We start from the raw sequence: 57,671 nt of genomic DNA on the forward strand, positions 1-57,671 counted from the left end.
GCTACCACAACGTCTACGGCCCCCGGATGCCCCGCGACACCCCGTACGCGGGGGTCGCATCGATCTTCCGGTCGGCACTGGCCGACGGCCGACCGCCCCGGGTCTACGAGGACGGCCAGCAGCGGCGCGACTTCGTGCATGTCACCGACGTGGCGCGCGCGAACATGCTGGCGCTGACCGCTCCGGCCCCGGACGGTCTGGTAGCGGTGAACGTCTGCTCCGGCCAGCCGCACACCGTCGGTGACCTGGCCACCGCCCTGTCCGCGGCGATGGGCGGGCCGGCACCGGTGGTGGTCGGCGGGACCCGGACCGCCGACGTGCGGCACGTGGTCGCCGACCCCGGCCGCGCGCGCGAACTGCTCGGGTACACCGCCCGGGTCGGCTTCGTCGACGGGGTGACCGCCTTCGCCACCGACCCTCTGCGAGAAACCGCCGCCGTGTCAGCCTGAGCGGCCCGCCCGCCCACCGGCAGCAGCGGCCGGCCGGCGGCCGGACGTTGGATCACGCCGGCTCACGAGACGGTGAACAGCAGGTGGTTGACGGCGAGAGCGGTGACTGCCTGCCCGGCCAACCACCAGCGACGCGCCGGGGCAGGCAGATGCGCGACGGCGACGAGCAGCCAGACCGCGAACGGTAGCCAGATCCGCTCCACCTCGGCCTTGCTCATGCCGGACAGGTCGGCGGCAGCCACCGCCAGCACTGCGGCGGCCGGTAGCAGAACGGTCGGCCCGAGCGCCTCGATCCGAGGAACGAGCGCGCCGAGCCGGCGGTGGCGAACGAGGTCGCGCGCCCGCAGGCCGCCACCCGATCCGCAGGGCTGGTCGGACCTGTCCCGCTCCGACACGGTGGCCCGCCCCGGACCGTCGACCGGCGGACCCAACGCGGTCAGCTCCGCCGGTCCGGCACTCGCCCGCCGGACCCTCCGCGCCAAGCGCAGGGTGCGGCGCAGTGCCGGCCCGACCACCGGCCCGGCAGAGAGCAGCAGCGCCGCCAGGTTGGCCCAGACCCAGTAGCCGTAGGGGCGGTCGGCCGCCCAACCCTGGTAGTAGCGCTCGACCACCCGGTCGTACCCCTGCCACCAGTGGAAGCCAGCAATGGTGAACGCCACCACCACCGTGGCCACCCCGGCCGCGCCGGCGAGCAGCGCGACGCCGCGTCCGCTGGGGCGCAGCGCCAGCATGACGAGGGCCAGGGGCGCGACCAGCACGAAGCCGTAGGACAGGTACAGCGCGAAGCCGAGCAGCACGCCGCCGGCCAACGCGGTCACGGGTCCCCGTACTGCCAGCAGCACGAGACCGGCGGCTGTCACGCCGGTGAAGAGACCGTCGGCGGAGGCGCCGACCCAGACCGCTCCGGGCAGCAGCACCAGGAACGGCAGCACCGTCCGGGCGGCCTCGCCGGCGCCCAGGGCCCGCAAGGCGATCGGCACGGACACCACGACGCTTGCCCCGACCAGGACGCAGGCCAGCGACGCCGCCGTGCCACCGCCCAGGCCGACCCGGTCCAGCCCGACGAACACCAGCAGGGCACCCGGTGGGTGGCCGGCGGTGTGGGTGGACCACGAGTCCGGCTGGAAGTCCAGGATCCGATCGGCGAACCCGGCCAGCATCCGCCGGACGTCCGTCACCCGGGGCACCTCGTGCAGGTACTCCGCCTGCGGAGTCAGCCGCCTCGTCAGCCCTACCGACCAGCCGTCGACCAGCGCCAGAGCGAGCGTCCAGCCGACCGCCGCCAGGTAGCCGACGGACAGCAGAGGGCCCCATCGGGCGGTCCGGGCCCACCCCGTTCCGGGCCCGACCACGGCGACCGCGACTGCCAGCGCCGCCGGCGTTCCCCACCCCAGGTGTGGCCTCCAGGTGGCGTAGAGCGGCGCCGCGTCGGCGTACAGACCCACCCCTGCGCGGTTGAGCACCACGCCCACCGTCACGGCGGTGACCAGCAGAGCCGCCTCGAGGCCCAGCACGAGCAGGTCACCCCGGTAGCGGGTCGGGCTGCGGTCGGAGCCGGGCGGACGGAGAGCTGTGGCACCGGGTCTCATGTCGACCGGACGGTACGGTCTGGTCGGCGCCCCGTCAGCCGAGTCGTCGGCACGTCACACGATGGTAAGAAGTGTCGGTGCGGTAGGCGTTCCGTCAGGTCGAATCCGGCGCGGGCGGCCCTGGACGGCCCTAGCGTCGGCGGTATGCCGACACCGATCGACGTGGTGCTGCCGTGCCTGGACGAGGCCGCCGCCCTGCCCGCTGTGCTGACCGCGCTGCCGCCCGGATACCGGGCGATCGTCGTGGACAACGGGTCACGCGACGGCTCGCCCGAGGTGGCCGCCCGGCACGGTGCGCGGGTGATACACGAACCACGACGGGGGTACGGCGCGGCCGTGCAGGCCGGGATCGAAGCGGCCGACACCGAGCTGGTCTGCGTGCTGGACGCCGACGGCTCCTTCGCCCCCCGAGAGCTACCCGCACTGGTCGCCCCGGTCGCCGACGGGTTGGCTGACCTGGCGGTCGGCCGCCGCCGACCGGTCGGCCTCGGAGTCTGGCCCTGGCACGCCCGGGCGGGCACGGCGCTGATCGCCGCGCTGCTGCGGCACCGGGGCGTGCCGCTGCGTGACCTCAGCCCGATCCGGGTGGCCCGCCGAGAGGCACTGCTCGCTCTCGGAGTCACCGACCGGGCCTTCGGCTACCCGCTCGAGCTGGTGATCCGGGCGGCTGCGGCGGACTGGCGCATCCACGAGCTCGATGTCACCTACACCCTGCGCGCCGCCGGCACCCGTTCCAAGGTTTCCGGCTCCGTGCGGGGCACCCTTCGGGCCACCCGGGACTTCGCAGCGGTGCTGCGTGACATGCGGGAACTCCGATGACGGTGCTGTTGGTGGTGGCAAAGGCGCCCGTGCCCGGCATGGTGAAGACCCGGCTCTGCCCTCCGGCGACTCCCATCCAGGCCGCCCGGCTGGCGGCCGCCGCGCTGCGTGACACCCTGGACGCCGTCCGGGACACACCAGGGGTGACACCCGTGCTGGCGTTGGCCGGGCATCTGGCAGACGCCGAGGACGGCGCCGAGCTGACCGCCGCCCTGGCCACATGGTCGGTCCTGCCGCAGCGGGGAGCGGATCTCGCCGACCGCCTCGCGCACGCTCATCTCGACGTGGCCGAGGCGTTCCCGGACCGCCGGGTGCTGCAGATCGGGATGGACACCCCGCAACTGACCCCGGCGCGGCTGGCCGCCGCCGTACGCCGGCTGGCGAACGCCGACGCGGTGCTGGGACCCGCCGAGGACGGCGGCTGGTGGGCGCTGGGGCTACGCGATCCCCGGCAGGCGGTGGTGCTGCGCGGAGTGCCGATGTCGACCCCGGAAACGGGCCGGTCGACATGGTCCGCGCTGACCGGACGCGGGCTGCACGCCGTGCCGCTGCCCGTGCTGCGGGACGTGGACGACTGGTCCGATGCACGGGCCGTGGCGGCGGCGGCGCCGGATGGCCGGTTCGCCCGCCAGGTCGCGACCGTACGTCGCGCCATGGTGGTACGAGCGTGACCGGGGGCGGTTTCGCCTCCGGTCTACGCGACCGGCCCGGGAACGTGCACTGGCTGGTCCCTGTGGACGGGCCCCGCCGCCGACTGCCGGTGGACCGGTGGCATCGACCGGCCGGCCTGGCGGACGCGGCGGTGGTCGCCCGCTGCGCCGGGCCCACCCTCGACCTGGGGTGCGGTCCGGGCCGGATGGTTTTGGCGCTGACCGGGGCCGGGTTGAGCGCAGTGGGGGTGGACGTGTCGCCACGGGCGGTGGCATTGACTCGGGCGCGAGGCGCGGTCGCCGTGCAGGCCGACCTGTTCGGCCCACTGCCGGCGGAGGGGCGGTGGGCACACACGGTGCTGCTCGACGGGAACATCGGCATCGGGGGCGATCCGGTCGCGCTGCTGCGGCGGTGCAGGTCGCTGCTGCGGCCGTCCGGCACGGTGCTGGTCGAACTCGAACCACCTGGCTTCGGCGTCTGGCAGGGGCATGCTCACGTGGCTACCGAACGGCACCAGGGCCCCATCTTCCGCTGGGCATGGCTCGACACGGGCGCGGTGGCGGGTGCTGCGGCGGTGGCTGGACTGGCGATCGGTGAGGTGTTCCGGTTCGGCTGTCGCTGGTTCGCCGAGTTGACCCGCCCCACGGCCTCCCGGACGTGACGATCATGGTCCCGGGTCAGCGGTCGCAGTGCCTGCGCGGGCGCGTCGGTGCGGGTCGCGACCGCCTTACGAACCACGGCCGACGGGTCGGACGCCAGGTCGATGAGGGTCATCTGGGGCGTCAGGGGGTTCTGTGCGCAGGCGAGCCGCTCATCGACGCTGCCACCCGTCGCACTGTCCGAGGCGGCGCCTGACCCGCTGTGACGGTTGGGCCCGCCGACATCCTGCTGTTTCCCCATGGGCGCCATCATGTCACGGGCCGACCGGGGAACTGCGAGCCCCGACCAGCGCTTTGACGGTGATCGAAGCGTCACTTCCGCGGATCCCGGGAAGTCGCCACCGACGCGCGGCTCCCGCAGGGGCACGAGCGGCGACTTGGCTCCGGCGGGCCGTCGACGCCAAGGGTTGCGGGGGGGCCGGCCACCAGGCCGGATTCGTAGGCCAGGTCAGACCCCTTGCTGTCTTGCGCGCCCGAAGGGACTCGGACCCTGACCTCCTGATCCGTAGGTGCGGCGCGGTGCGGGGCGGCGGCACCCACGCGGTGCCCGATCGTCGAGGACGGATCAGGTCCAGTAGAGCATCCGGGCGGCGGGCACCCTGGTCTCGAGTTCCCGTTCGAACCAGGTGCGCAGCTCCATCATCGTGTCGGGCTGGTACACGTACTTCACCCCACCGAACCGGCCGAACTTGCGGCGGCGGGACTGCTCGTCCATCTCCAGACGGGTCCGGGGATACCAGCCGAGCAGGACCTCCTTGCTGCCGGGAGTGAACCGGTGCGTGATCAGCTCAGTGGTGAGGTCCAGCCGGTCGACCCCGGCCACGGCCGCCCGTACCCGGTCGAGCAGCGCGCCGTAGTGCTCCCGCCAGTTCGGCGCAGGCATGATCGGGGCGATGGTCAGCCCGACCGGGTAGCCGTCGAGTGCCAGCCTCCGCAGAGCGTCGAGCCGCTCCGGCACGGTCGCGGTGCCGCCTTCCAGTCGGTCGCTGATCGGTGCGGCGTTGACGCTGAATCGCACCCGCGTGCGCCCGGCGTGCGGCAGTTTCACGAACGTGCCCACGTCGGCGTATTTCGTGGTCCAGCGCAGCTGCACAGGCGCGTCCCAGGCCCCGAAGTGCTCCACTGCCCGACGCCAGCTACCGGTGAGGTGCTCCAGCGCGAGTGGATCGGTGTAGCAGGACGCCTCGAACGTCGTGCCCTCGCCGGCCCGGGTGGCGCTGCGACTGGTCACCGTTCCCCGGCCTACGTAGTCGGCCAGTCCGGCGAGGATGTCGTCGAGATCGGCGTAGACACGGGTCACCGGGGGGCCGGAGAGGGAGCCGGCGAGATAGCAGTACTGGCAGTGTGCCGGGCAGCCCTCCGCCAGGTCCACCCGCCAGTCCGCACTCGGCGCGATCGATTGCAGCGCCCGCCGCGACGGTGGGCTGACCACGATGGCCAGGGTCGATTTCGCCCGCGCGTACGTCTCCCGCTCGGTTTCGCCACGCACGCCGACCAGTCGGTTCGCGCGCAACCGCTCGACCTCGATGCCGAGCCCCTCGATCCGGTCGACGATCCGGCGCCCGTGCGGATGATCGACCGCCGCCGGGGTGACGACCACCCGGCGAGGCGTCCAGCGCCGGGCCGGCCGGGCGGGTGGCGCCAGCCCGGTCAGGTCCCGGGTCGCCACCTGCTCGCCGCTGGCGTCGTGCGGCGCCGCGGGTACGTTCGCGGCGAGCGGCTCCTCGACGTCCACGGCGCTGTCACCCGGCTTCACCCGGCCCGGGTACCCATTGTCGCTCCGACCGCACCTGGTCGTGCGCAGCGCTCGGGATCGGGATCGGGATCGGGATCGGGAGGACTCTCCGCTACATGGCGCAGTTCCGCCAAGGTTGCCCTGGGCCCGCGACCTGTGCAAACGTCACCGCGCTCAACGACTGCGCCGACCGGTGCGGACGCTACGACTTCGCCAGGGACCTCGCTCAGTGGGCACAGCGTCCGGATCGCGGCGGCGTCCTGCACGACTGCACCCTGCACACCTATCGGCCCGAGACCCGCCCTGGCGTCAGGCCGACTCTTGCCGCCGCCGAAGCGGTGTTCGCCGCTCCCGAATCCCGGAATGGTCCCCAGGTGGCCGGGTCGATACTCCGACGTCCAATCACCCCCGGAGCACCGCCTCGCGAAGAACGAGCGTTGCCGTCGTGACACCGACCAGCCGGTGGAAGCCAGACTCTGGTGGTTTGTCGTAACGTCCCAGCCTGTCTCTATCAATCGCGGCCTCGTTCGCTACGGCGCCAGCCCGTACGGCAGTGCAGGAGGATTCGCGCTCACCCCAGTGCGGGGTGGGACCGGCCACTCCGGGATCAGAGCGTTGTCGCCGGTGAGTTCGAGCGCGGTGATCGTGGCCAGGTCCTGTGCCGCCTGCACGAAGCCCTCGACCCACATCAGGGTGATGGACGTCTTGCCATCCTTGCGGTCATAGAGCGTCCCGGACGCGTTCGGTGCGGTCTGCGGATCATCGCCGTGCGCGAGCCGGTTGCGGACCGCCTTGGCATCGCGCAGGTAGTCGTCCAGGCGCTGTGCCTCGATGGTGGTCCACAGCCAGCGCCCACCGCGACCCGGCTCGGGCTGCGCACGGACCCGGGCCCGCCACTGGCCGGTCACATCGGAGATGCCCAGGTGCTGGCTGAACCGCTGCCGTACCCGCTCCATGGTCGCTGGCGTGCCCTGCGTGGGACCTCCGTGCGCCCCAATCACGTGGTTGAAGAACATCTCGAACGGCCCGTACGTCAACAGGAACGCCCCATACCTCATGCTCCGGTACCGAGAGTTCCGCTTCGCCTCGTCGATGTTGTCGCGGTGAATGGTGATCAAATCCACCGGGGTCACCAACCGTGCTGCCAAAACACTCAACGCTTCTTCAACCGCTGCCACATCGACCACAACCGCGAGCGTACTGAACAGGCAGTCGAGCTGACCGCCCCCTCCACGCGCACGCCGACAGCGCGCCCCGTGCCAGCCGACCGCCGCGACGGGCGCACGCCGGCCCCGCAGTCAGCCGGGAACCCGGAGCGCCAGGGTTGAGGTCAGCATGTTGCGCGAGCAACCATGCGGCGGTAAGGCGTCGGAACCCACCCCACTGCGCCGAGGCCAACCGTGTTGTTCAAGGACCTCTGTGAACCACGCCGTGTTGTCGGTGTCGACATCCCGTACCCGGGTCCAGACGTCGTCACCAGGTGACCGACCGACCACCTCGGACCGCGCCCGCTGGTCACGGTCCATCCGCTCCATCAACTCAGCGGCAAGCTCGCCATGTCCCACCCTGCCAGAATCCCCGCTCGCCACCCTCGGCACCAGCACAGAAGAACGCTCGCGGAGACATTTATCCGACAGGGTGTTCCGGTATCGTTGGTCGGGCCTGCGGTCCTCAGGTACCTGAGCATGGGCTGCGTCGGAAAGATCAGCATTCGATCGGGGGCCATGCCCTTGGAAGGCCGATGGCATCCTCAAGGCCGCACCCAGAAAGACCTCGACTGGCAATCCCCGGACAAGCAGGAGGGTCAGCCGGAGATGCACCCGGTTATTGTAATCTCCTTGCTGCTAGGGCTTTTCGCCCCGGCACTTGATGGTCAAGAGCGCCGCGCTCTCGCACTGGTCGTTGCTTGAAGGGGATAGCGTGCCGTCGTCCAAGCCCAGCAAACGGCCAGGTCGGCGCCGGCCGAATGCGACCCCGGGCACGCCAGCACAACCCCCGGGCGGGAGCACTCCGGCGACAGGACAAGAAGGACGCACCGACCGCATCGGTCCGCCCCCGCAGGACGATCAGGCGCCGGTTGGCACGGCCAATCCGCCCGCGCAGGGGGGCGACAACGCGGTACTCTCGCGCCGGAACCTGCTGTGGGCGGCCGGCGGCGGGGCGGCAGCCGCCATCTTCGCTGCACTGGTTGCCGAACTGGACGATCGACTCACCTCACCCGGGCAGGCAGTGCGCGACGAACGCGCGGTCGAAGCGGCCAAGCGTGAGGAAGCCCGGCGGAAAGCCCCGCTGTCGCTGAATGCCTACTACTACGACCGGTCCGACGACGCGAGGATCTGGTTGGCGACCGCGCCCCTCACCCCCCAGGCCCGTCAGCGGCTCACCATGCCGGCTCGCATGCAGGTTGATGCCGCCGAAGGTGGCATCAACGCGGTACTGGGCACCAGCAACGAGCACCCGAACCGACTGTTGACCCGGGTACGGCTGTCGGTGGTCGGGCAGTGGGCCGCCCCGGTCTTCGTCACCCAGATCCGGGCCCGGGTGCTACGCCGCTCGGCGCCCCTGTCCCACGCGTACGTGTTCCATCAGAGCCAAGGTGACGGGGAGCCGCTGAAGATCGGGTTTGACCTGGACGAGCCCGACAGCATCGCGCGAATCATCGAACCCGACGAGCGACTCGGCCGGGCATACGTCGACGACCGCTCGTTGACCCTGACGCCAGGTGAGCCGCTCACCATCGATGTGCAGGCGCAGACAGATCAGTCGTACTGCGAGTGGGTCATCGACTTCGACCTCGACCTCGACGGCGAGAAGCGGGTGGTCACCGTCGACGACGATGGGCGACCGTTCCGCAGCACCAGCCTGGCCCGTCACTACCAGGACCGTTACTACTTCGGCATGGCGAAAATGGGCCTCGTATACGACGGCTCTGGCCCTTTCGAGGCGCGGATATGAGCGCCCGGCGCCGGGTTGCCCTGCTTCTCGCGACGTTTGCGCTGTCCTGGGCACTGTCTTTCGCCGTGATCGAAGCCCTACGTGACGATGGCGACGACGACCGCCCGGCGCTGCCGCCCGGGGCAGCGGCCACGGGCAGCCCGCCCTCCGCCGGAACGACAGCGAGCAGCGCCGACGCCGTCTCACTGACCGCCACGCTCACGGGCACCCGGCACAGCCACGAGCTGGCACTCGAGGTCACGGAGCCGCAGGCGCGGATGGTGCCACCACCGCAGGTACGGGACTGCCGGCAGTTCGCCTCATGGGCGCAGCGCGAAGGTGCCCTCCCCGTCGGCTTCGAACCCGTCCACTTACTGACCATTCGCGCCGAGCGCAGCGTAGACGTCGCGATTCACGGAGTCGTGGCGGTGCCGGTCGCGCAGATCCTGCGGGAACGAGAGCAAGGCCCATGGGTTGAGTTGGCCTGCCGCCAAGACCCTCCTACCCCGACGGCCACTCCCGAGGTCCGGGACAATGGCGAGCCACACGTGCTCGTGCCAGGGCAGACGATCCGGCTGGTGGTCGACCTGTCCGACCCTGAGTCGGCCGCCGCCACGTTTCCGGGCGGGGGTTGGAACTACTACCTGCGCGTCGACCTTGAAATCGACGGGGTGACCCGGAGTTACGAGCTGCGCGATGAGGCGGGAGAACACTTCCGTTGCTGTGGGCGCACTACCTTCATGGGCTACCAGGCCGCGCGATACGAGTGGACCATCTCCCCCAAGCCCACCCTCCGTTACTGCCCGGAACTGAACTATGTCGACAAGCCGCCACCTCGGGTCTGCCAGGCGCGGGAGCCTGGCTGAGCCCGAAGAGGGCATCTGATCCGTTCCTCTGCAGCGGCCACCGGATCGTCGAGGCTGCCAGACCGAACGAGGGCCGTTCGGGGCAGGGTTCTACGGCATGTTGGGAAGCCGGACCGTGACGAGGAGACCTCCGTTGGGGCTGGGGACGAGGTCGAGGGTCCCGGCGTGGGCGCGGACGATGCTGTGCACGATGGCGAGACCGAGGCCGACGCCGGCGTGTTCGTCGGTGCGTACGCGTTCCGATCCGCGCTGAAAGGGTTCGGTGAAGGTCGGTACCAGTTCGGGTGGGAGCCGACGACCCGTGTTCTCGATCCGCAGCACGCTCGTGTCGCCGTGCGCCTCGGTGTGAACCGTCACGGAGCCGCCGGCGGGGAGGTTGTGGACGATGGCGTTCTGGACGAGGTTCGTCACCATCCGCAGCAGGAGTTCGGCGGAGCCGCTGGTCCGGACCGCCCCGCCGGAGACGACGTCCAGCGTGATCCGACGCCGTTCAGCAAGGGAGAGCAGCGTTTCGGCGGCTTCTTCGGCGATGAGGGAGAGGTCGACGCTCTCGCGGGTGAAGTTTCCGCGGTCGCCGCGGCTGAGCAGCAGGAGGGCCTCGGTGAGGTCGATCGCCCGCTGGTTGACGGTGTGCAGTCGTTCGATGAGTTCGCCCCGCCCCTGCGTGGGGTCCTTGCGGGCGACGTCGAGGAGGGTCCGCGAGATCGCGAGCGGGGTGCGCAGTTCGTGGGAGGCGTTCGCGGCGAACCTCTGCTGCTCGGCGACGTGGGACTCGAGTCGTTCGAGCATCGAGTCGAACGCGTCGGAGAGTTCACGGAATTCGTCCTTGCGGCCCTCCATGCGGATCCGGTGGGACAGTGATCCGTCTGCGGCCACGCGTGTGGCACTGGTGATGCGGGTCAGCGGCGCGAGCATCCGGCCGGCGAGGATCCACCCGCCCAGCAGGCCGAACATCAGCAGAAAGGCCAGCACTGCGACTGCTCTCGGGGCGAAGGCGCGGAGCAGGTCGGAGCGGTTCGGTACGAACATCACGGGGACGGGGACACGGGAACGGTTGGGTGCGGGCATCTGGGGGTTGTCGATCACCTCGGGTACGTAACGCAGCAGGAACACCCACACTGTGACGAGGAGCAAGCCACCTGCCAGCATGACGAACCCGGCATAGCTGAGGGTCAGTTTGAGGCGGACGCTCAAACCGGGCTCCCTATTCACGGTCCTCTCCCTCGCGCCCGGTGTCGGGTGCTGTGTCGATGCGGTAGCCGACGCCGGACACCGTGGCGATGATCCATGGTTCGCCGAGCCGTTTGCGCAGTGCGGAGACGGTGATGCGCACGGCGTTGGTGAAGGGGTTGACGTTCTCGTCCCAGGCCCGTTCCAACAGCTCTTCGGCGCTGACGACCCCGCCCTCGGCGGCGACGAGGACTTCCAGCACCGCGAACTGCTTGCGGGTGAGCGCGACGTGGCGTCCGTCGCGGAAGACCTCCCGGCGGAACGGGTCGAGCCGCAGGCCCGCGATCTCGCGGACCGGGGGCCGGGCGTACCCGCGTCTGCGGTCGAGCGCCCTCAGCCGCAGGACGAGCTCCCGCAGGTCGAACGGTTTCGTGAGGTAGTCGTCGGCGCCCAGCTCGAACCCGGAAGCCTTGTCGTCGATCCGGTCGGCAGCGGTGAGCATGAGGATCGGGATGCCGCTGCCGGAGGCGACGATGCGCCGCGCGACCTCGTCGCCGGAGGGGCCGGGAATGTCGCGGTCGAGGACCGCGAGATCGTAGGAGTTGACGCTGAGCAGTTCCAGGGCGGAGTCGCCATCGGAGGCGATGTCGGCGGCAATCGCCTCCAGCCGCAGACCGTCACGAACAGCTTCGGCCAGGTAGGGCTCGTCCTCCACGATCAGTACGCGCATGCGTGAAGCCTATGATCAGCACAAGATGTGACCCACGTGTGCGTACTGGACACGTGACTCAGCCGGCCGGTACCGGCGCGGGGCGAGGCCGGTCCGACGGCGCCTCCGCCGTAGCGCGCCACCAGTGGCGCGACGCCAGCGCGGCCAGCACGGCGCCGGTGGCGTTGACCAGTACGTCATCCACGGAGGAAACCCGGTCCAGCCGCAGGACGTACTGTGCGGTTTCGACCAGGACCGAGCAGCCCGCCCCGAGCGCCAGGATCCGCGGCACGGACGCCAACGCCGCGAACCGCATCGGGGCGAAGAACCCCAGCGCCGCGAAGATGAGCAGGTTGCCGCCGATCCCGACCGGCCCCATCGTGACCAGGTCCCGCAACGGGACCAGACTCACCCGGCCGGGGACGATGCCCGCCCCCGGCCCCGGCATCAAGGTCATCCACACGAACGGCACCGTCCCGTAGACCATGCCCACCTCGGCCAACGACATCCGCCACGGCCATGTGACGCCGGCAGCACGCCGGAGGCGCGCCAGAGCCCACACCACCAGGGCCGCCAACGGCAGCCCCACCAGCATCATGAGCACCACACCGTTGAACGTGTCGTAGCAGCCGTGCCACCGCCCGGCCATGCACCTCGGAGCGGACATCATGAGCGGCCGCCGCACGGCGAACGCCGCGCTCGCCAGCCCGAGGACAGCCAGGCTGGCGAGCACGATCCTGCGCGTACGGCGGGGCGGTGCGGACGGGGATGCGCTGTGGTTCATGCCCCCATCGAAGCCGGAGGGCCGTTGCGGTGGCGTATGCGAATTTCCATACCTCCGCAATACACACAAGTCCCAGCGTCGTCGTCCGGGTCGGCGTTGGTCGCGGGCCGGGACCTCCGCCGGCCCGGCCCGGGTGGGCGCTCAGGGCTTGCGGGCCACCCCGCCGAGGATGGTGTGGTAGGTGTCGGTCTGCCGGGAGCCCCCGTCGCCGTCCGGGCGCCAGTCGGCGAGCGGGACCAGCCCGGGAGGCAGCAGCTCCAGGCCCCCGAAGAATCCCGTGATCTCCTGACGGGTTCGCCACCGGCCGGTGCCCAGAGTTTCGTTGAAGACCTTCTCCACCGCCCGCGCCCGCCGTGAGACCTCGGGCTGGGCCTCGCCGGGGTCGTGGAAGTGCGAGATCGCCAGGTAACTCCCGGCGGGCAGGGCGGCGGTGAGCCGGCGGGCGATGGCCCCAGGGTCGTCGTTGTCGTGCAGGTGGTGCAGGATCGCCAGGAGCAGCAGCCCGACCGGCTGGTCGAAATCAATCAGTTTCCGGACCTCAGGGTGCGCCAGCAACTCCTCCGGTTGCCGGATGTCGCCCCCGACCACGGTGGTGGTCCGGGCGTCCGCGAGCAGGACCCGACCGTGCGCGAGCGCCATCGGATCGTTGTCCACGTAGACCACCCGGGCGGTCCGGTCCACCTGATGGGCGATCTCGTGCACGTTGCCCTGGCTGGGCAGCCCTGAGCCGAGGTCAAGGAACTGCCGGATGCCGGCCTCCGCGGCCAGGTACCGCACCGCCCGGCGCAGAAAGGTCCGGCAGGCCCGAGCCGCTTCCGGGCCGTCCGGCGTGACCTGCAACGCCATCTGAGCCGCCTGCCGGTCGACCGCGAAGTTGTCCTTGCCGCCCAGGTAGTAGTCGTAGATCCGGGCGATGCTGGGCCGGGTGGTGTCGACACCGGACGCAGGAGCTTTGCTCGTCAACGCTTCGATCCTCCGTACGGCATGGTCGTTCGCCGGCTGGCGCGGGCGACCACGGCAGGGGCGCACGACGCCGGGCCCACCACTGTGGACGTGCCCTGAGGGTAGATGAGGCGTTGCCGGCCGGGCGATCCGGTGCTACGGAGCAACCCCGAGCAGCCCGACCAGGCCGGTTCAGGGGGGGGCAGCCCTGAGGTAGCCGACGTTGACAGAAGAGTGTCGGTGGTCAGACTTAGGGTTCAGGCATGAACGCCTGGCTCCCGGTCAGTCCCGCCCCGGTCGCCTCGCGGCCGACCAACGGCCGGATCGATCTGCCTGACGATCTGGTGCCGTTGCTGACCGGATCTCCGCACCTCAACGTGTTCGGGCCGATCAGACCTTGGGTGCCGCCCGAGGGGTGGCTTGAGGAAACCCGCGCACGACTGATGGCCATCGCCTCGCGCGAAGGGCTCACCGACCTGCCCGCCCGGGCGCCACGACTCAAGCCCGGCACGTCGATGGCGGTCGAGGAGGTGAAGTGGCTGGCGCAGGGCACGCTCGGCGCGTCCACGAGTGCGTCGGGCTCGCTGTGGCGGCTGGGTGACCTCCTGGTAGCCGACCACCTGCAGGCGCCACTCACTCCGACGACAGACCCGGAGGCGACCTGGCAGACCCAGGTCATGCCGGCCCCGCCCGGACGCCTCTTCGCGGACTCCGACAGCCCAGAGCGCCGGGAACGCATCCTCCGCTACTACCGAGACTGCCTCGAGGTGCTCGTCGAGGCGCCACCGTTCGCGGACCGCGGGCACGCGCTGGCCGCGCTGTACGCCCGGATAGCTGAGGATCCAGCGCTGCTGGAACAGCACCGGACGGGGTCGAGGCAGCAACTCGCCGCCCAGTGGCGATCGGCCTTACTCAGTGACGCGGAGCGCGCCGCTCTTCCCGACTACGCCGGACCAGCCGACTACCTTTCCTGGACCCTGACCGGCCTCCGCGCCACTCACCAGCGGTTGGTTGACATCGTGGGCGCCGAGGCCGGCAGCTTCGACGAGGTGGTCGCCGCCATGCTGCTGAAGCTCGGCAAGCCGGTGCCCGCGGTCATCGCCACGACCGGGCTGGGCCAGGACGGTTTCAACGCCATCCTCCGCGCGTTCGACATACTCAAGCCCAGCTTCGACTACGAGGCCTGGTACAAGGGAGTATTCGCGTGGCTGGACCGCGCGATCATCGCGGGCGAGGCGGAGACCGCGCGCATGTGGGTGGGATTGGAGTGGAGCTGCGCCACCGCGCTGAACGGCTGGCCGGGTCCGCACAAGGACGTGACGAGCGGGCTCTTCTTCTGCCTTGGATACCTGCGTAGCCTGCGAACGCTCGGCCAGCCGCGGCCCGCCGTCGTCAACCCGCTCGTGTCCGCCCTCGCCGACGTTCCGAGACCAGCGCGGCCCGCCCCCGCCCTACCCCGGCCGGCCCGGCCCCGCGGTGCCCCGAGCGATCACGCGGAGCAGGTTGCCGTAGGCATCCTCGATGGCATGGTCGGGTTGTCCCCGGTCAAGCAACGCGTCGTCCGGCTGAGTGCTGAGGCCAGAGTCGAGGCGTTGCGCCGCGAGTCCGGTCTGCCGCCCGCCCGCAGTCGGCGGCATATGGTGTTCGCTGGAAATCCGGGTACCGGGAAGACCACCATCGCCACGATCATCGGCCAGATCTATGCCAGGTACGGCGTGCTGGCCTCCGGCCACCTGGTCGAGGTAGCCAGGGCAGAGCTGCTCAACGGCGCCAAGGTGACCGCTGCCGTACTCAACGCGCTCGGTGGCATCTTGATGATCAACGTCGGCCGGGCGGTCCAGGAGAGCCCTGCCTCGCGCGAGGCTGTCGCCACGCTGACCAGGATGATCGAGGAGCACCGCGAGGATCTGGTGGTCATCATCGCCGGTCATCCCAAGAATGTCGCGGATTTCCTGTCCAGCGAGGCCGGCCTGGCGGCCCGGTTCCCGAACACCTTCAATTTCGTCGACTTTACCGACGACGAGCTGGTGCGGCTCTTCGAGCTGGAGGCCAACGCGTCAGGGTTCACGCCCGCCGACGGCGTGCTCGACCGGGTCCGGAACCTGGTCACGCGAATGCCGCGCGCCGCCGGATTCGACAACGCCTGGGTGGTCCGCAACCTCGTTGACGAGTCCGCGTCGCACCAGGCGCTGCGGATCAGCCGGTCGGCCACACCCACGGTCGAGCAGCTGGCCGAGCTGCTGGTGGAGGACATCACGGCACCGGCGTCCATCGTGCTCGCGCCCGCCCACAAAGGCGACCCGATGGCAGAACTGGACGCGCTCATCGGGCTACGCGACGTCAAGGCGCAGGTGCGGCTGCTGGTCGCGGAGGCTCGGGCGGAGAGCCTGCGGACCCGGGCCGGGCTCGCGGTGGGCGGAGGATCCCGGCACATGGTGTTCGTCGGCAATCCGGGCACCGCGAAGACCACGGTGGCTCGGATGATCGCCCGGATCTACGCCGACCTCGGGCTGCTCGGTTCCGGTCACCTGGTCGAGGTAACCAGAACGGACCTGATCGGCCAGTACATCGGGCAGACCGGTCCGCGCGTCCACGCGGCGTTCGAGCGGGCACTCGGTGGCGTGCTCTTCATCGACGAGGCGTACTCGTTGTCGATGTCCGACTCGCCGCGGGACTACGGTCACGAGGCCATCGCCACGCTGCTCAAGCTGATGGAGGACCATCGCGACGACCTGGTGGTGATCGTGGCCGGCTACGACCGTGAGATGCGGCAGTTCCTCGACGCGAACAGCGGTCTGGCCTCTCGTTTCCCGAAGATGCTCGAGTTCCCCGACTACGACCTCGACGAACTGGTGCAGATCTTCACCGTCCTCGCCGACGACGCCGGCTATCAACTCGCTGACAACGTACGGGACCGGGTGCGCACGACGCTGGCCCGCCTCTCCCGAGGGTCGTCGTTCGGCAACGGCCGCACCGTGCGCAACCTGCTGGAGGCGACCATCGCCAAACAGGCAGCACGGATCATCGAGCTGACCGACGCACCAGCGGAGGTCGTTCGGAAACTGCTGGCGGAGGATCTGCCAACCACGTTCGGCGACCATGACAAACCGCCCACGATCGGCCAGTATCTGTGATCGCCAGGATTCCGGTGCGGCAGCGCCAGTACTCCAGCCGTAGTTGGTGGAGCCAGTGCCTTCGCTGGTAGTGGGCTGTTCCGGCGCGGTACTGGCGCTGAGGTCCCCCGGCAGTTCGGAGGCTTTCGATCATGCTCTGCTGGAGCTGAAGGGAGTCATCCGTGGCAGCACCGAAGACGAGGAGCTGCGTGAACGCCGAACTGAAGCGGGCCAATGATCCTCAACGCCCGGTTCCGCCAAGCCGCCCGGCGGCGGGGCATTTCCCGACCGAGCAGGCCGCGATGAAGGGCGTCTACCTCGTCGGCCAGCAGAAACGCGAGGGCGGCGGGTGCGTCACCGGCCGGATCTACGGTTGGGCCAAGGCCCTCGACACCTGATCCTCGCCTACGGCGACCGGGCAACCGTGATCACACCACAGCCCCAAACACGGAGATTGACACTTTCACGTTAGGCAGAGATGACCGGAGCTGCACCGACAGGCCGGACCTTTGTCGGGTGGCCACGGCGGTAGAATTTTATCGACGGTCGCCGCTGTGCAGGAGGGGCGCGTGACACACCGTTGGTCAGCGCTCGTTCCGCTGGTGCTCGCGATCGCGATCGCGCTGGTAGGCAACCTCGCCACGAATACCGTCAGCGTCCCCTGGCCCTGGTGGTCCTGGTTCATCTGGTCGTTGGTTGCCCTGCTGATAGTGCTCTCGGGGGCTCACGGCGTCCTGTCGTCCCGTCCGGATGCCCCGGTGGTGGGCCGGGAGGCGCTCTCCTCGACTGCGCAGCCGTTGACAACGACGGCCGATCAGCTTGCCGCTGTCCTGGTCGAGCAGTGGGCGAAGGAGGAACACCAGCAAGGTCTACATGACCCGTTCTCGCTGCCGGTGCGCTGGGAGTCTGTGGCCGACCACCTCATGGACCACTGGGCGAATATCCGACGATCACCGGCCGGTTCCCAGGTGAGACCGCTACGGTTGGCTGGCTCCCTGAACCAGATCGTGCCGATATACCTACGCGTACCGTCGGGCCGGCTGGTCGTGCTCGGCAGGAGCGGGGCCGGTAAAACCACGCTGGCACGCCGCTTCGCTCTCAACTGGCTGACCAGACGCACCGCCGGCGACCCGGTCGCTGTGGTTTTCAGCCTCGCCTCATGGAACCCGCGCACCACGACCTTGAGCGACTGGTTGGCCGGCCTGCTCATCCGCGATCACCCCAGCCTCGCCGCGCCTGGGCCAACCAGCGCGACGCTCGCGACTGCCCTGATTGACGGTGGCCACCTGCTGCCCGTGCTTGACGGATTTGATGAGATCGCCGAGGGACTGCACGACGACGCGCTTCGCGCTATCAACACCGCCGGGTTGCCGTTCCTGCTGACCTGCCGACCCGAGCAGTACGCCGCGGTGGTGCGCCAGGACGTACTCAGCGCTGCAGCCGTGGTCGAGCTGAACGACCTGACGCTGAGCAACATCCGCGACTACCTCCCCCGCACTACGCGCCGGACCATCGACGTAGACGGGACTCGAGTACCGCTGTGGACCCCTGTGCTGGACCGACTACGAGACAACCCGCGCGGCCCGGCCGAGGCCAATCTGGCGGCCGTGCTGGCCAGCCCGCTCATGGTCGGCCTGGCCCGCTCGGTCTACAGCGACGCGCCCGGCGCTGACCCTGCTGAGCTGTTGGACGCTGCAAAGTTTCCGGATTCGGCCGCGCTGGAAGCGCATCTCCTCTCCGCATTCATCCCCATTGTGTACGGTGATGCGCCTCGCGATCGGCATCGTGGTGCTCGTCGCCACAGCTTCCGGACCGGTGACGCGCAGCGTTGGCTGAGGTACCTCGCCGAGCACGCCAACCAGACCGGCAGCCAGGACCTCGCATGGTGGCGGTTCGGCGATGCGCTGCCCCGGACCACCCGCATACTCACCGGCACGGTCACCCTGGGCATGCTCGCATTGGCGATGGGCGGCTTCGTGTTCCTTCTGTCCGACAATGTGTTGGCAGTGGCGATCCTGACAGGCGTAGCCCTGGCGTGCGGGATGCTGGTCGGTGGTACGAAGGCCGGGCCGAAGCCGAAGCGTGTCCGCTTCGACATAACGAGCTTTGCCGTCGACTTGGCCACGAGTCTGGCTGTCTGGGTCGCTGTCGGCACCCTGTTCGGCACAGTGACGCAGTTGGTCATTCCCTCCGCCTCGGCAGAGGAACTGGGAAGGACGATCATCGGTTCACTCGTCGGCTGGTTGCTGGCCGGTCCGTTCACCAACACGATAGGCCGGCGCATAGAGACCTCCGTGGCGATACCCACAGCAGCCAGTCCTCTCGAACTGATGGCCACCGATCGACGCGGCACGCTGGCCTCCTCTGTGCTGTTTGGCGCGGCGCTTGGCCTCGCCTGCGCCCTGGCCACCGCCCTGATGGCGGCAGGATCGCTGCCCGGCGGGTGGAGCCTGGTGTTCCTGCTGGGGATACCACTGGTCGGTGGTCCCGCATTCGGCCTGTTGATCGGCCTCCTCACAAGCGCCTGGGGCCGTTGGGCGTTGGTGACGCGCCCCTGGTTGACCGCCACCGGGCAGATCCCACCGGCGCTGGCGCCGTTCCTCGACGACGCCTGTCGTCGAGGCGCGCTGCGTCAGGCCGGGGCGGTGTACCAGTTCCGACACGTCCGCCTACAGCGACACCTCGCCGGAGCCGGCACCAGCCGCACCACGCCGGCAGCCGGCACCCCGCCAACGCTGTCCACCGACGGCGACCGCATGAATGGCTTGTCCTTGCCGTAGTCGCAGTAGCCGTCACCTGTTTCAACTTTTTCTGGCTGCCCACACCGCGTCAGTGATCGCATGCAATGCTGTGGATCTGCAACACCTACAGCAAAGGACCTAATCTCCTCGGCGAGCAGTCTCCGACCTTCCAGGCTCCCCGGCTGATCTTTGAGGAGGGCCTGGATTGAGACGGGGCCCCGAGGTCTTCAAGCTCTTGGCCCTCCCCAAGCCTGGCCGGCTGGCCCGGCCGATGGCCGGCCGGAGGCCGCCGCCAAGAAGGGCCAATCCGAGTCCCGGATTAGCCCTCTGACCTGCGTCGGGACGGCCGGATTCGAACCGACGACCCCTTGACCCCCAGGACGATTTGGTAAGCGTTCCCGCACGTCACGGACGCGATTCCCAAGACCAGGCCGTGCAGCTGACGGCACGTCGGTCACCAGCGCGCACACCGTGTGGTCCCCATCTGGTCCCCGGGCGCTGACACGCTCGGCGAGCGCAGCACACCATTTAGAAGCAGTCCATGAGCATTCCCGGACTTACGGTCTTGGCTGCGCCCGCTGTCAATCAGATAGTCACCCATCTGAGTTCGCTGATTCTTTTTCCTCGAACAAGGCATAGCCGGGCCTCTCCGGTAGCGGCTCCAAGCGCCAACCAGGGGGCAAACGCCGAACGGCGGACGCATCAGTGTATGCCGTCGCCAAATGAAAGGTCATAAAGTCGTGGCCATGCTTTGCTCTGATGCTTGATAGGTAGATTACGCTATCGAAATGAGCCACATTAAAACTGTACTCCGACAAAAATTTGGTCTCTTGGAAATCAGCGAAATTCATAAAAACCGCAGAATTGAAATCCGCATACTTGCGAAACGTCGCCTCCTGAAATGAGGTGTACTCGCGGAATTCAGCTCGACGAAATATTGCATCCCCTTCAAAATCGCAGCACACAAACCACGCTTTACCGTAGAACCTCGCGCCGTAGAAATCCGCCCTCCGAAGTGAACAATGCGACATATCAAAAGAGACGAGAGCAGCGCCCGAGAGATCAAGGTTCAAGCCTTTCCAATGAATCCCTCGGTCGATATAAGATTGCGTAGCAAGCAGGTGATTCCGCAACACCTTCTGCGCCGTCAGGCGCACCTGCAACTCTTCATGCGCCTCCGACCCGACCGACTCTTCAGGCAGTTCGGAGCTGGCGTCGACACCTCTCGCATCTTCGCCCCTATCCTCCTTAACCGAACGCAACGCAGTTGCCCGCTCAAGCGCATCCGATGGATTCCCGCCCTCCGCTTCTAGCGGTGGTGGCTCGAACGGCATTCGGAGGTAAGCGCAAAGTACATCCACTACTGTCGCCCTATAATCTTCGTTCTCCTGCGCCAGGTTTTCGAGCGCATAAATAGCCCCAAGACGAACTGGTGCTTTCGCGCCGCCTAACTGCTCCACGGCGCGCGTATATATGTCGGTGTTACGTCGGGCGGTACTGTCCTGGCGGTTGTATTCAGCCACCCTGTGCTCACGGGCGTCCGCAACTTCCGCAATCTGCTGCCGACGGTAGGCCACCACAAGGGCTACCAGGCCGCCGACCCCTGCGACTACCGTAAGAGCGACCTTGATGGACTCAAGTCTTAGTTTAGCGGCAGCATCCGCTTGCTTGTCGCTAACTTCTGTCTGCCGTGAGTCGGCAGGGAACGAGGAAGACGTTGGCGGTTTAGGCGAGGCATCTTGGATAGGGCTACTCGGCGACGTGGGCGAAGCAGCCGGAGTCGCCGTCATTATTGCCGACGGAGGTGCCTCAGATGCAGTACGAACGGTTAGCAATAGAGCAGTCAAACTGACGGCGAATATTGCGAGAGCTCCTATCGCCACCATCAACAGATGCTGAGAAGGCTTTCTAGTCGGCCTGCCGTCAGCCATCTCTTCGATGTAAGTAACTTTCGCCACCGGTTGCCCCTCTGCCTACTGTGGACTCGCAGTGTAACGAGGGTCTGCCATGCGTCGACGAGAGCTTGACACCGCGCCATACGACGAGGTCATGGTGGGGATGCGGGGGCGCGCACCCCGGGCGGGCTCTGGCCTGCCGGCAATGCTGGCCGGAGGGCCGCAAAGGCTCCGGGGCCGAGGGCGGCCCGCAACGCCGTCGCCCGGGTGTCACCGAGCTACCATCCGCCCACGCCGACCGCCTTCGCTCAGCCCGCATCACTCAAGGACTGGAGGAAGCGCGCTACCCTCGCCGGCGCGAGCCAGCGGCAGCCTTTACACGATTCGTTCAGAGTATCGCGACGGCGGATCGATAATCGTGGCCGGAATGTCGGTTAGCCCGATTACCTGGCCGGGACCGATAAACCGCCGCGCAACCAGCAGCCCCGCCTCGTGAGCTTGCGTGCCCGCATGGCTCGCCGAGGCGTCCGCGATCAGCCACGGCGTGAAGTCGTGCTCGAACGCGTCCACGGCCCCCTTCAGAACGCAACTTTCGGTAGCGATGCCGCAGAAGTAGAACTCATCCCATTCGCGTTGCTTGAATAGCGCCATTCCTTCCTGCGTGAATGGGCTGTAGATCCGCTTGTCAAGCACTACGCCGTGATCCACGTATGGGCGCAACTCGGGCGCGAAATCGATGTCGGGGGAACTCTGAAGCCGTTGCCAGCCAAAGAAGCGCTCGAAGGGACTTCCCGGGTAATTCAGGTACCGGGTGAAAAGCGTATCGCCGCCGGCCGCCTGCCAGCGACGCACCAGGTCGACAACGATAGGAACGATGTGCGCTGACTGCTCGCGGACGAAGCCGTTTTGCATGTCGGTCACGACAAGTACAGGGCGGCCCGATGTCATTGATTCAACCTCGATCCGAATCACGGAGGGTTTCGATGGCTTGGTCTAGTGCTGGCATTAGGTCACACGTCCGCAGGATCGCCCGGCGCATAGCCTGATGCTGTCCGGTCTCCCGTAGGCGGGAAACAGTGAGACGGGACCGCACTCCCCGCAGGTAACGCCATCCATATTCCGGCGGCACCTGCGGATCTCGCCCCTGCTCTACCTGACGGGCGATCGCGTCGCTATACGCCCACATAGACTGGATCGCAAGCTCACACGAGATTATCTCGGGTTCCGTTAGGGAGCGCTCAGTAGAGATCGGGTGGTACACGACTCCAGACCATGAGGCATAGCCCATGGAAATTCCTGGCACGCCGAATGATTCGATTAATGTGTGATCGTATGATTCGCTGAGCAACGACTGCTCAACCAGTTCGGCATGCGCCAAGTGTTCGTCATCCATCGGACGATCGCGATGCAGCAACACCTTGGGCGTTGACATGATGCGCAGCGCGGTTCCTAGCAACTCTGCCGGCCATGCTGGCTCAACAACCCAGTGAGCACCAAGGACGTACACCGCAGACTCATCTTCGACTGGCGCAATGGGCGCGAGATAGTCGATAGCCCAATTGATGTTGTCGCCATATGAGGCGACCCGCCACGCGGCCAGCGCCGCAATGGTGGACAACTGCACAGGCTCGACAAGGTGGAAGACCACCGACCCGCACGGCCAGACGTAAAGGGTGCAGTCGCCTTCCGGATGCTCGACGGGTGCTGAGTAGCAGGTGTGCCACTCCCCCACGGCTGGCGCGCAGCCTGCGGCCTCCCGCAGTCGGGCAGCGCCGTCAGCGCCGACGAACGCCGTCACGAACTTGTGGGATCGCGCCGAGAAGTGCGGTCGGTCTTCAGCGCTACTGGTCAGCTCACCGAATAGATCGTGGGGCTTTGCGTCGTACGCCAGACAGTAGAGCTGCCGGTAGATCGGGTCGGTGACCGCTACGCGCCCGGTCTCGTGGCGGTACATCGCTTTTTCGATGGCCTCGACCGTGGGCGTCTCCCGGATGCCGCGCTGTTGGCCTACGCGGTGCAGCTCTCGCGCGGCACGCTTGCGCGACTCCCAACCGGCCGCCTTGCGACGGTTGACCAGCACGAGATTGGGCTTGAACTGCCGAGGGACCTCAGTGGACATGGGCCGCGTCCTTCGTGTCCGTGCGTAGGACCTGCCCGGACTGCCACTCAGCGGGCAGTCTCATTGGCAGGTGAGCAAGATGCCGCCGCAGACGGGAGCCGGAGACAGGAGGCATCAAATGATCCGACCTAGCCGGCGCCGCCTCGACGGGGCCTCTCGGCCTGCCACTTCCGGATGCTCTCGGGCTGCCATGCCGGAGACCGGCCAAACATCCGATCAGGTGCCGGAGCCTGCCCGCGTGAGACGTAGGAAGCCCAGGTCGCGCGGCTGATCGGGGCACCTACCGAGGCCAGGTAGGCGCGAACGTGGTCCGTGGTCCACCAGTCGGTGGGCAGGTCAGCGTCAGTCATCAGTACAAGCCTACGCGGTACAGGTGCTTGCACGAATACAACGTGACGCTGTACGGTCACGAATACAACGCCAAGTTGTATCCGGCCGGACGGCCCGGGGAACGGCGGCACTCGTGGCCGCACGCCCATGGGACGCCGGATCAGGTCGTTCATTGAGAACTTCACAGCAGAAGCGCCGCGTAGATCCGTCTGCGGCAATCCCGCCTTGAGCCACACGGTGGTCGACCCCGGTAGGTCCCGGGCGAGCGGGCCGAGTGGACGGGTCCGGCGCGCGGCTGAGCTTCTGCCCCTGATTCCCCGTCCAGGGCGGGGTGTCGCGCTGTTTCCGGCGTGGCCCCTGCCACTGGGCCTCTCTCTCGGGGCCGGGCACCGTCCGCCCCATATTCGGAAGGAACCGACGTGATCGACAACCACGATGACCAAGGGCCGTCCGCTGTCGACCTGGCGATGATCGAGCAGGAATGGCCGCTGATCGCGGCCGAGTTTGATCTACTCGACGCTGAGATCAGCTTGATCTACGCCGAGGACCACGGCGGTCCGACCGCCTTGGACTGGCGTCGGGTTCGCCGTGCTGAGTCCCGTGTCACCCGAACCGCCGCCGAGCTGACCGCACGGCAGCGTGAGCACGTCTGCCGGCTGGTCGAGGTGGGCCTGACGACGGATTGCGCGTACGGCTGCAAGATCCTCCGCTGCCCGAACTGCGGTAGGGAGCAGGTGTCGCACCGGGCCGTGTACGGCTGCCCCGACGGCGCGTCCCGCGCAGCCTGATGTCCCGCATTCGCGCTGCCTACTGGGATCCAGACGGGTCGCGGTACGGCATCCCTACCTACTGGTGGCGGGGTGCCCCGCCCGGCTACGCCACCCGCCGTCAACTCCGTGCCGCCGGCCTCCGTCCCGGTGGTCAACCAGTGGCCGCGCAGGTGCTCTGGCGAGGTGTCGGCGGTATCCGTGCCGCGTACCTGTACCGGGTCGACCTGGCCCCGCCGAAGCGCACCGCCACCCCTGCCCAACTCCGTGCTGTCCGGGCCGCGCTGATCGCCCGGCGGACGTGTCCGACGTGCCGCGATGTGCGGCCCTACTACATCCCGCGCTCGCTCGGTGAGTGCACCGACTGTGCCTACGGAGGTACCTCGTGATCCTGCTGTTGATCCTGCTCGGCGGGCCACTGGTGATGCTCGCCCCGTTCGCCATCGGCCACGCCCTGAACAAGCCCACCCCGAGGATGAAGGAGACCCTGCGATGACCGACCGCAAGAGCTTCCGCGCGGTGATGGCTGAGCTGCTGTTGCTCGCCGCCCCGACCGCTATCCGTGTGCACAGCGACGGCAGTTCCATGGCCTTCACGTTCGCCACGGTCGCGGAACTGCGTGCCTGGCTCGACGCCGCCGGCCTGAACACGCCCGACCTGCTGGCCGCCGAGCGTGAGCGCGTCGACCACGAGGGTCGCCCGGTCCGGTCGATGAACGCCTACCCGACGTGGCACGGCTGGGAGATCTACGCCGACGCCGTCGAGCCCGTTGACGTGCCGCCGCTGGACCCGGTGACGGTGACCGCGCTGACCGGTCTGGCGGTGGCCTGATGACCGCGCCCACGATCAACGGCACCCGTTACCCGCAGCCGGTGGAAGACCTGCTGCCGGCCGCCCGCAAGCTCACCCACGAACTCGGTGGTCTGCCGTCGCGGAACCGGTTGATGAAGCGGTTCCGGATCGGGTCGGAGAAGGCCAACGAACTGCTGACCCTGCTGCGTCAGGAACGCGACCAGCAGGCCCGGTCGGACCGGATGCACGCGGCCCTGGTGGTCCGGGGCAGTCTCGCCGACCGTCCGACGCTGTTCCCGGTCGACCCCATCCCGACCGCCGACACCACGGCGGACCCGGCCACGGTCGACCGGACCGAGCAGCCCGCACCGGACCCGACCCTCACCCCGGAGCCCGTTCCGCCGGTGGTGGCTGTCGACTCGGCCGAGCCGTCGGAGCAGGCCAGCACGGTCGAAAGCCCGGTGACGAAGTTCGGTCCCGGCCGGTCCCGGCGGGCGGTGGTGTGGCCCGTGATCCTGCTCGCCCTGCCCGCGTTCGTCGCAATCTGGGGCGGGTGGGTCGGGCTGGGGAAGCTCACCGGGTTCGGGAAGGTGAACCTGCTGCCCGGTATCGGGTCCGGGTGGGTCATCGACACCGCCATCACCCTCCCCATCGGAGTGGAAACGTACGGGGCGTACGCGCTCTACGTGTGGCTGTCCGGACGGGTGCCGGACCGGGCGGCCCGGTTCGCGAAGTGGTCCGCCCTCGGCTCCCTCGCCATCGGCGCACTCGGACAGGTCGCCTACCACCTGCTCATCGCCGCCGGGGTGACGTCCGCCCCGTGGTGGATCACCACCCTCGTGGCCTGCCTGCCCGTGGCGGTGCTCGGCATGGGCGCGGCCCTGGCACACCTGATGCACGCCGACCAGTAGCTACGCCCGGCGGCACAGCACACGGCCTGGAAACCCGCTGTGCCGCCGGCCCTGCACCCACCCCTTGATGAGAGGAGGGCACCTCTGATGGTGCCAGTACCCGACCCGGAGTGGTTCACCACCCGCACCACCGAAGTCCGTAGCGAACTGGTGAGGGTCGACAGCAAGGCATCCACCCTGATGGCCGTCGCCGGAGCAGCCGTCACCGTCGGCGTAGCCGTTCTGGCCCGCGCCGACCTGCCCGGCGCGGCCATGGCCGCCGGGGTGGTCACGGTCGCCCTGGTCGGCACCGCCGTCGCGCTGCTGGCCTGCGCCGTCCGACCGTCCCTCGGCGGCGGTCACGGCCTGGTGCACTACGCCACCGCCGTGCCGGGGGACCTGATGACCGAGGCCACCGCCCCGCCCTTGATCACCACCGCCGAGCAGGCCCGGCATCTGGTGTGGCTGTCCCGCACGGCGGTACGCAAGTACCGGCGGGTCCGCCTGGCCGTGGATCTGCTGGTGGCCGGGCTGGCCGGTACCGCCGTCACGGCCCTGCTCGCCCTCGTCCTGCGCTGACCCTCCGGTTTCCCGGCCGTGCCCACCCGTCCTGACCGGCGGGTGGGTGCGGGGGCCGACCGGCCCACCCACCGTTTGCGCCGGGCGCGGCTACGCCTCGACAACGATCCGCGCCCGGCTCTCCCACGAAGGAGAACCATCAGCATGGCAGGCAACCACGACCAGCGTGGCATCTTCACCGGTGCCGACGCCCTCACCGACAACGTCGCTCTCTCCCAGTGGTTCAACGAGACCCGCCGCGTCCTGCACGCCTCCGCTCTCGAACTCGGCGTCACCGCCTCCGAGTTGGACGCCCGACTCCGTGCCGTGTCCGGCGGGGTGGTCATCGGCGGGCTGACCGCGCGGGCACGGGCGCGGCAGGTCGCCAAGCCCATCACCCACGCCTCCGACGCCCTGGTGGTGGCGTCGCAGTACATCGTGACCGCGTCGACCCGCTTCGAGGCCGTCTACCTCCCCGAACTCGAAGCGGTCGGCCACCGACCGCGCAAGTCCGACTTCCGGTTCACCAACGGCGGGGGTGGGCGATGAAGCGGCCCCGCTCGGCACGCATGCCCCGCAACGGCGGGCTCTCCCCGATGTCCTACAGCGTCGACCTGCGCTCGGCCGCTCTGCCGTACCTGGTCTGCCCGGCCGGGTGTCTGCTGGCGTGGCCTGCCGCCGCCGCGTCGCACCACTGGTGGGGTAGCAACCCGTGGGCCGCCGCCGGCATCACCGCCGCCGGTGGCGGACTGACCGCGCTGACGTGGGCCGCTGGCCGTGCCCGTGGCGTGATCCGCCAGCGGGTGGCGACCCTGCTCACCGCCTCGGGGTCGGTGTGGGCGTTGGGCGCCACCATCGGCGCACCCTGGGAACGGCCCTGGCTCGACCTGTGGGCCGGCGGAACCGTCGTCGCGTCGGTGGCGGTCGGGGTGATGCGGCTGATGGCGAAGGCCAACCCTGACGAGCAGCCCGCACGCACCACCGCCGGTGGCCTGGCTGACGCGGTCGCCGCCTTGAAGGACGCCCGGATCGGCCGGCCGAAGGTCGACGGGGCGAAGGTCAAAGCGTCGATCACCATGCCGCACGGCGAAACCCTGTCGGAGGTCGAGGGGTCGCGTGAGTCGATCGCGTCGGCTCTCGACGTCGCGCCGTCGGCGGTGCGGGTACACCGCGACCCCGACTCCGTCCGTACCGGGCGGATTGAGGTGGTGCCGGTCGACCAGCTCCGCGACACCATCCCGTGGGCCGGACCATCCGCGCCCGGCCGATCGGTCGGGGACGCGCCGCTTCGGTTCGGCATCGCCGAAGACGGAGAGCAGGTCGCGCTGTGGCTCACCGGGCGGCCCGGTGTCCGCCCGGCGACCCACGTCCGTGCGACCGGTATGACCGGGTCGGGCAAGACGGAATGGGCGCTGGTGGTGATGACCGACTACCTGACTCGCGCGGATGGTGCGCTGGTGGTGGTCGACACGGTCAAGCGCGATCAGACTGTCAAGCCGGTCAAGGACGGGCTTGCGCTGCTCATCACGGATGACGAGCACGCGGAAGTGTTCTTTGACGTCCTCGCGGAGAAGGTCATTCCTGCCCGGACGGAAGCTCTGGGCGAAGAGGATCTGACGGAGTGGATGCCGGGTTGCTCGTTGTCGCACCTGATGGTGTGGGTGGAGGAATCCGCCGCGTGGTCCGGTCACCCCGCGCTCGTGCAGGTCGCGGAGCGGGCACGGTCGGCGGGGATCTCCCTGGTGTTGTCGCAGCAGCGGTGGACGCACGACCGGGCACCCACCTCGCTGCGGTCGCAGTTCGCCACGAACGTGTGTTTCGGCATCGACAGCCGCGACGACCCGTCGTTGGCGCTCTCCGGCGAGACCGTCGACGCCGGGGCGTCCCCGGAGACCTGGGGAAGCACCAAACCGGGCTACCTGTACATCGAGTCGCCCGGCATCCCCACCGGCCGGTGGCCGATCCCCTGCCGGTCCGAACTGGCCCAACGGTCGGACCTGGCCGCTGCTGTCACCGGTTGGGCGCAGGTGCGGCAGCCGCTCGACCCGGTCACCGCTCGCGCTCTCGCCCCCGTCATGCCCACCGACATCGTCAAGCCGTCACCCGGCCCCCGCCCCACCACCACCGGTGGTGAGGCAGAGCAGGAGGTCCCCGCCATGGCCGCACGCCCCGGCGTCAACCTCAACGACCCGCCCGACGACGTCGACCCCTCCAAGGAACTCGACACCACCCCCACCCCACGCCGGTTCTCCCTCGCCCTGCCCCAACAGTCCAGCCCGGAGCAGGCCCGCGCGCTGCTGCGGCAGCACATCACCACCCTCGCCGAGCAGGGACATACGGAGGTACGCCCGGCCGACCTGGGTGACGTACTCGCCGCGACCGGATACACCGCCAAGTGGCTCTCCAAGGCCCTCGCCGAACTCACCGCCGGTAACCAGCCGCTGCTGATGGCCGTCAACCGCAACGGCCGGTACCGCATCCTCCGCACCGCCTAACGGCGTCTCCTCGGGGCCGTGGAATCCACGTGGAATCCACACCGATTCCACGGCCCCCCACCTAGACAAACCCGCCGTGGAATCCACGTGGAATCCACGGCCAGCCGACCACACCCACAAGCAGGGAGCACCCATGAACCCCGCCGCCATGGCGCTCATCGCGCTCGCCCTCGGCACCATCCTCGGCATCACCCTCGGTATACCCCTCGGCCGTCGCGTCGAGCGGGTCGCGTGGCACGCCGACGCCGCCGTGGCCCGTGCCCGCGTCACCGGATGGCTCATCCGCGACCTCACCGGACTCGCCCTCACCGCCGCCCTCGTCATGGCGGTGGCCGGGTTCGTGATCTGGGCGCTGATCACCCACCGGCGCTAACCCGCAAAGGCCATGACGACGCGCTTCGCGCACTCACCCCTGAGCGGCCGGTGCCCGCGTGCCGCCGGCCCTCCACCGCCACACCGGGAAGGAGCGTCCCGGCCCCATGAACCTGCTCGACACCCGGTGTTGGCACTGGATCGGCGCACAGCGGCGCTACTGCCACAGCCCGAACGGTGTCCGCCCCTACCTCCAAGGTCCCCGCTGCCCCGACCACACACCGTCGGCCCTCGCAGGTCGACCCGAACCCGACCCCACACCCGTCCACCCGTACGGAAGGAGCCTCATGCCCGACCCGTCACCGCTGCTCGCCGCCGCCCTGGACTACGCCGCCCGTGGGTGGCCGGTGTTCATGCTCGCCCGCTCTAAACGGCCCGTCGCCAACTGCGCATCCTGCACCGACGCCGGCCCGGACCATGACCGGAACGCCTGCCCCTGCCTGACCTGCCACGGCTTCTACGCCGCCACCACCGACCCCGACCGCATCGCCGCGATCGTAAACGCCGTCCCCACCGGGCAACTCGCCCTGCGTACCGGTGCCGCATCCGGCACCGTCGTCGTCGACGTCGACCCCGCCCACGGCGGGCGGGACACCATGAACGACCTGATCGGCCGTGGCCTCTTGCCGCCCACCGCGTACGTGGCAACCGGCTCCGGTGGCCTGCACCTGTACTACCAGCACCCCGGCGACCATGTGCCGTGCAGCCAAGGCAAGCCCGGACAGGGCCTTGGCCCCGGCATCGACGTGAAAGCCGATGGCGGGTACGTGGTGCTCCCACCATCAGTGCACCCGCGTACCGGCCGCCCGTACCGGTGGGCACCGGGTCGGGCTATGGAGGAGATGCCTCCCGCGCTGGTCACGGCCTGCCGACCGGCACCGCCGGCACCGCTGCCGGTCACGCCACACGCCCCGACCAGCACCCGCACGGCGGGGGGCATCTCCTTCCCCGATCGGCTTCTCGCCTCGCACCTGCAAGCGGTCGCCGACGCCCCCGAGGGCAGCCGCCGCACCACCCTCTATGGCGCAGTACGCGGCGTGGCCCGCATGGTCGCCGCCGACGCCATCAGCCGCGACGACGCGATCACCGCCCTCACCACCGCCGGCCGCGCCGCTGAGCAGACCGACCGGGACATCCGCGCCGCCATCCGTGGTGGCTTCCGCGCCGAAGGACTCGCCGCATGAACCCACCGACCAGCACCACCGACCAGCCGAACGACGGCGCGGCGATCCTCGACCAGCTACACGCCTGCCTCACCAAGTACATCATCCTGCCGTCCGCCGAGGCGGTCGACGCGGTGGCGTTGTGGATCGCCGCGACCCACGCGCAAGCCGCGTGGGCACACGCGCCCCGCCTCGTGATCCGAGCACCCGAGAAGCGGTGCGGGAAATCGCGTCTACTCGACGTGGTGGAAGGCACCTGCCACGACCCGCTCATCACGGTCAACGCCTCACCCGCCGCCGTGTACCGGGCCATCGGCACCGGACAGCCGCCCACCCTGCTGGTGGACGAAGCAGACACCCTGTTCGGAGGGAAGAACGCCGACGCCAACGAAGACCTACGCGGCCTGCTCAACGCCGGCCACCAGCGCAACCGACCCGCGATCCGGTGGGACGCCTCAAGCCAGCAGTTGGAGAAGATCCCCACGTTCGCCATGGCCGCGCTCGCCGGTATCGGCGCGATGCCCGACACCATCGAAGACCGCGCCGTCGTCATCCGCATGCGCCGCCGCGCACCCGGTGAAACCGTCGCCCCCTACCGGCACCGCCGCGACGGACCCGCCCTGCGCAAGGTCGCGCAGCAGTTGGCCGGATGGCTCCGCACCCACCTCACCACCCTCGAAGCCGCGGAACCGCCCATGCCCGTAGAGGACCGAGCCGCCGACACCTGGGAACCCCTCGTAGCCGTCGCTGATCTGGCCGGGGGCACCTGGCCGGCACGCGCCCGGCAGGCAGTGACCACGCTCACCGCCGAAGCCGACGACGCCGGCAACGTCTCCCACCGGATACGCCTACTCGCCGACATCCGCACCGCGTTCACCACCCTCGGCAACCCGACCGCCGCACCCACCGCCGACCTACTCGCCGCACTCAACGGCGACCCCGAAGCGCCGTGGGCCGACAGCGGCCCCTCCGGTCTGACCGGCAAGAAACTCGGCGACCTACTACGGGAGTTCGACATCCGATCGGAGACCATCCGCTTCCCGGTAGGACAGGCCAAGGGCTACACCCGCGACGCCTTCACCGACGCCTGGCAGCGCTACTGCCCCGCACCCGAAACCCCTTACACCGGGGTATCCGTACCATCCGTACCAACCTCGTTTCCGCAGGTCATCCCCGGTACGGATACCCCCGCTGGTACGGATCGATCCGTACCACGACGCACCCTCACCACCGCCCCCGGTACGCATTAATCCGTACCGCGATCCAATCCGTACCAGCCCTGAGCAGGCAAAACGAGCTTGGTACGGATGGTACGGATACCCCCCGGCCACCGGGACACCCCGACCGGCCGCCCTCGGAAGTCGACCCGATAGAACGGCCCGCTGAGACGCCGCCAGCTACATCGGTGCATCCCCTTCGCACCCGGACACCCCGGATCATGCCCCTACCGCGCTCTCAGCGGGCCGTTCTGTGCCCCTCTGCGGCGATACCTCCTGAATGGCTTCACAACCCTGCCACCCATCTACCGAAAGGCGCTCACAGTGCGATTGGTGCCGCGCTACGTCCCGCCAGCCGTACCCGCTGCTCCGGAAGGGGAGAACATCATCCGACTCTCGGCGAAGCCGTTCATGTCCACCGAAGAGCTTGCCGAGCTGCTTGACGTCGACCCGTCGACCATCCGGCGGTGGCGCACTGTCCAACCGTTGCAGGGCCCGCCGTTCATCCCAATCTCTGACCGGGTGGTGAAGTACGCGACGGCCGACGTTGAACGGTGGTTGTCCGCGCGTCGGGTCGACCCGAGGGCGGCGTGATGGCAGTTCCCCAGCAACCGCCGATCGGCGTGACGCTCGGCTCCGATGTGGAGTTCCGCGCAGGCCGGGACCGTCCCTACCGGGCGCGCGTCCGGTGGGTCGACCCGACGACCAAGCGGCGCCTGTCCAAGTCCACGACGGTCGCCACAGCCGAGGAAGCGCAAGCGTGGATCGACGGAATGGTCGACGCGGCACAGGGCGGCGTCGACCCGCTCGCCGCAACGAAGCGTCTGACGGAGTACGGCGAGAGCGTGATGCCGCTGGCGCTCCGTGGACTGGAACGGAAGACCCTCGATCCGTACCTGTCCGGGTGGCGAAAGCGGGTGGTGCCGGCCCTCGGGCACATCCCGGTACGGATGATCACCAACGGCGCGGTTGACCGGGCCGTGCACGGCTGGATTGCCGACGAGTGCAGCCGTTCCACAGTCAAGAACAGTCTCGCCGTGCTGGTCCGGGTGATGGAGCAGGCCGTCCGGGACGGCATCATTCCGCGCAATCCCGCACAGGTGACCGGGTGGCAGCGCGAATACCGACGCGCGGAAGACGAGTTGGATGACCCGCGCACGCTCGCCTTGCCTGACTGGGAATCGTTGACCACGCTCGCCGCCGCACTGGTGCAACGGTCCGCGAACGCCTTCCCCGGATGGGGAGACGTGGTCATATTCGCCGCCTGCACAGCCGCCCGAATCGGCGAGGTGTCCGGCGTCCGTGCCGAGGACATCGACCGGAAGACGTGGATGTGGACGGTACGGCGACAGACCACACCCAGCCCTGGCGGCCTGGTGGACAAGGGCACCAAGGGAAAGCGCGCACGTATGGTCCCGCTGATCGAGGAAGTGCGGCCGATCGTGACGCGCCGCCTGGACTCGGTCAGAGAGCCGCACTCTCGACTGTTCACCGGTCCGCGCGGTGGCCGGATCAGCACGGCCGTACTCCGGGACGCGACGCATTGGGATGAGGTGGTGACGAAGCTGGGCTACGAACACCTACGCCGGCACGACCTGCGGCACACCGGCCTGACGTGGATGGCCGACGCCGGGGTGCCGGTGCACGTGCTCCGCAAGATTGCCGGGCACGGTTCGCTGACTACAACGCAGCGGTACCTACACCCCGACCGGCAGACCATCACCGACGCCGGAACGGCGCTCAGCGCGCACTTGAAGGCCCGTCGGTCCCCAGGTGGTCCCCAGCTACGCGCGATCTAGATCAGCAAACCCCTACCGGCGCAGAATGAATTAAAGGCCGTTGACCTGGGCAAATGCTCCGGTCAACGGCCTTTCTGCGTACTGTCGGGACGGCCGGATTCGAACCGACGACCCCTTGACCCCCAGTCAAGTGCGCTACCAAGCTGCGCCACGTCCCGATGCCGCCGTCGGGTCTCCCCTGCGGCAGCCGGTACAGCTTAGCGCAGGATCTTCCCGAGGTACGCACAGGCCCCTCCCGCTGCGGCAGCCGCTGTCACACCCCCTCAAGCGTCCTAGGAGGGTGGGTGGTGACGGAGAAGGAGAACGCCGGGTCGGGAGGTCCCCGGCCCGGCGTTCGGTGTCACTGTGCGGCGTCAGCCGTGCGCCTTGCCCCGGCCGCCCGGGCCGAGCTTCTTGCGCGGGCGTACCGAAATCTCCACCGGGCTGCCCTCGAAGCCGAACTCCTCACGCAGCTTGCGCTCGACGAAGCGCTGGTAGCCGGCGTCCAGCGGCGCGGTGGTGAAGAGCACGAAGCGCGGCGGGCAGGTGCCCGCCTGGGTGGCGAAGAGGATCTTCGGGGCCCGGCCGCCGCGCACCGGGTGCGGGGTGGCCTGGACCAGCGCGGTGAGCCACGAGTTGAGCTGCGCGGTGGGCACCCGGGTCTCCCAGCTCGCCAGGGCCTTGCGCAGCGCCGGGGCGAGCTTGTCGACCGCCCGGCCGGTCATCGCCGAGAGGTTGAGCCGGATCGCCCAGGGAATCCGGCGCAGCTCCCGCTCGATCTCCTTGTCCAGGTAGTACCGGCGGTCGCCGTCGACCAGGTCCCACTTGTTGAAGGCGATGACCAGTGCCCGGCCGGTCTCGGTGACCATCGACAGGATCCGCTGGTCCTGTTCGCTGATCGGCTCGCTGGCGTCGAGCAGTACCACCGCCACCTCAGCCGCCTCGATCGCCGAGGCGGTACGCAGGCTGGCGTAGTACTCGGTGCCGCTGGCCTTCCCGACCCGCTTGCGCAGCCCGGCGGTGTCCACCAGGTGCCAGGTCTCCCCGCCGATGCGCACCAGGCTGTCCACCGGGTCGACGGTGGTGCCGGCGACCGAGTCGACCACCGCCCGCTCCTCACCGGAGAACCGGTTGAGCAGGCTGGACTTGCCGACGTTGGGGCGGCCGACCAGGGCCACCCGACGCGGACCGCGCGGCCGGTCCTCGACGATCTTCGGGGCCTCGGGGAGCGCGTCCATGATGGCGTCGAGGAGTTCACCGGAGCCGCGACCGTGCAACGCCGACACCGCGTGCGGCTCGCCCAGACCGAGTGACCAGAGCGAGGTCGCCTCCACCTCGATGGCCGCGTTGTCGGCCTTGTTCGCCACCAGGATCACCGGTTTGGCGCTGCGCCGCAGCATCCGTACCGCCGCCTCGTCCACGTCGGTCGACCCGACCATCGCGTCCACCACGAAGAGGACCACGTCGGCGGTGGCGACCGCCGTCTCGGCCTGCGCGGCGATGGCCGCCGCCCGGTCCTTCGCGTCCGGCTCCCACCCGCCGGTGTCCACCACGGTGAACTCCCGGCCGGTCCACTGGGCGTCGTACGGCACGCGGTCCCGGGTGACACCGGGGACGTCCTCGACGACCGCCTGCCGCCGCCCGATGATCCGGTTGACCAGCGTCGACTTGCCCACGTTCGGGCGGCCGACCACCGCCACCACGGGCACCGGTCCGGACTGTTCCTCCTCGACGTCGGGCTCGCGTAGCTCGACCCAGCCGTTGTCGTCGCTCATGCCACTCCCCGCTCCGCCAGCAGTTCCTGCAGCCGGGTGACGACCTCGTCGATGCCCAGCTCGGTGGTGTCCAGCACGACCGCGTCCGCCGACTGCTGCAACGGGTCGGTCTTGCGGGTCGAGTCCAGCCGGTCCCGCCGGGCCAGGTCGGCGGCGGTGGCGGACAGTTCGGCGGAGTCCTGTGCACTGCGGCGCTGCGCCCGAGCCGCCTCGGAGGCGGTCAGGTAGACCTTCAGCTCCGCGTCCGGGGCGACGACGGAACCGATGTCGCGTCCCTCCACCACCATCCGGCCGGCGTGGGCGATCATGTCGCGCTGACGGGCCACCAACAGGGTCCGGACCGCAGGTACGGCGGCCACCGCGGAGACCGCTCCGGTCACCTGCGCGCCCCGGATGTCGGTGTCGACGGCGCGGCCGTCCACGGTCACCCCGTACCCCTGGGGGTCGGTGCCGATGCGCAGGTCGATCTCACCGGCGACCTTCGCCACCGCCTCGGCGTCGGCCGGGTCGACCCCGCTGCGCAGCACCGCCCAGGTCACCGCCCGGTACATCGCGCCGGTGTCGAGGTAGCGGGCGTTGATCCCCACGGCCAGCCGTCGGGAGACGGTGGACTTGCCCGAACCGGATGGCCCGTCGACAGCGACCACACATCGCCCGGTCCGTACGTTCTCCGCCACCGCGTGTCCTCCTCAGCCCGTACCCCGCCGACCGTCGTCGTTCCGACGTGCCGCGAGCGGTTACCCATCGTGGTCCATCATGCCTGGCGGTCCGATCCGCCCCCGCCGGCACCGCCGGCGGGCGCGGGTCCGCCTCCCGGGCGACCCGCGGGCCGCCTGGGAGCCTACCGGGACCGCTTTCCCGAACCGCCGGGTCAGTCACCCACGGCGCGGAACAGGGCGGCGACCTCGGCGTTGGTGAGCCGGCGGGTCCGCCCGGCACGGAGGTCACCCAGCCGGATCGGTCCGATCGAGGTACGCACCAGCCGGCTGACCGGGTGCCCGGCTTCGCCCAGCAACCGCCGGACGATGTGTTTGCGCCCCTCGTGCAGGGTCACCTCCACCTGGGCGGTCTTACCCAGGGTGTCCACCACCTTGAAGGAGTCGACCTTCGCCGGGCCGTCCTCCAGCTCCACCCCGGCCATCAGCCGCTTGCCCAGGTTGCGCGGGATCGGCCCGGCGACCTGGCAGAGGTACGTCTTCTGCACCGCGTACGACGGGTGCATGAGCTTGTGCGCGAGGTTGCCGTCGTTGGTGAGCAGCAACAGGCCCTCGCTGTCGGCGTCGAGCCGCCCGACGTGGTAGACCCGCTGCTCGACCCGGTTGCCGAGGAAGTCCGCGAGCGCGGTACGCCCCTTCTCGTCGGCCATCGTGGAGACCACCCCGCGCGGCTTGTTCATCGCCAGGTAGACCAGGCGGGTGTCGACCTGGAGGCGCTCGCCGTCGACGTGGATGACGTCCCGGGTCGGGTCGGCCCGGTCGCCGAGCTGGGCCACCCGGCCGTTGACGGTGACCCGGCGCCGGAAGATCAGGTCCTCGCAGGCCCGTCGGGAGCCCACCCCGGCGGCGGCGAGCACCTTCTGGAGGCGTTCGGCTCCCTCGTAGACGGGCGCGTCGGGGCGGGGGGCGCGGTCATCGCGTGGCATCGGCAAACTCTTCTACGTCGTCGGGGAGGAACGGGGCCAGGGGCGGCAGGTCGGCGACGCTGTTCAGCCCGAGCTTCTCCAGGAACAGGGTGGTGGTCCGGTAGAGGAACGCTCCGGTCTCCGGCTCGGTGCCGCACTCCTCGACCAGGCCGCGGGAGACCAGGGTACGGATCACCCCGTCACAGTTGACACCCCGGATGGCGGAGATCCGGGACCGGGTGACCGGCTGCTTGTAGGCGACCACCGCCAGGGTCTCCAGCGCGGCCTGGGTGAGCCGGACGGTCTGCCCGTCGAGGATGAACCGCTCCACGTGGGCGGCGTACTCCGGTCGGGTGTACAGCCGCCAGCCCCCGGCCGCACGGCGCAACTCGAACCCGTGCCCGGCCTCGGTGTATCCGGCGGCGAGCCGGTCGAGGGCGGCACCGATCCGCTCGGCCGGTTGCTCGAGCACCTGGGCGAGGGTCAACTCGCTGACCGGCTCGTCGACGACCAGCAGGATCGCCTCCAGCGCCCCGCGCAGTTCCCCCTCCTCCATCGGGGTCGCCGCCCCGGCGCTCTCCCGCGCCGTACCGGCCGCCCGCCGTCCACCCCTGGTCGGGTTCGGGGCGGCGGCCGGCCCCTCCGGGGACCGTTTCCCACCGCGATCCGCCGGCTCCGCCAGGACGGGCGGAGCGGACGAGGTGGGCGGGGCGGGCTGCTCGGTGGGGACCGACGGTGCCGGTGGCGGGGTGGGCGGAGCGGCCTCGGCGTCAGCCTCGGCGGCGTCGTCCCGGACGGGAGCCGGGACGGGGGTCGCTTCCGGGGTGGAGGTGGGGGTGGGGGTGGGGCGACGTTCCCACGGGGGGATCCACGCGGCGGCCTGGTCGGCGAGGGATTCGCTGCGTTCCTCGTTGCTCATCCCGCCTCACTCCTCCGTCGTCGTCCCGGCACCGGCCGCCTGCCCACCGGCGCCGATCGGCCCGGCACCGCCGGCCGGCACCGCACCGCCGGCCACTGCGGCCGCGTCGACCGGTGCGGCGGCGTCGACCGGGGAGGGTGCGCCGGCGTACTCGTCGATCTGGAGGTCGGTGTCGCCGTCGGCCGGGCCGGTCCAGCGTACGGTCAGCTCCCCGAGCGCCTGCTCCTGGGTGAAGGCGACCAGCCCCTCCCGGTACAGCTCCAGCAGGGCCAGGAACCGGGCCACCACCTCCAGGGTGGCCTCGCAGTCGGCGCAGAGCAGGGAGAAGGTGGCGGTGCCGGCGCGACGCAGCCGCCCGGCCAGGATCTGCGCGTGTTCGCGGACGCTGACCCGGACCGTGTGCACGTGGTCGATGGAGACCACGGGGACCGGTCTCGGGGTCATCGCCCGCACCGCGAGTTTGAGCAGCCGCTCCGGGCCGATGCCGAGCACCAGGTCCGGCAGGGCCTGGGCGTAGCGGGGTTCCAGGCTGACCGCGCGGGGATAGCGTCGGCCACCCTCGGCCTCCAACACGGCGATGTGCGCCGCCGCCTCCTTGAACGCCTTGTACTGCAACAGCCGGGCGAAGAGCAGGTCCCGGGCCTCCAGCAGGGCAAGGTCCTCCTCGTTCTCGACCTCGGCGGAGGGCAGCAGCCGGGCGGCCTTCAGGTCGAGCAGGGTGGCGGCGATCAGCAGGAACTCGCTGGCCTCGTCGAGGTCCCACTCGTCGCCCATCGCCCGGATGTACGCGATGAACTCGTCGGTGACCTGGTGCAGAGCCACCTCGGTCACGTCGAGCTTGTGCTTGCCGATCAGTTGCAGCAGCAGGTCGAACGGGCCGGTGAAGTTGGCCAGCCGCACCGTGAAGCCGTTGGTCTCCTCCGGCTCGCCACCGGGCGTGGGCTCGACGGACGCCGCCGGACCGGCCGGTGCGGAGGCGACGGGGTCGAGCGGTGGTGCGGTCACCGGACGACCGTAGTCCACGCCCCGGACGCCCCGACTACCGCTCCGCCTGTGCGGCGATCACCTCGCGGGCGAGCTGACGGTAGTTGCGCGCACCGGACGAGGCCGGGTCGAGGGTGGTGATGGGGGCCCCGGCCACCGTCGACTCGGGGAACTTGACCGTCTTGGTTATCACGGTCTGGTAGACCTTGTCGCCGAACGCCTCGACGACCCGCTGGAGCACCTGCCGGCAGTGGGTGGTGCGGCTGTCGTACATGGTGGCGAGGATGCCCTCGAGTTCGAGGTCGAAGTTGAGCCGCTCACGCACCTTGTCGATGGTGTCCAGCAGCAGCGCCACACCCCGGAGGCTGAAGAACTCGCACTCCAGCGGGATCAGCACGCCGTGCGCGACGGTCAACGCGTTGATGGCGAGCAGACCGAGCGAGGGCTGGCAGTCGATGAGGATGTAGTCGTACTCCTTGCGGATGCTGCGCAGCACCCGCGCGAGCGCCATCTCCCGGGCGACCTCGTTGACGAGCTGGATCTCGGCGGCGGAGAGGTCGATGTTGGCCGGCAGCAGGTGCAGCCCGGCGACGTCCGTCTTGATCAGGACGTCCTCGGCGGTGACGTCGTCCTGCATGAGCAGGTTGTAGACGGACAGGTCGAGGTTGTGCGGGTTGACGCCCAGCCCCACCGAGAGCGCGCCCTGCGGGTCGAAGTCGACCAGCAGCACCTTGCGGCCGTACTCGGCCAGGGCCGCGCCGAGGTTGATGGTGGTGGTGGTCTTCCCGACGCCGCCCTTCTGGTTGGCCATCGCGATGATCCGGGCCGGACCGTGCCGGTCGGTGGGCATCGGCTCGGGGATGGGTTTGCGCATGGTGTACGCGGCCGGGTCCGCCGGTCCGAGGTCCGCACCGAGTGTGGCCTGCTGCTCACGGAGCTCAGACGTCCACGTCTCGGCACGGTCGCCGTTGCCAGCCATGTCCTGTTGCCCCCCTCCCGACGACCACCCGGCGTCGGAGCCCTCCGACGTCCTTCTGCGGTGCCGATGCGCACCCCGGTTGTCGCCCCAGGAGGTCCGCGCCGATGCCGACTGTACGCCACGTTCGAGCAGGCCGGTCGGCACCGGGTCGGCGTGTCGGGCCCGCCGACGGTCGCCACCGGCCCCGGGTGGGCCGGGGTGACGATCGACACACCGGCCGCTCCCCGAACGCCGGCCACGGGCGTCACCGCCGGGTCCCCACGGTCCCGCCGGAGGGACCCACGGCTCGCCCCGGCCGGTGCCGCTCAGCCGCGTGCCCTCGGGTGAGCGGTGGCGTAGACCTCGCGCAGCCGTTCCACGGTGACCAACGTGTAGACCTGGGTGGTGGTGACCGAGGCGTGGCCGAGAAGTTCCTGCACCACCCGGACGTCCGCCCCGCCGTCGAGCAGGTGGGTGGCGTAGGAGTGCCGCAGGGTGTGCGGGGAGACCGCGTTCGGTCCGTCCACCGGCAGCCCGGCCCGCTCGGCGGTACGCCGCAGGATGGTCCACGCGCCCTGCCGGGACAGCGCGCCGCCCCGGGCGTTGACGAAGACCGCCGGGGTGCCCCGGCCCGCCGCGACCAGACCGGGGCGGGCCCGGACCAGGTAGGCCCGGAGCGCCTCGGTGGCGTACCCGCCGATCGGCACGAGCCGGGACCGGCCGCCCTTGCCGCGCAGCAGCGCGGTCCCCTCCGCCGGGTCCAGGTCGTCGACGGCCGCGCCGACGGCTTCGGAGATCCGCGCGCCGGTGCCGTACAGGAACTCCAGCAGCGCCCGGTCCCGCAGGGCCAGCGGCGCGCCCTCGCCGGCCGCCCGGACCGACCCGGCCGTCTCCAGCAGCCGGACCACGTCGTCGACGGGCAGGGCCCGGGGCAGCCGGCGTGGCGGGGTGGGCGGCCGGACGTCCCGGCTGGCGTCCGCGCCGACCAGCCCTTCGCGCAACGCGAAGCGGTGCAGGCCGCGCACCGCGCTCGCCGCGCGGGCGGCCGAGGAGACGGCCAGCGGCGGGTGCCCGTCCCCGCCCGCCCGCAACGCGGCCAGGTGCGCCTCGACCTGCGCCGGCCCGACCGAGGCGAGGTCGGTCACCCCGGCCACGGCCAGCGTGACCAGGTAACGGTCCAGGTCCCGCCGGTACGAGGCAAGGGTGTTCGCCGACAGCCCCCGCTCGACGGTCAGGTGGTCGAGGTACCCGCGCACGGCTCGGCGCAGCGCCGGGGCGGGCGCCGGGCCGCCCGCGTCCACGACCGCCGCCGGGCCGTCCGGTGACCCGCTCAGCCGAGGACCTCCGCCAGCGGCAGGGTGGTCATGCCGTGCGCCTCGGCGACCGGGCCGTAGGTGACCTGCCCGGCGTGGGTGTTCAGGCCGAGGGCGAGGGCAGGGTCGCGGCGCAGCGCCTCCCGCCAGCCGTGGTTGGCCAGCTCAAGGGCGTACGGCAGGGTCACGTTGGTCAGCGCGTACGTGCTGGTGTGCGGGACCGCGCCGGGCATGTTCGCCACGCAGTAGAAGATCGAGTCGTGCACCCGGTAGGTCGGCTCGGCGTGCGTGGTCGGCCGGGAGTCCTCGAAGCAGCCGCCCTGGTCGATGGAGATGTCCACCAGCACGCTGCCCGGCTTCATCCGGGAGACCAGCTCGTTGGAGATGAGCGTCGGGGCCTTCGCGCCGGGCACCAGCACCGCGCCGATGACCAGGTCCGCGTCGAGCACGGCCCGCTCGATCTCGTACGCGTTGGAGGCCACCGTCTGCAGGTGACCCCGGTAGATGGCGTCGGCCTGGCGCAGCCGCCCGACGTTCTTGTCGAGCAGCAGCACCTCGGCCTGGAGGCCGAGGGCGATGGCGGCGGCGTTCATGCCGGACACGCCCGCGCCGATCACCACGGTCTTGGCCGCGTACACGCCGGAGACGCCGCCCATCAGGATGCCGCGCCCGCCGCCCTGCCGCTGGAGGTGGTAGGCCCCCACCTGCGGGGCCAGCCGGCCGGCAACCTCGGACATCGGAGCGAGCAGCGGCAGCGACCGGTCGGGCAGTTCGACCGTCTCGTACGCGATGCCGGTGACCTTCCGGTCGATCAGCGCGTCGGTGCACTCCTTGGAGGCGGCCAGGTGCAGGTAGGTGAAGAGCACCTGCCCCTCGCGCATGCGGTGGTACTCCTCGGCGATCGGCTCCTTGACCTTGAGCACGAGGTCCGCGCTGTCCCACACCTCGTCGGCGGTGGACAGGATCTTCGCTCCGGCGGCGGCGAACTCCTCGTCGCCGATGCTGGAGCCGACTCCGGCGCCGGACTCGACGAGAACCTGGTGGCCACTGCGGGTGAACTCGTTCACGCCCGCCGGCGTGATCGCCACGCGGTACTCGTGGTTCTTGACCTCGCGCGGGATTCCGACCTTCACGACGACACCTCTCCTCGGGGCCGCACCGCCCCGACCAGCTCGGTGCGCGACGGCTCCGTTGCCGACGCGGCCCACCGCTCCTGCCGGCCGCAGTCTAGGGCCGCCGGTCCGGGGTGGAGAGCCAACAGAGTGACACCCCGTACGTGGCTCTCCTGACGATGTGTCAGGCATACCCTGGCCGACAACGTGAGTCGGCCTCGGCCGTTGGGTCAGTGTTCGCCCATTATCGTCCGATCGGCCCCCTGCCGCTGCGGACAGCGGGAATGTCGATCACTAGGGTGTCGCCTCATGACCTACCCTCCTCCGTACCAGTACCCCGGTGGCGTCTCCGACAAGAGCAAGGTCGTCGCCGGCGTTCTTCAGATCGTGCTCGGCGGCTTCGGCGTCGGCCGGTTCTACATGGGGGACACCAAGACCGGTGTCCTCCAGCTCGTCGTGACCCTGGTGACCTGCGGCATCGGCAGCCTCTGGGGCTTCGTCGACGGCATCCTGATCCTGATGAACGGTGGCGTCGACGGCCAGGGCCGGCCACTGCGCGACTGACCACGCCGACAGCAAGGGGCCGTGCGGTACGCCGCACGGCCCCTGCCGTCAGTGGGTGGCGTTCCGCGCCACGCGCGGTGCGGCTCAGCCGGGCAGCGGCGAGTCCGCCGGGCGCAGCGGTGCCCAGCCGGCGTCCCGGGCCCGGGCGGCGGCGAGCAGGCCCGCCACGCAGGAGGCGTTGGTGATCTCCCCGGCCAGCACCCGGCCCACCGCCTCGTCCAGGCCGAGCCGGACGACCTGCATGTCCGCCTCCTCGTCGTGCCGCTCGTGCCGTCGACCGACCGGCACCTCGACGAGATCCCGGGCGAGGAAGATCCGCACCCGCTCGTCGGAGAACCCGGGTGAGCTGTGCAGGTCGACCAGGAGGTCGACCCGACCGGCGGTCAGGTCGGCCTCCTCGGCCAGCTCGCGCAGTGCCGCCGCGGCGAGGTCCTCACCGTCGACGTCCATCAGCCCGGCCGGCAGCTCCCACAGGTACGCGCCGACCGGGTGCCGGTACTGGCGGACCAGCACCACCCGGCCGGCCTCGTCCAGGGCCACCACGGCGACCGCGCCGACGTGGCGCACCACGTCGCGACTGGCGGTGCCGCCGCCCGGCATGGCCACCTCGTCGGTGACCACCCGGAACACCCGGCCGGTGTACCGCTCGGTCCGGTTCCTCAGCTCGTAGTGGTGCCCGCTCACGACGTGGCGGCGGCGGTCGACGCGGCGTCGTCCCGGGGCGCCTTCTCCTCCACCGGGCCCGGCCGGCGACGCGCGTTGCCGTCCATCTCCACCGGAAGCTGGCCGGCCTCGGAGTAGGTGACCGCGGCGCGGACGAACGCGGCGAACAGCGGATGCGACCGGGTCGGCCGGCTCTTCAGCTCCGGGTGCGCCTGGGTGGCCACGAAGAACGGGTGCAGCGCGCGGTCGAGTTCCACGAACTCGACCAGCCGGCCGTCCGGCGAGGTGCCGGAGATGTGCAGCCCGGCCTTGGTCAACGCGTCCCGGTAGGCGTTGTTCACCTCGTACCGGTGCCGGTGCCGCTCACTGACCTCGGTGCTGCCGTACGCCTCGGCAACGATGGAGCCCTCGGCCAGTTTCGCCGGGTACGCCCCGAGCCGCATCGTGCCGCCCAGGTCACCCCGGCCGGCCACGATGTCCTCCTGGTCGGCCATGGTGGCGATCACCGGGTGGGTGGCCTCCTCGTCGAACTCCAGCGAGTTCGCCCCGTCCAGGTCGCCCAGGTGGCGGGCCACCTCGATGGCCATGCACTGCAGGCCCAGGCAGAGGCCGAGCAGCGGGATGCCGTTCTCCCGGGCGTACCGGGCGGTGCCGATCTTGCCCTCGATGCCCCGGACACCGAACCCGCCGGGGATGACGATGCCGTCCACGCCGGCCAGGGCCGCCGCCGCGCCGGTCGGGGTGACGCAGTCGTCGCTGGGCACCCAGCGCAGCTGCACCCGGGCCCGGTGGTGGAACCCGGCCGCCCGGATCGCCTCGCTGACCGACAGGTACGCGTCGGGCAGGTCGACGTACTTGCCGACCACCGCGACGGTGACCGTGTGCCGGGGGTGGTGCACCCGGTCCAGCAGGTCGTCCCAGCTCGTCCAGTCCACGTCCCGGAAGGAGAGCCCGAGCCGGCGCACCACGTACGCGTCGAGGCCCTCCCGGTGCAGCACCTTGGGGATGTCGTAGATGCTCGGCGCGTCCGGGGCCGCGGTGACCGCCTCCCGGTCGACGTCGCAGTAGAGCGACAGCTTGTGCTTGAGCTTGTCCGGGATGTCCCGGTCGGAGCGGCAGACCAGCGCGTCCGGCTGGATACCGATGTTGCGCAGCTGCGCCACCGAGTGCTGGGTCGGCTTGGTCTTCAGCTCCCCGGACGGGGCCAGGTACGGCACCAGGGAGACGTGCAGGTAGAAGCAGTTGTCCCGGCCGAGGTCGTGCCGGACCTGCCGGATCGCCTCCAGGAACGGCAGCGACTCGATGTCGCCGACCGTGCCGCCGACCTCGGTGATCACCACGTCCGGCACGTTGCCGTCGGTGTCCGGGTCGGCCATCGCCAGGATGCGCGACTTGATCTCGTTGGTGATGTGCGGGATCACCTGGACGGTGTCGCCGAGATACTCGCCGCGCCGCTCCTTGGCGATCACGTCCGAGTAGATCTGGCCGGTGGTGACGTTGGCCTTGCCGGAGAGGTCCTGGTCGAGGAAGCGCTCGTAGTGGCCGACGTCCAGGTCGGTCTCGGCGCCGTCCTCGGTGACGAACACCTCACCGTGCTGGAAGGGGTTCATCGTCCCGGGGTCGACGTTGAGGTACGGGTCGAGCTTCTGCATTACCACCCGTAGTCCCCGGGCGGTGAGCAGGTTGCCGAGGCTGGAGGCGGTGAGCCCTTTACCCAGCGAGGAGGCGACGCCCCCGGTGACGAAGATGTGCCTGGTCGTCCGTGCTGATGGGGCCAAGGCCTGCTCCCGTGTCGTCCGTTGCGGTCGTGCAGACCGCCGTGCCGATCAGCCAAGTGATCACGCGATCCACGGGATTCCACGGTAACACCTCACCCGGGCGGGTCACGGAGCGCACCCGTCGGCCCCCACGCGGCTACGCGGTCGCGACCTCGGTCGACGCCCGGGACGCCCGGTCGGTGGCCTCCCCGGCACGTCCGTCCACGGTTGGCCCCGGGTCGCCCGTCCGCTCCGCGTCGCCCGTCGTCCCCACGTCCCCGGGGCCGGCTGTCTCCACCGGGGCCGGGACGCCGCTGACGAAGTCCTGAGGACGGTTCCCGGGCGGCTGGGTGCGGTCGGCCGCGTGGTCGAGCACCCGCAGCGCGGCCAGCGCCGCCATCGGCACCACCAGCGCCCCGGCCGCGCCCGCGACGTCCAACGCCGAACCGCCGAGCATCCCGCCGATCACCGCGGCCACGGCGGTACCGGCCATCGCGGCCCGCATCGCCGGATAGATGCCGAACAGGCGCATCAACCCGCCCCAGGGCTGGAAGAGGGCGAACCACACCAGCACCGCGCCGGCCACGGCGAGGACGGTCAGCGGGCTGCCGACCAGGGTGTCGAAGTTGGCGGTGCTGGACCGGTGCACGGTCAACCCGGCCCGCCCCTCCCCCAGGGCGGCGAGGAACCGGCCCAGGCTGCCCCGCTCGGTCGGGGGCCGGCGCAGGTCCAGCAGGCCCAGCCCGATGGTGACCGCCAGGCCGGTCATGCTCGCCCAGACCAGCCGGCTCAGGGTCAGCCACCCGCCGGTGCAGATCACGGCGGCGACGGTCACCCCGGCGGTCAGCGCGATCGCGCCGACCGAGTCCGCGCCGAGGTACGGGCTGCCGACGATCACCACGGCGGCGGTGCCCACCGCCACCACCACGGTCGGCCGCCAGCGCCGGCCCACCCGCTGGGCCAGCCAGCCGGCGGTCAGCAGCACCCCGGCGAGGAACGCGCCGAGCCCCACCGTGCCGAGGCCGGCGTACCGGCCGCCCTCCAGGGTCGAGTAGCCCACCACCCCGTTGAGTTGCAGACGGGCCCCGGTGAGCACGTCCACGCCGACGGCGAGGGTGGTCAGCCCGGCCACCGCGCCCAGCGGACCGAGGGTGCGGTCGTGTCCGGGCGCGAACCGGACCAGCGCGGTCGCCCCGGCCAGCAGCAACACGGTCACCACGGCGAAGTACCAGCCCGCGTGTTCCCCCTGCCACCAGGGCACCAGGTCGGCGACCAGGGCTGCCGGGATGGCCAGCGCGGCGGCGACCAGCAGTATCTCGACGGTCGCCACCACGGACCGGGGCGCCGGGGTGGGGCCCACCGGACCGGCGTGCCGACGGGCCCGCCGCAGCAGCGGGAGGACCGCCACGGCGAGCAGCACCTGGAAGCCGGCGAGCAGGACGAAGAACCATCCGGCGACGCGCCGCTGGGCGCCGGCCTCCCGGTCGGCGTCGGCCGGCGCGTCGACGGCGGCCCGCAGGTCCGCCGGGCGACCCTCGACCGGGGTGGCGGCCCGGCCGATGAAGTTGCGTTCCGGCAGCGGACGGTCGAGCACGGTCAACGCGGTGGGGGCCAGGTCGACCAGTTGCAGGTAACCGTCGCGGCCGGTGCTGGCCGAGGTGAGCCAGCCCCGTTCCCAGCCCGGTCCGTCGGCGACCGCCACGTGCAGCCGGGCCGGCGCGGCGGTGTCCGAGACCCCGGCGACCAGCACCAGGGAACGCGGTGGGCGGGCGGCCAGCACCCGGGCCAGGGCGGCGTCGGCGCGACGCGCGGCGGCGTCCCGGACGGCCCGGTCCTCCCCGCTGACCGTGCCCAGGTCGACGATGCTCAGCACGCAGGAGCCCAGCAGGGGGGCCGGGTCGGCGGGCAGGGCGGGTTCGTACCGGTCGACCCGGCCGAACGGGCGGGCGGCGGCCACGGCGGCACCGGGACCGACGGCGACGGCGCAGCGCACCGACTCGGCCAGCGCGCCGGGCACCGCACCCCAGGACAGCCGGTCCTGGTTGTGCAGGACCACGCTCTCCTGCTGGGGCAGGTTGGCACCGAACCCGTCGGGCTGCTCCACCTCCACGTCCACGGCCGGGCAGTCCCCGGCCGGCCGGGTGGTGGTGTTCCAGGCGGCGAAGTTGCCCGCGCCGAGGGTGAGCCAGCCGTCGACCGGGCAGGTCGGCCGGCGGGCCGACCGGGCCGACAGCGAGCCGATCGACCCGTTCTCGGCCATCCGCCACAGCGTCGGCGTGGTCTCCGGGTCCACGTCGTCCCACCGCAGGCCGGGCACGCCGGCGATGACAACGAAGTCGGCGTCCGGTCGGCGCGGCGCGCCGTCCGGCTCGACGGCCAGCGCGGCCACCCCGAGCAGCACGACGAGCAGGGTCAACAGCAGTGGAGTGACACGGCGCAGCATCAACCACGCCCCGTCGCGGCCCCGGCGTCCGGGGCGGCCGGCCCGGCGGCGTCGCCGGTCAGGTCGGCGTAGAGGTCGACCAGGGCGGCGACGGTGTCCGCCTCGGTCGGCCAGGTCGCCGCCCGGGCGGTGCCCCGGCGGGCCAGCTCGGCGCGGCGGGACTCGTCGTCGAGCAGGTCACGGACCGCCCGGTCGACCGCGTCGACGTCGCCGGACGGGATCAGCACCGCGGCGTCGCCGACCAGTTCCGGCAGCCCGCCCACCCCGGTCGCCACCAGCGGTACGCCGGCGTTCAGCGCCTCCTGCGCGAACAGCTGCCGGGCCTCCCAGTCGCTGGTCACCACCGCGAGGTCGGCCCCGGCGAGGAGGTCCGCCACGTCGGTGCGGTGCCCGAGCAGCGTCACCGGGGCGCGGGCGGCGGAGATCCGGGCGGCCAGCGGCAGGTAGGCCGGGCCGCTGCCGGCGATGACGACCACCGGCGGTGGCGTGCGGTCCCGCCACCGGGCGGCGGCGTCGACCAGCACGTCGTAGCGCTTCTGCGGGTGCAGCCGCCCGACCGAGAGGATCAGCGGCTGCCCGGGGGCGACGGCGAACTCGGCCCGTACGGCGGCGCGCCGCCGGCGCGGCGGGGGCAGGGCCGGCGCGGCCACCGGAGCGAGCCGGGCGTCGGTCGCGCCGAGCGCGGTGACCCGGGCCACCAGATCGCTCGACGCGCCCAGGGCGACCCGGGCCCGACGGGCGACCAGGCGTTCGGCCACCCCGGAGAGCCGTCCCCGCAACCCTCCGGCGAGGACGGCGTTGTGCCACGTGACCACCAGCGGGGCGGCCGGCCGGGCGAGGACGGCGACGAGACCGGCGCGCAGCCCGTGCGCGTGCACCACGCCGACCGGCTCGGCCGCGAGGGCCCGGCGCAGCGCGAGCACCGCGCGGGCATCGGCCGGAGTGGGACTCGCCGGGATCTCCACCGGCGTGAACCGCGCGCCCGCGCCGACGAAGTCGAACTGTTCCTGGGTGGCGGCCGGTCCGCAGACCAGCACGGACGTGCCCTGGGCGACCAGCCCACGGGTCACCGACCGGACGTGCTGCCCCACCCCGCCGGTGCTCGACGCGAGCAGCAGGGCCACCGTGCCCTGCCACCCGGCCCCACTCCTGGCACTCACCGATTCACCCTTCCGTCATCCGGGGTCCGTTGGGGACGGCCGACGCGGCCCCGACCGGGCAGCCGGCGGAGCACTCCCGCCAGCAGCGGCCGTACGTCCCGCCGGTCGGCCGGATACGCCACGGCGAGGAACACCACGCCCACCACGACTCCGGACAGCATGCCCTCCAGCACCGCCCGGGGTGTCGTCGGGGTACCGGCACCCGTCCCGGCCAGCATTCGCGCCACCTGTGCCCCGGCCAGGGCGGCAACGGTCGCCGCGAGCACCCCGGCGATGCCGGCGCGGACGATGCCGGCCAGTGCGGCCGGCCCTGCCGCCCGGCGCACCGCGACCAGCAGCAGCCCGCCCAGCAGCAGCATTCCGACGCTGTTGGCCAGCGCCACGGCCAGCACCCGGTCGGCGACCGGCAGCACCGCCGCCAGCGGCAGCGCGACCACCGGCACGGCGAGCCAGCCGAGGGTGATCGCCACGGTGGCGGGGCGGGTGTCGCCGCGCGCGTAGAGGGCCCGGGAGAGGACCGCGAACAGGCCGTACCCGAGCAGGCCCGGCGCATACCCGGCGATGGCGGCGGCGGTGCCGTCCGGGTCGGCCGGGTAGAAGAAGGCGGCCACCGGGGCGGCGGTGCCGACCAGTGCCGCCGCGCCGAGGCAGCTGAACAGCAGCACCCCCCGGACGGTCGGCGCGAGGGTCCGGCGGTAGCCGTCCTCGTCCCCGCCCGCCGACGCCGCCGCGAGGGTCGGGTACGCGGCCACCGCGAGCGGCACCGCCAGCACCGCCCAGGGCAGCAGGTACATGGTCTGTGCCAGGTTGAACACCTGGGGGGAGCCGGTGGGGCCACCGGTGACCCGGTTGAGGATCACCAACAGGGCGACCTGCTGTGCGGTGACGGTGACCGCCCCGGCCACGGCCAGCGCGCCGACCCGGGCACGCGCGTCGGCGGTGAAGGCGTACCCGGGCCGCAGCCGCAGCCCCAGCCGGCGCAGCGGCACCAGCAGCGACAGCGACAGCACCACCACGCCGAGGGTGGTGCCGGCCGACAGGATCAGCTCGCCGCCCCGGCTCACACCGGCCACCGTGACCCCCCGTCCCTCGGTGCCACCGAAGGCGAGGTAGACCACGACCACGGTGAGGCTGGAGAGCAGCGGCGCGAGCACCGGCCAGGCGAACCGCCGGTGCGCCTGGAGCACCCCGGTCAGCACGATGCCGATGCCGTAGAGCGGCAGTTGCGGCGCGAAGACCCGCAGCATCCGGGCCCCGGCGGCGAGTTCGTCCGCCGACCGGTCGGTGCTGATCGCCGCGATGATCGGGTCGGCGAGGAGCACCACCAGCACCGCCAGCGGCACCAGCAGGGTCACCGTCCAGGTCAGCAGCGCCCCGGTGGTGGCGGCCACCGCCGTACGGTCCCCGGCCGCCACCGCCCCGGCCAGCAGCGGGACGACCAGGCTGGCCAGCGCGCCACCGGCGACGATCTCGAAGATGATGTTCGGCACCGTGTTGGCGACGACGTACATGCCGCCCAGGTCGCTGTCCTCGACGACCCAGGTGAAGACGGCGGTACGGGCGAAGCCGGTGAGCCGCGCGGCCACGGTGAGGACGGCGATGAGCGCGGCCGCTCCGGCGACACGGCCCGCGCCGGCGAGGGGTGCCGGTGCGCTCACGTCAGGCGGGGCGTCGGCCCAGCGCGTCCAGCTCGCGCAGTCCGGGGGTCTTCTGGATGACCGCCGTGAAGCTGACCTTCTCGCTGGCCGCGGTGAGCCCGGCGAGGACGGCGAGGATCCCGGCCCGCCCGACCGGTCCGGTCCGGGCGGCCAGGGCGACGCCGAGCAGCGCGCCGAGCGCGTTGGCCCCGCTGTCGCCGAGCATCACCTTCTCGTCGAGGTCGTCGCGGATCAGCCCGGCGGCGGCGCCGACCGCCCCGGCGGCCAGCCCGCCGTGCGGACCGCGCACCAGCGGCGCGCCGAGCAGGATGCCGGACTTCAACGCCCGGCCGGGGCGCAGGTCGAGCAGGTTGAGCAGGTTCGCCGTACCGGCGACCACGCCCGCGCCGAGCAGCACATCGGTGGTCCGGCCCAGGGTGCCCAGCCGCTGCCGCCGCCGGTGGGCGGCGACCTGGGGGTCGGCGGCGAGCAGGGCGGCGGCGGCGAGACCGGCCGCGCCCACCCCGACGACCTTCACCATGCCGGCGGTGACCATGCCCTCGCGCAGCGCGGTGAGGTGACCAGCGAAGCCCTTCGCGGCCTTCTGCTCCGGCCGGGCGCCCACCACGTCGTCGTAGAGGCCGACCGCGCCGGCCCCGAGCCCGGCGACCAGCGCGGCGGCGCCGGAGGCGGGGCTGGCCGCGCCGAGCGCACCGGCGGTGGCCGCGCCGGCGGCGAGCGCCGGACCGGCGGCCAGGGTGACCGTGTGGCCCCGGAAGTTGGTGCGTTCCAGCGCCGGACCGGCCGGCGAGCTGCGGACCTGACCCAGCAGGTGGCGGGCGGCGAGCGCGCCGGCCCCGGCGGCCAGCAGCCGGGCGGTACGGTTCCACACGCTCATGCCGACCACCCCCGCCGGTACGCGGGACGGGACGATGCGGGCATCGGGGCGCTGCGTTCGCTCACTGGGGCAGTTTAGGCACCAGCGACGCGGCGTTGTCGCCGACACCGTAGTGCCCCGCCTTCTTCTCGTTGACCTGCTGCACCAGAGCCATCACGGCGACCAGTTGTCCCTGTGGCGTGTTGCCGTTGTCGACGGTGGAGATGGACTGCGACAGCACCGGGTCACCCCGGACGACGGCGACCACGTTGCCGCCGGCCGAGCCGTTGCCCGCCACCACGATCGTGCCGGTCCGGTCGAACTGCTCGGCGATCTTCACCACCGACTCGTCCTTCCGGTCGGCCTCCTTGTCCACGTACGGCTGGCCGCTGACCACCACGACCGCCTCGGCGGCGCCGGTGACCGGCTCGGCGGAGGTGACGTAACCGGCGTTGGCGTACGCGGCGAGCACCGCCTTGCGGTCCGCCTCGGTGACCGCCGGGGTGCGGTCCAGCAGCACGTTCGCCAGCAGCGCGCTGGAGGTCTCCACGCCGTGCCCGTTGCCGGGCAGGTTGGCGGTCGGCGCGCCGGTGGGACCGGCGGCGGTCGCCGTCAGCTCCAGCAGGTTGTTGTTGTTGTCCGGGCTGACGAACTTGTCCTGGACGTCGAGCCGCCCGGTGACCGTGGCCCCCGCGGTCTGGAGCATCTTCACCACACCCTCGGTGTGGTCCCGGCCGGTGGGCAGGCCCACCACCAGCACCCGCTTGCCGGTCAGCGTGCCCGGCAGGAACGCCTGGGCCATCTCCGCCGCGAAGTCCTCCTCCAGTTCCATCTCGCGTTGCAGGTTGTTGACCGCCTGGCGCATCTGCTGGTTGTCCTTGCTGAGCGAGTTGACCCGCTCCTTCAGCGAGTCGGCCACCGGCCCGTTCAGGGCGGCGGTGCCGACCACCAGGCCGATGGCCAACGCCAGGAAGACCGCGGTCAGGGACACCACGTGGTAGCGGAAATTGATCACGCTTACAGCCTCTTGATCGGTCGGGAGCTAGAAGATCTGGCCGAGCTGGAACACGAAATTGTCCCACCACTCCGAAGCCACACCCAGGTACGCCTTGCCGACGGTGGAGACGGCCACCGCCGAGGCCATCGCCGCGACCGCGGAGAGGACCAGGAGCAGCAGGGAGGATCCTGAGATGCTCTGCCGGTAGAGCCGGCTCACCCCCTTGGCGTCGACCAGCTTCCCGCCCACCTTGAGCCGGGTCAGGAAGGTCGAGGCCATGCCGCCGCGCCCCTTGTCGAGGAACTCCACCAGCGTGGCGTGGGTGCCGACGGCCACCAGCAGCGACGCGCCCTTCTCGTCGGCCAGCAGCATGGCCAGGTCCTCGCTGGTGGCGGCGGCGGGAAAGGTCTGCGCCGGCACCCCGAGCCCGTTGACCCGGGCCAGCCCCGGCGCCCGCCCGTCCGGGTACGCGTGGACGATCACCTCGGCGCCGCAGCGCAGCACGTCGTCGGTGACCGAGTCCATGTCCCCGATGATCATGTCAGGGGTGTAGCCCGCCTCGACCAACGCGTCCGCGCCGCCGTCCACGCCGATCAGCACCGGCTTGAACTCCCGGATGTACGGGCGCAGCACGTCCAGGTCGTCCTTGTAGTCGTAGCCACGGACCACGATCAGGCAGTGCCGACCCCGCATCGAGGTCTGGATCTCCGGCACGCCCACCCCGTCGAGCAGCAGGTCGCGCTCCTGCTTGAGGTAGTCCATGGTGTTCGCGGCGAACGCCTCCAGCTGGACCGACAGGCCCTCCCGCGCGTCGGCCATCGCCTTGGCCACCGCCTCGGCGTCCTGGAGGGTGCCGTGCGCCACCGGATCGTCGCCGACGTAGACCGTGTTCCCCTCGATCCGGACGACGTCGCCCTCCCGGATCCGCTGGAAGACCCCCTCGCCCAGGTCGTCCAGGAGGGGGATCCCGGCGGACACCAGCACCTCCGGTCCCAGATTCGGGTAGCGGCCGGAGATCGAGGGCTTCGCGTTGAGCACGGCGGCGACACCGACGGCGACCAGCGAGTCGGCCGCCACCCGGTCCACGTCGACGTGGTCGATCACCGCGATCTCACCCGGCCGCAGCCGGCCGACCAGTCGCTTCGTCCGGCGGTCCAGGCGCACGGTACCGACGAGGGAGCCCGGTTCCGTGCTCCGGTTGCGGCGCAAGGTGGGTAGACGCATCGTGACCATCCTGGCATGGGTGGCAGGGTTTTCCGTCGCGACATGCCTGAGCAGGGCCGCCTACCCAGGGAAGCACAGGTGAGCGCAGCCCGGTGTGGCTGCGCTCACAGATCCGAGGTCACGGCCGCCGTTCCCGGGCCGCCACCGCCAGCAGTTCCTCCGCGTGGGCGATACCCAGATCGGAGTCCGGCAAACCCGCGAGCATCCGGGCCAGCTCCCGGGCCCGCTCGGTGTCCTCCACCACCCGCACACCGCTGGTGGTCACCGCTCCCCCGGTGTCCTTCGCCACCACCAGGTGCCGGTCGGCGAACGCGGCCACCTGCGGCAGGTGGGTGACCACCAGCACCTGGTGGCTGCGGGCCAGCCGGGCCAACCGGCGACCGATCTCCACCGCGGCCTGACCGCCGACGCCGGCGTCCACCTCGTCGAAGACCAGCGTGGGCGGACCGCCGGAACCGGCGAAGACCACCTCGATGGCGAGCATCACCCGGGACAGCTCGCCCCCGGAGGCGCCACGCTGCAACGGCAGCGCCGGCGCGCCCGGGTGGGCCAGCAGCCGCAGTTCGACCTCGTCGGCGCCGTCCGGGCCGACGCCGACCTCTGCGCCGCCGACCTCCAGGGTCGGTTCGCTGCGACCCGGCGACCGGGGCAGCACCGCCACCTCGATCCGCGCGTGCGGCATCGCCAACCCGGCCAACTCGGCGGTGACCTCCTCGGCGAACCGGGACGCCGCCTCCCGCCGGGACGCCGACAGCCGGGCGGCCAGGTCGGCCACCTCGGCCGCCAGTCGTTGCCGCTCCCGGTCCAGCTCGTCGAGGACATCGTCGGAGGTGTCCAGGTCGGCTAGGCGGGCCCGGGCACGCTCCGCCCAGGCCACCACCCCGTCGACGTCGTCGGCGTACTTGCGGGTCAGGGTGCGCAGCGCGGCGCGGCGCTCGTAGATGGTCTGCAACCGGGCCGGATCGGCGTCGAGCGCCGCGAGGTACCCCGACAGCTCCGCCGAGACGTCCCCGACCAGGGTGGCCGCCTCCTCGATCCGGGCCGCCAGGTCGGCCAGCGCCGGATCCGTGCCGGCCTGCGCCTCCAGGGCGCGTCGCGCCACCCCGAGCAACGCGTTGGCGTCCGCCACCTCGTCGGTCGGCTCCGCGCCGCCGGCCACGCACTGGTAGGCGGTCTGCGCGGCGGTGCGCAGCCCCTCGGCGTGCTCCAGCCGCTGCGCCTCCGCCTTGAGTTCGTCGTCCTCACCCGGCTGCGGGTCGACCCGGGTGATCTCGTCCAGTCCGAGCCGGAGCAGGTCCGCCTCCTGGTGGCGTTCCCGGGCGTTGCGTCGCCGGTCGGCCAGGTCGTCGACCACCCGGCGCCACCGGGTGTACGCCTCCCGCTGCTCGTCGAGGAGCTTCTCGTGCGCCGGGCCGGCGAACCGGTCCAACGCGGCCCGCTGCTCGGCCGGCCGCAGCAGCCGGAGCTGGTCGGACTGGCCGTGCACGGCCACCACCTGCTCGCCGACCTCACCGAGCATGGCCACCGGCATGCTCCGGCCGCCCAGGTGCGCCCGGGAACGTCCCTCCACGGTGACCGTGCGGCTCAGCAGCACCGAGCCGTCCTCGTCGGGCTCACCACCGGCGTCGACGACCCGGGCGTGCACCGACGCGGCGACCCGCCCGGTCAGCCGCAGCCGCCCCTCGACCACCGCCCGGCCCGGCTGGGCGCGCACCCGACCGGCGTCGGCCCGGCCGCCGAAAAGGAGCCCCAGACCGGTGACGACCATGGTCTTGCCGGCACCCGTCTCGCCGGTGATCACGTTCATGCCGCCGGTCAACGGCAGCGTGGTGTCGTCGATGACGCCCAGTCCGGTGATGCGCAGCTCCTCCAGCACAGCCACCGACAGTAGACGCGGCCCCCGACAGTTGACCAGCCGGCGGGCCGGGTCGTCGCGTGAGCTGCGGCGTCGTACAGTTCTGCCACGTGTTGGACGTGATCGGCCTGACCAGCGACGAGGAGGACGTCTACCGCTGCCTGGTGCACCTCACCACGGCGCGGGAGGACGAGCTGGCCGAGCGGCTGCGCCGCCCGGTCGGGGAGATCCGCGCCCCGCTCGCCGCCCTGCAGGGCAAGGGACTCGCGCTGCCGACCGGTCCGGAGCCGGACGCGCCGCTGCGACCGCTGGCGCCCGACGTCCCGCTCGGCGAGGCGCTGCTGCGCCGACAGGAGGCGCTGGAGGCCGCCCGCGCCGCCGTCACGCAGCTCACCGAGGAGTACCGGGCCGGGATGCGGCGACACGATCCCGACCACCTGGTGGAGGTGGTCACCGGCGCGCAGGCGCTGCGGGAGCGGCTACGCGACCTCCAGAACGGCGCCCGGGTCGAGGTGCTCTGGTTCTGCCGGGCGAACCCGCTGGCGATGGCCGGGCCGGAAAACGTCGAGGAGTTCGACGCGCTGGCCCGTGGCGTCCGCTACCGGGCCATCTACGAGCGTGGGATGCTGCTCGAACCGGGCGCGCTGACGGACGTCGAGCGGGGCGTGGACGCCGGTGAGCAGGCCCGGGTCCTGGACCGGCTGCCGGTCCGGTTGGCCATCGTGGACGGCCGGACGGCGCTCTGCCCACTGGTGCCGGAACGGGGCGACGGCGAACCGAGCGCCGCGGTGATCGGCCGCAGTCAACTGCTCGACGCGCTGCTCGCCCTCTTCGAGAGCCACTGGTTGATGGCGACGCCGCTGCGCTCGTCCGCCACGGCGGCCCGGCCCGGCACCGACGGCTACCGCCCGGACGCCGACGAGGTCCGGCTGCTGTCCCTGTTCGTGGCCGGTGTGCCGGACAAGTCCATCGCCTCGCAGCTCGGGGTCAGCCGGCGCACCGTGCAGCGGCGGCTCGCCGACCTGATGGCCGTCGCCGGCGTGGACACCCGTCCCGGGCTGGCCTTCCAGGTCGCCCGGCGGGGCTGGGTCTGAGGACCGGGGCGGGACGGCCGAGCACCGTCCCGCCCCGGGTGTCAGCGCAGCCCGTACGCGTCGAGCACGGTCTGGTCGACGGTGTTGCCGGCCCGGTCGCGGGCGTGCACCCGCAGCGACACCGTGCCCTTGCCGGCCGGCACCACGGCGGTGTACCGGGTGCCGGAACCGCGCACCGGCACCGACCGCCAGGTCCGTCCGCTGTCGAACGACACCTCGGCCCGCAGGTCGGTGCCGGTCGGCGCCGGCACGCCGGCCGGCTGGCGCAGGGTCAGCCCCAGCCGGTGCGCCCGACTGCCGACCACCTCGCCGCGCAGGTCCGCCGGGACCTGGTAGTCCACCTGGAGCAGTGGCAGCGGCCGGGCCGCGTCCCCGGTCGGGCGGGCCGAGGTGAACTGCCAGGCCGTCTCGGTACGGGTGGCGAAACGCCACTCCTCCGAGGACCGCCGGGTGGTCACGTCCAGCCGGTAGCGGGCCGCCTCCGCGACGGTGGGCACCGGGGCCCAGCCGCCGGAGAGGTCGGCGATCCGCGTCCCGTTCCGGCTCACCCGGACCTCCACGGTGTCCTGCTCCTCACCGCGCCCGGCCGGGCTGTGGTTGCTGGCGGCGTCGACGAACTCGGCCACCCGGAGGTCGAGCGTGTCCCCGGTGCGGGTGGGCACCGTCGTTCCACCGGCGGCCGGCACGGCCGGCCGGATCACCGGGCCGTGCCAGCTCTCGGTCTCCCGGTCGTCGGCGGCGTACCGCCGGGGCTCTCCGGTCAGTCCGCCGGTCAGCTGCCCCCAGCCCGCGTACATGAGCCGGTGCAGGACCCGGTGCTGCCACCAGGAGTCACCGGCGCTGACGAACTCCTGCCGGGTCGTGCCGGTCCGCACGATCCGCTGGTCGTCGTTCCAGGAGAACGTCTGCCACGGACGCCAGCCGAACCGCTGCTCGGTGGCCCAGTCGAGGCCGCCGGTGTCGCCGTAGTGGGCGGTCACCTCGGCGGTGTTCCGCGCGGTGACCGTGTGCACGATCCGCTCCGGCACCCGGCCCTGCGACACCTGGAACACGTCGTACAGGTACGGGCTGTCCACGGTCAGCGTCAGGTCCAGCGTCGCCCGGCCGGCCCGCGCCGCCGCGATCAGCCGCTGGCCGGCGTCGTACGCCACCACCAGCGCCGGGATCGGCAGCCGGTCCCC

51 protein-coding genes and 1 tRNA gene (2 of these 52 cut by a window edge) are annotated in these 57,671 nt (G+C 71.1%); 23 read left to right on the forward strand and 29 right to left on the reverse strand.

What is annotated here, in order from left to right; genetic code table 11:
* Window positions 1–449 carry the final stretch of an NAD-dependent epimerase/dehydratase family protein gene (locus ACIBJE_RS24830; protein ID WP_396752217.1) on the forward strand. 613 nt of this gene lie to the left of the window's left edge, so the window shows 449 of its 1,062 coding nt (coding positions 614–1,062); the start codon falls outside the window, past its left edge; the stop codon is at window positions 447–449.
* 62 nt (window positions 450–511) lie between these two features.
* On the opposite strand, the gene ACIBJE_RS24835 is transcribed toward ACIBJE_RS24830, so the two are convergent.
* Window positions 512–2,038, reverse strand: coding sequence for a hypothetical protein (locus tag ACIBJE_RS24835; protein ID WP_396752220.1), 1,527 nt, complete (start codon window positions 2,036–2,038; stop codon window positions 512–514).
* Window positions 2,039–2,182: 144 nt separating this feature from the next.
* Between ACIBJE_RS24835 and ACIBJE_RS24840 the strand changes: the two genes are divergently transcribed.
* Genes ACIBJE_RS24840 through ACIBJE_RS24850 form a run of 3 tightly spaced genes read left to right on the forward strand, consistent with a single transcriptional unit; the run spans window position 2,183 to window position 4,169 of the window.
* On the forward strand, window positions 2,183–2,857 hold the full coding sequence (locus tag ACIBJE_RS24840; RefSeq protein ID WP_396752223.1) for a glycosyltransferase family 2 protein: 675 nt from the start codon (window positions 2,183–2,185) through the stop codon (window positions 2,855–2,857).
* On the forward strand, window positions 2,854–3,528 hold the full coding sequence (locus ACIBJE_RS24845; protein WP_396752226.1) for a DUF2064 domain-containing protein: 675 nt from the start codon (window positions 2,854–2,856) through the stop codon (window positions 3,526–3,528). Before ACIBJE_RS24840 ends, ACIBJE_RS24845 begins: the two co-directional genes overlap by 4 nt.
* Window positions 3,525–4,169 carry a methyltransferase domain-containing protein gene (locus ACIBJE_RS24850; RefSeq protein WP_396752229.1) on the forward strand — a complete coding sequence of 215 codons (645 nt, stop codon included), beginning with the start codon at window positions 3,525–3,527 and terminating at the stop codon, window positions 4,167–4,169. Before ACIBJE_RS24845 ends, ACIBJE_RS24850 begins: the two co-directional genes overlap by 4 nt.
* Window positions 4,170–4,732: 563 nt before the next feature.
* Here ACIBJE_RS24850 and ACIBJE_RS24855 read toward each other — a convergent pair.
* Both ACIBJE_RS24855 and ACIBJE_RS24860 read right to left on the reverse strand, forming a co-directional pair.
* Window positions 4,733–5,923, reverse strand: a complete 1,191-nt coding sequence (locus ACIBJE_RS24855) for a spore photoproduct lyase family protein (protein WP_396752232.1) — start codon at window positions 5,921–5,923, stop codon at window positions 4,733–4,735.
* 509 nt (window positions 5,924–6,432) lie between these two features.
* The gene (locus ACIBJE_RS24860) at window positions 6,433–7,089 is read right to left on the reverse strand and encodes a hypothetical protein (protein WP_396752235.1); all 657 of its coding nucleotides are present in this window, start codon (window positions 7,087–7,089) and stop codon (window positions 6,433–6,435) included.
* Between the two features lie 679 nt (window positions 7,090–7,768).
* Here ACIBJE_RS24860 and ACIBJE_RS24865 point away from each other — a divergent pair.
* Both ACIBJE_RS24865 and ACIBJE_RS24870 read left to right on the forward strand, forming a co-directional pair.
* The gene (locus tag ACIBJE_RS24865; protein ID WP_396752238.1) at window positions 7,769–8,857 is read left to right on the forward strand and encodes a hypothetical protein; all 1,089 of its coding nucleotides are present in this window, start codon (window positions 7,769–7,771) and stop codon (window positions 8,855–8,857) included.
* Window positions 8,854–9,702, forward strand: a complete 849-nt coding sequence (locus ACIBJE_RS24870; RefSeq protein ID WP_396752241.1) for a hypothetical protein — start codon at window positions 8,854–8,856, stop codon at window positions 9,700–9,702. The genes ACIBJE_RS24865 and ACIBJE_RS24870 overlap by 4 nt, the downstream gene beginning before the upstream one ends.
* A 90-nt stretch (window positions 9,703–9,792) precedes the next feature.
* Here ACIBJE_RS24870 and ACIBJE_RS24875 read toward each other — a convergent pair whose 3' ends face one another.
* The 4 genes from ACIBJE_RS24875 to ACIBJE_RS24890 all read right to left on the reverse strand — a co-directional run bounded on the left by ACIBJE_RS24875 (window position 9,793) and on the right by ACIBJE_RS24890 (window position 13,328).
* Window positions 9,793–10,914, reverse strand: coding sequence for a sensor histidine kinase (locus ACIBJE_RS24875; RefSeq protein WP_396752244.1), 1,122 nt, complete (start codon window positions 10,912–10,914; stop codon window positions 9,793–9,795).
* On the reverse strand, window positions 10,907–11,602 hold the full coding sequence (locus tag ACIBJE_RS24880; RefSeq protein WP_396752247.1) for a response regulator transcription factor: 696 nt from the start codon (window positions 11,600–11,602) through the stop codon (window positions 10,907–10,909). Before ACIBJE_RS24880 ends, ACIBJE_RS24875 begins: the two co-directional genes overlap by 8 nt.
* A gap of 58 nt (window positions 11,603–11,660) precedes the next feature.
* A complete protein-coding gene (locus tag ACIBJE_RS24885; protein WP_396752249.1) occupies window positions 11,661–12,365 on the reverse strand; it encodes a VanZ family protein in 705 nt (234 codons plus the stop codon).
* Window positions 12,366–12,506: 141 nt separating this feature from the next.
* On the reverse strand, window positions 12,507–13,328 hold the full coding sequence (locus ACIBJE_RS24890; RefSeq protein WP_396752251.1) for an SAM-dependent methyltransferase: 822 nt from the start codon (window positions 13,326–13,328) through the stop codon (window positions 12,507–12,509).
* A gap of 242 nt (window positions 13,329–13,570) precedes the next feature.
* Between ACIBJE_RS24890 and ACIBJE_RS24895 the strand changes: the two genes are divergently transcribed.
* From ACIBJE_RS24895 to ACIBJE_RS24905, 3 genes are all read left to right on the forward strand, one after another.
* Window positions 13,571–16,441, forward strand: coding sequence for an AAA family ATPase (locus tag ACIBJE_RS24895; protein ID WP_396752254.1), 2,871 nt, complete (start codon window positions 13,571–13,573; stop codon window positions 16,439–16,441).
* Between the two features lie 188 nt (window positions 16,442–16,629).
* A complete protein-coding gene (locus ACIBJE_RS24900; RefSeq protein WP_396752256.1) occupies window positions 16,630–16,818 on the forward strand; it encodes a hypothetical protein in 189 nt (62 codons plus the stop codon).
* A gap of 171 nt (window positions 16,819–16,989) precedes the next feature.
* Window positions 16,990–19,200 (forward strand): NACHT domain-containing protein, encoded by a 2,211-nt coding sequence (locus ACIBJE_RS24905; protein WP_396752258.1) that lies wholly within the window; start codon window positions 16,990–16,992, stop codon window positions 19,198–19,200.
* A 554-nt stretch (window positions 19,201–19,754) separates the two neighbouring features.
* On the opposite strand, the gene ACIBJE_RS24910 is transcribed toward ACIBJE_RS24905, so the two are convergent.
* The 3 genes from ACIBJE_RS24910 to ACIBJE_RS24920 form a co-directional block, all read right to left on the reverse strand.
* Window positions 19,755–21,119, reverse strand: a complete 1,365-nt coding sequence (locus ACIBJE_RS24910) for a pentapeptide repeat-containing protein (RefSeq protein ID WP_396752260.1) — start codon at window positions 21,117–21,119, stop codon at window positions 19,755–19,757.
* A 312-nt stretch (window positions 21,120–21,431) separates the two neighbouring features.
* Window positions 21,432–22,004, reverse strand: a complete 573-nt coding sequence (locus ACIBJE_RS24915; protein ID WP_396752344.1) for a cysteine hydrolase — start codon at window positions 22,002–22,004, stop codon at window positions 21,432–21,434.
* A 4-nt stretch (window positions 22,005–22,008) separates the two neighbouring features.
* Window positions 22,009–23,175, reverse strand: a complete 1,167-nt coding sequence (locus ACIBJE_RS24920) for a hypothetical protein (protein WP_396752262.1) — start codon at window positions 23,173–23,175, stop codon at window positions 22,009–22,011.
* Window positions 23,176–23,924: 749 nt separating this feature from the next.
* Between ACIBJE_RS24920 and ACIBJE_RS24925 the strand changes: the two genes are divergently transcribed.
* From ACIBJE_RS24925 to ACIBJE_RS24980, 12 genes are all read left to right on the forward strand, one after another.
* The gene (locus ACIBJE_RS24925) at window positions 23,925–24,293 is read left to right on the forward strand and encodes a DUF6284 family protein (RefSeq protein WP_396752265.1); all 369 of its coding nucleotides are present in this window, start codon (window positions 23,925–23,927) and stop codon (window positions 24,291–24,293) included.
* Complete coding sequence (locus ACIBJE_RS24930) at window positions 24,293–24,661, forward strand: RRQRL motif-containing zinc-binding protein (RefSeq protein WP_396752268.1); 369 nt, start codon at window positions 24,293–24,295, stop codon at window positions 24,659–24,661. Before ACIBJE_RS24925 ends, ACIBJE_RS24930 begins: the two co-directional genes overlap by 1 nt.
* 103 nt (window positions 24,662–24,764) lie before the next feature.
* Window positions 24,765–25,103 (forward strand): hypothetical protein, encoded by a 339-nt coding sequence (locus tag ACIBJE_RS24935; protein WP_396752270.1) that lies wholly within the window; start codon window positions 24,765–24,767, stop codon window positions 25,101–25,103.
* Window positions 25,103–25,975 carry an ABC transporter permease gene (locus tag ACIBJE_RS24940; protein ID WP_396752272.1) on the forward strand — a complete coding sequence of 291 codons (873 nt, stop codon included), beginning with the start codon at window positions 25,103–25,105 and terminating at the stop codon, window positions 25,973–25,975. Before ACIBJE_RS24935 ends, ACIBJE_RS24940 begins: the two co-directional genes overlap by 1 nt.
* An 87-nt stretch (window positions 25,976–26,062) precedes the next feature.
* Complete coding sequence (locus ACIBJE_RS24945) at window positions 26,063–26,533, forward strand: Pycsar system effector family protein (protein WP_396752275.1); 471 nt, start codon at window positions 26,063–26,065, stop codon at window positions 26,531–26,533.
* A 144-nt stretch (window positions 26,534–26,677) separates the two neighbouring features.
* Window positions 26,678–27,061, forward strand: a complete 384-nt coding sequence (locus tag ACIBJE_RS24950; protein WP_396741887.1) for a hypothetical protein — start codon at window positions 26,678–26,680, stop codon at window positions 27,059–27,061.
* On the forward strand, window positions 27,058–29,007 hold the full coding sequence (locus tag ACIBJE_RS24955; protein ID WP_396752277.1) for a conjugal transfer protein TraB: 1,950 nt from the start codon (window positions 27,058–27,060) through the stop codon (window positions 29,005–29,007). The genes ACIBJE_RS24950 and ACIBJE_RS24955 overlap by 4 nt, the downstream gene beginning before the upstream one ends.
* Before the next feature lie 133 nt (window positions 29,008–29,140).
* A complete protein-coding gene (locus ACIBJE_RS24960) occupies window positions 29,141–29,380 on the forward strand; it encodes a hypothetical protein (protein ID WP_396752279.1) in 240 nt (79 codons plus the stop codon).
* A 286-nt stretch (window positions 29,381–29,666) separates the two neighbouring features.
* Window positions 29,667–30,563 carry a bifunctional DNA primase/polymerase gene (locus ACIBJE_RS24965; RefSeq protein ID WP_396752282.1) on the forward strand — a complete coding sequence of 299 codons (897 nt, stop codon included), beginning with the start codon at window positions 29,667–29,669 and terminating at the stop codon, window positions 30,561–30,563.
* Entirely contained in the window at window positions 30,560–31,792 is a 1,233-nt protein-coding gene (locus ACIBJE_RS24970; protein ID WP_396752284.1) for a DUF3631 domain-containing protein, read from the forward strand. Before ACIBJE_RS24965 ends, ACIBJE_RS24970 begins: the two co-directional genes overlap by 4 nt.
* A 378-nt stretch (window positions 31,793–32,170) precedes the next feature.
* A complete protein-coding gene (locus ACIBJE_RS24975) occupies window positions 32,171–32,353 on the forward strand; it encodes a helix-turn-helix transcriptional regulator (protein ID WP_396752346.1) in 183 nt (60 codons plus the stop codon).
* Window positions 32,353–33,558 carry a tyrosine-type recombinase/integrase gene (locus tag ACIBJE_RS24980; RefSeq protein ID WP_396752348.1) on the forward strand — a complete coding sequence of 402 codons (1,206 nt, stop codon included), beginning with the start codon at window positions 32,353–32,355 and terminating at the stop codon, window positions 33,556–33,558. Before ACIBJE_RS24975 ends, ACIBJE_RS24980 begins: the two co-directional genes overlap by 1 nt.
* Window positions 33,559–33,642: 84 nt before the next feature.
* Here the strand turns inward: ACIBJE_RS24980 and ACIBJE_RS24985 are convergent.
* From ACIBJE_RS24985 to ald, 9 genes are all read right to left on the reverse strand, one after another.
* Window positions 33,643–33,716 (reverse strand) — tRNA-Pro (locus ACIBJE_RS24985).
* A gap of 195 nt (window positions 33,717–33,911) precedes the next feature.
* Window positions 33,912–35,312: a ribosome biogenesis GTPase Der gene (der, locus tag ACIBJE_RS24990; RefSeq protein ID WP_396752286.1), complete on the reverse strand. Its 1,401-nt coding sequence runs from the start codon at window positions 35,310–35,312 to the stop codon at window positions 33,912–33,914.
* Window positions 35,309–35,989, reverse strand: a complete 681-nt coding sequence (cmk, locus tag ACIBJE_RS24995) for a (d)CMP kinase (protein ID WP_396752288.1) — start codon at window positions 35,987–35,989, stop codon at window positions 35,309–35,311. The genes der and cmk overlap by 4 nt, the downstream gene beginning before the upstream one ends.
* A 194-nt stretch (window positions 35,990–36,183) precedes the next feature.
* On the reverse strand, window positions 36,184–36,954 hold the full coding sequence (locus ACIBJE_RS25000) for a pseudouridine synthase (protein WP_396752290.1): 771 nt from the start codon (window positions 36,952–36,954) through the stop codon (window positions 36,184–36,186).
* Window positions 36,941–37,852, reverse strand: a complete 912-nt coding sequence (gene scpB, locus ACIBJE_RS25005; RefSeq protein ID WP_396752293.1) for an SMC-Scp complex subunit ScpB — start codon at window positions 37,850–37,852, stop codon at window positions 36,941–36,943. Before scpB ends, ACIBJE_RS25000 begins: the two co-directional genes overlap by 14 nt.
* Before the next feature lie 6 nt (window positions 37,853–37,858).
* The gene (locus ACIBJE_RS25010) at window positions 37,859–38,857 is read right to left on the reverse strand and encodes a segregation and condensation protein A (protein ID WP_396752295.1); all 999 of its coding nucleotides are present in this window, start codon (window positions 38,855–38,857) and stop codon (window positions 37,859–37,861) included.
* A 34-nt stretch (window positions 38,858–38,891) separates the two neighbouring features.
* On the reverse strand, window positions 38,892–39,815 hold the full coding sequence (locus ACIBJE_RS25015) for a ParA family protein (RefSeq protein ID WP_036375269.1): 924 nt from the start codon (window positions 39,813–39,815) through the stop codon (window positions 38,892–38,894).
* A gap of 305 nt (window positions 39,816–40,120) precedes the next feature.
* Window positions 40,121–41,095, reverse strand: coding sequence for a site-specific tyrosine recombinase XerD (locus tag ACIBJE_RS25020; RefSeq protein WP_396752298.1), 975 nt, complete (start codon window positions 41,093–41,095; stop codon window positions 40,121–40,123).
* A 29-nt stretch (window positions 41,096–41,124) separates the two neighbouring features.
* Entirely contained in the window at window positions 41,125–42,240 is a 1,116-nt protein-coding gene (gene ald / locus ACIBJE_RS25025; RefSeq protein ID WP_396752301.1) for an alanine dehydrogenase, read from the reverse strand.
* Window positions 42,241–42,444: 204 nt separating this feature from the next.
* On the opposite strand from ald, the gene ACIBJE_RS25030 reads away from it, so the two are divergent.
* Complete coding sequence (locus tag ACIBJE_RS25030; protein WP_396752350.1) at window positions 42,445–42,783, forward strand: TM2 domain-containing protein; 339 nt, start codon at window positions 42,445–42,447, stop codon at window positions 42,781–42,783.
* Between the two features lie 84 nt (window positions 42,784–42,867).
* Here the strand turns inward: ACIBJE_RS25030 and ACIBJE_RS25035 are convergent, their stop codons facing one another.
* From ACIBJE_RS25035 to recN, 9 genes are all read right to left on the reverse strand, one after another.
* A complete protein-coding gene (locus ACIBJE_RS25035; protein ID WP_396752303.1) occupies window positions 42,868–43,467 on the reverse strand; it encodes an NUDIX domain-containing protein in 600 nt (199 codons plus the stop codon).
* On the reverse strand, window positions 43,464–45,224 hold the full coding sequence (locus ACIBJE_RS25040; RefSeq protein WP_396752306.1) for a CTP synthase: 1,761 nt from the start codon (window positions 45,222–45,224) through the stop codon (window positions 43,464–43,466). Before ACIBJE_RS25040 ends, ACIBJE_RS25035 begins: the two co-directional genes overlap by 4 nt.
* Before the next feature lie 136 nt (window positions 45,225–45,360).
* The gene (locus tag ACIBJE_RS25045; protein WP_396752309.1) at window positions 45,361–47,646 is read right to left on the reverse strand and encodes a hypothetical protein; all 2,286 of its coding nucleotides are present in this window, start codon (window positions 47,644–47,646) and stop codon (window positions 45,361–45,363) included.
* Entirely contained in the window at window positions 47,646–48,806 is a 1,161-nt protein-coding gene (locus tag ACIBJE_RS25050; protein WP_396752311.1) for a glycosyltransferase family 4 protein, read from the reverse strand. The genes ACIBJE_RS25045 and ACIBJE_RS25050 overlap by 1 nt, the downstream gene beginning before the upstream one ends.
* A complete protein-coding gene (gene murJ / locus ACIBJE_RS25055) occupies window positions 48,803–50,464 on the reverse strand; it encodes a murein biosynthesis integral membrane protein MurJ (RefSeq protein ID WP_396752314.1) in 1,662 nt (553 codons plus the stop codon). The genes ACIBJE_RS25050 and murJ overlap by 4 nt, the downstream gene beginning before the upstream one ends.
* A 1-nt stretch (window position 50,465) precedes the next feature.
* Entirely contained in the window at window positions 50,466–51,341 is an 876-nt protein-coding gene (locus ACIBJE_RS25060) for a hypothetical protein (protein ID WP_396752316.1), read from the reverse strand.
* Between the two features lie 61 nt (window positions 51,342–51,402).
* Window positions 51,403–52,335 (reverse strand): copper transporter, encoded by a 933-nt coding sequence (locus ACIBJE_RS25065; protein WP_396752319.1) that lies wholly within the window; start codon window positions 52,333–52,335, stop codon window positions 51,403–51,405.
* A gap of 27 nt (window positions 52,336–52,362) precedes the next feature.
* Window positions 52,363–53,541 carry a putative cytokinetic ring protein SteA gene (gene steA, locus ACIBJE_RS25070; protein WP_396752321.1) on the reverse strand — a complete coding sequence of 393 codons (1,179 nt, stop codon included), beginning with the start codon at window positions 53,539–53,541 and terminating at the stop codon, window positions 52,363–52,365.
* A 118-nt stretch (window positions 53,542–53,659) separates the two neighbouring features.
* Window positions 53,660–55,417, reverse strand: a complete 1,758-nt coding sequence (gene recN, locus ACIBJE_RS25075) for a DNA repair protein RecN (protein ID WP_396752352.1) — start codon at window positions 55,415–55,417, stop codon at window positions 53,660–53,662.
* 89 nt (window positions 55,418–55,506) lie between these two features.
* Between recN and ACIBJE_RS25080 the strand changes: the two genes are divergently transcribed.
* Window positions 55,507–56,490, forward strand: coding sequence for a TrmB family transcriptional regulator (locus ACIBJE_RS25080; RefSeq protein WP_396752324.1), 984 nt, complete (start codon window positions 55,507–55,509; stop codon window positions 56,488–56,490).
* Window positions 56,491–56,531: 41 nt separating this feature from the next.
* On the opposite strand, the gene ACIBJE_RS25085 is transcribed toward ACIBJE_RS25080, so the two are convergent.
* Window positions 56,532–57,671, reverse strand: the 3' end of a protein-coding gene (locus ACIBJE_RS25085) for a S8 family peptidase (RefSeq protein ID WP_396752327.1). The gene runs 2,592 nt beyond the window's last position; 1,140 of the gene's 3,732 nt are visible here — the last part of the coding sequence; the start codon falls outside the window, past its right edge; the stop codon is at window positions 56,532–56,534.

The sequence above is a fragment of the Micromonospora sp. NPDC050187 genome, from assembly GCF_044459745.1.
Taxonomy (GTDB): domain Bacteria; phylum Actinomycetota; class Actinomycetes; order Mycobacteriales; family Micromonosporaceae; genus Micromonospora.

Bases quoted from the DNA above. Each gene is read 5' to 3' on its own strand.
- ACIBJE_RS24835 (WP_396752220.1), bottom strand. From the start codon at position 2,038: ATGAGACCCGGTGCCACAGCTCTCCGTCCGCCCGGCTCCGACCGCAGC.
- ACIBJE_RS24840 (WP_396752223.1), top strand. From the start codon at position 2,183: ATGCCGACACCGATCGACGTGGTGCTGCCGTGCCTGGACGAGGCCGCC.
- ACIBJE_RS24845 (WP_396752226.1), top strand. From the start codon at position 2,854: ATGACGGTGCTGTTGGTGGTGGCAAAGGCGCCCGTGCCCGGCATGGTG.
- ACIBJE_RS24870 (WP_396752241.1), top strand. From the start codon at position 8,854: ATGAGCGCCCGGCGCCGGGTTGCCCTGCTTCTCGCGACGTTTGCGCTG.
- ACIBJE_RS24880 (WP_396752247.1), bottom strand. From the start codon at position 11,602: ATGCGCGTACTGATCGTGGAGGACGAGCCCTACCTGGCCGAAGCTGTT.
- ACIBJE_RS24885 (WP_396752249.1), bottom strand. From the start codon at position 12,365: ATGAACCACAGCGCATCCCCGTCCGCACCGCCCCGCCGTACGCGCAGG.
- ACIBJE_RS24895 (WP_396752254.1), top strand. From the start codon at position 13,571: ATGAACGCCTGGCTCCCGGTCAGTCCCGCCCCGGTCGCCTCGCGGCCG.
- ACIBJE_RS24915 (WP_396752344.1), bottom strand. From the start codon at position 22,004: ATGACATCGGGCCGCCCTGTACTTGTCGTGACCGACATGCAAAACGGC.
- ACIBJE_RS24920 (WP_396752262.1), bottom strand. From the start codon at position 23,175: ATGTCCACTGAGGTCCCTCGGCAGTTCAAGCCCAATCTCGTGCTGGTC.
- ACIBJE_RS24930 (WP_396752268.1), top strand. From the start codon at position 24,293: ATGTCCCGCATTCGCGCTGCCTACTGGGATCCAGACGGGTCGCGGTAC.
- ACIBJE_RS24935 (WP_396752270.1), top strand. From the start codon at position 24,765: ATGACCGACCGCAAGAGCTTCCGCGCGGTGATGGCTGAGCTGCTGTTG.
- ACIBJE_RS24940 (WP_396752272.1), top strand. From the start codon at position 25,103: ATGACCGCGCCCACGATCAACGGCACCCGTTACCCGCAGCCGGTGGAA.
- ACIBJE_RS24945 (WP_396752275.1), top strand. From the start codon at position 26,063: ATGGTGCCAGTACCCGACCCGGAGTGGTTCACCACCCGCACCACCGAA.
- ACIBJE_RS24950 (WP_396741887.1), top strand. From the start codon at position 26,678: ATGGCAGGCAACCACGACCAGCGTGGCATCTTCACCGGTGCCGACGCC.
- ACIBJE_RS24955 (WP_396752277.1), top strand. From the start codon at position 27,058: ATGAAGCGGCCCCGCTCGGCACGCATGCCCCGCAACGGCGGGCTCTCC.
- ACIBJE_RS24960 (WP_396752279.1), top strand. From the start codon at position 29,141: ATGAACCCCGCCGCCATGGCGCTCATCGCGCTCGCCCTCGGCACCATC.
- ACIBJE_RS24965 (WP_396752282.1), top strand. From the start codon at position 29,667: ATGCCCGACCCGTCACCGCTGCTCGCCGCCGCCCTGGACTACGCCGCC.
- ACIBJE_RS24970 (WP_396752284.1), top strand. From the start codon at position 30,560: ATGAACCCACCGACCAGCACCACCGACCAGCCGAACGACGGCGCGGCG.
- ACIBJE_RS24975 (WP_396752346.1), top strand. From the start codon at position 32,171: ATGTCCACCGAAGAGCTTGCCGAGCTGCTTGACGTCGACCCGTCGACC.
- ACIBJE_RS24980 (WP_396752348.1), top strand. From the start codon at position 32,353: ATGGCAGTTCCCCAGCAACCGCCGATCGGCGTGACGCTCGGCTCCGAT.
- der (WP_396752286.1), bottom strand. From the start codon at position 35,312: ATGAGCGACGACAACGGCTGGGTCGAGCTACGCGAGCCCGACGTCGAG.
- ACIBJE_RS25000 (WP_396752290.1), bottom strand. From the start codon at position 36,954: ATGCCACGCGATGACCGCGCCCCCCGCCCCGACGCGCCCGTCTACGAG.
- scpB (WP_396752293.1), bottom strand. From the start codon at position 37,852: ATGAGCAACGAGGAACGCAGCGAATCCCTCGCCGACCAGGCCGCCGCG.
- ACIBJE_RS25015 (WP_036375269.1), bottom strand. From the start codon at position 39,815: ATGGCTGGCAACGGCGACCGTGCCGAGACGTGGACGTCTGAGCTCCGT.
- ACIBJE_RS25045 (WP_396752309.1), bottom strand. From the start codon at position 47,646: ATGCTGCGCCGTGTCACTCCACTGCTGTTGACCCTGCTCGTCGTGCTG.
- ACIBJE_RS25060 (WP_396752316.1), bottom strand. From the start codon at position 51,341: ATGAGCGTGTGGAACCGTACCGCCCGGCTGCTGGCCGCCGGGGCCGGC.
- steA (WP_396752321.1), bottom strand. From the start codon at position 53,541: ATGCGTCTACCCACCTTGCGCCGCAACCGGAGCACGGAACCGGGCTCC.